At 38.1% G+C, this 50,327-nt stretch carries 49 protein-coding genes, 1 tRNA gene, 1 pseudogene and 1 other annotated feature (1 of these 52 only partly in view); of the genes and pseudogenes, 46 read left to right on the top strand and 5 right to left on the bottom strand.

Going from position 1 to position 50,327, the window contains the following annotated elements; genetic code table 11:
* Nucleotides 1-83 precede the first annotated feature (83 nt).
* Nucleotides 84-2,273 carry an anaerobic ribonucleoside-triphosphate reductase gene (nrdD, locus tag ESP02_RS00530; RefSeq protein WP_002292349.1) on the bottom strand — a complete coding sequence of 730 codons (2,190 nt, stop codon included), beginning with the start codon at nt 2,271-2,273 and terminating at the stop codon, nt 84-86.
* A 319-nt stretch (nt 2,274-2,592) separates the two neighbouring features.
* Here nrdD and ESP02_RS00525 point away from each other — a divergent pair, with 319 nt between their 5' ends.
* The 11 genes from ESP02_RS00525 to ESP02_RS00475 all read left to right on the top strand — a co-directional run bounded on the left by ESP02_RS00525 (nt 2,593) and on the right by ESP02_RS00475 (nt 14,072).
* Entirely contained in the window at nt 2,593-3,360 is a 768-nt protein-coding gene (locus tag ESP02_RS00525; RefSeq protein WP_038399052.1) for an ABC transporter ATP-binding protein, read from the top strand.
* Entirely contained in the window at nt 3,350-5,392 is a 2,043-nt protein-coding gene (locus ESP02_RS00520; protein ID WP_002372746.1) for an ABC transporter permease, read from the top strand. The genes ESP02_RS00525 and ESP02_RS00520 overlap by 11 nt, the downstream gene beginning before the upstream one ends.
* A 405-nt stretch (nt 5,393-5,797) precedes the next feature.
* Nucleotides 5,798-5,947 carry a teichoic acid D-Ala incorporation-associated protein DltX gene (locus ESP02_RS00515; RefSeq protein WP_002292353.1) on the top strand — a complete coding sequence of 50 codons (150 nt, stop codon included), beginning with the start codon at nt 5,798-5,800 and terminating at the stop codon, nt 5,945-5,947.
* A gap of 10 nt (nt 5,948-5,957) precedes the next feature.
* Complete coding sequence (dltA, locus tag ESP02_RS00510; RefSeq protein WP_002372741.1) at nt 5,958-7,472, top strand: D-alanine--poly(phosphoribitol) ligase subunit DltA; 1,515 nt, start codon at nt 5,958-5,960, stop codon at nt 7,470-7,472.
* Nucleotides 7,469-8,674 carry a D-alanyl-lipoteichoic acid biosynthesis protein DltB gene (dltB, locus tag ESP02_RS00505; protein WP_002372740.1) on the top strand — a complete coding sequence of 402 codons (1,206 nt, stop codon included), beginning with the start codon at nt 7,469-7,471 and terminating at the stop codon, nt 8,672-8,674. The genes dltA and dltB overlap by 4 nt, the downstream gene beginning before the upstream one ends.
* A 44-nt stretch (nt 8,675-8,718) precedes the next feature.
* Nucleotides 8,719-8,952 carry a D-alanine--poly(phosphoribitol) ligase subunit DltC gene (gene dltC / locus ESP02_RS00500; RefSeq protein WP_002292356.1) on the top strand — a complete coding sequence of 78 codons (234 nt, stop codon included), beginning with the start codon at nt 8,719-8,721 and terminating at the stop codon, nt 8,950-8,952.
* A gap of 2 nt (nt 8,953-8,954) precedes the next feature.
* Nucleotides 8,955-10,220 carry a D-alanyl-lipoteichoic acid biosynthesis protein DltD gene (gene dltD, locus ESP02_RS00495; protein ID WP_038399050.1) on the top strand — a complete coding sequence of 422 codons (1,266 nt, stop codon included), beginning with the start codon at nt 8,955-8,957 and terminating at the stop codon, nt 10,218-10,220.
* A gap of 141 nt (nt 10,221-10,361) precedes the next feature.
* Complete coding sequence (locus ESP02_RS00490) at nt 10,362-11,444, top strand: M42 family metallopeptidase (RefSeq protein ID WP_002372738.1); 1,083 nt, start codon at nt 10,362-10,364, stop codon at nt 11,442-11,444.
* Nucleotides 11,444-12,247 carry a DUF975 family protein gene (locus ESP02_RS00485; protein WP_002372737.1) on the top strand — a complete coding sequence of 268 codons (804 nt, stop codon included), beginning with the start codon at nt 11,444-11,446 and terminating at the stop codon, nt 12,245-12,247. The genes ESP02_RS00490 and ESP02_RS00485 overlap by 1 nt, the downstream gene beginning before the upstream one ends.
* A gap of 69 nt (nt 12,248-12,316) precedes the next feature.
* Nucleotides 12,317-13,057 carry an MBL fold metallo-hydrolase gene (locus ESP02_RS00480; RefSeq protein ID WP_146925958.1) on the top strand — a complete coding sequence of 247 codons (741 nt, stop codon included), beginning with the start codon at nt 12,317-12,319 and terminating at the stop codon, nt 13,055-13,057.
* Nucleotides 13,058-13,067: 10 nt separating this feature from the next.
* On the top strand, nt 13,068-14,072 hold the full coding sequence (locus ESP02_RS00475; RefSeq protein ID WP_002372735.1) for a lipoate--protein ligase: 1,005 nt from the start codon (nt 13,068-13,070) through the stop codon (nt 14,070-14,072).
* A gap of 46 nt (nt 14,073-14,118) precedes the next feature.
* Here ESP02_RS00475 and ESP02_RS00470 read toward each other — a convergent pair whose 3' ends face one another.
* Complete coding sequence (locus tag ESP02_RS00470; RefSeq protein ID WP_038399048.1) at nt 14,119-15,963, bottom strand: membrane protein; 1,845 nt, start codon at nt 15,961-15,963, stop codon at nt 14,119-14,121.
* Nucleotides 15,964-16,174: 211 nt separating this feature from the next.
* Here ESP02_RS00470 and ESP02_RS00465 point away from each other — a divergent pair, with 211 nt between their 5' ends.
* From ESP02_RS00465 to ESP02_RS00445, 5 genes are all read left to right on the top strand, one after another.
* Nucleotides 16,175-16,693 carry a signal peptidase I gene (locus ESP02_RS00465; protein ID WP_002372731.1) on the top strand — a complete coding sequence of 173 codons (519 nt, stop codon included), beginning with the start codon at nt 16,175-16,177 and terminating at the stop codon, nt 16,691-16,693.
* A 127-nt stretch (nt 16,694-16,820) separates the two neighbouring features.
* A complete protein-coding gene (locus ESP02_RS00460; protein ID WP_002292364.1) occupies nt 16,821-17,504 on the top strand; it encodes an O-methyltransferase in 684 nt (227 codons plus the stop codon).
* Between the two features lie 313 nt (nt 17,505-17,817).
* Nucleotides 17,818-17,891 (top strand) — tRNA-Arg (locus ESP02_RS00455).
* A 157-nt stretch (nt 17,892-18,048) separates the two neighbouring features.
* Nucleotides 18,049-18,408 (top strand): DUF1304 domain-containing protein, encoded by a 360-nt coding sequence (locus ESP02_RS00450; RefSeq protein ID WP_002372726.1) that lies wholly within the window; start codon nt 18,049-18,051, stop codon nt 18,406-18,408.
* 120 nt (nt 18,409-18,528) lie between these two features.
* Nucleotides 18,529-20,160, top strand: a complete 1,632-nt coding sequence (locus tag ESP02_RS00445; protein ID WP_002372724.1) for a SulP family inorganic anion transporter — start codon at nt 18,529-18,531, stop codon at nt 20,158-20,160.
* 61 nt (nt 20,161-20,221) lie between these two features.
* On the opposite strand, the gene ESP02_RS00440 is transcribed toward ESP02_RS00445, so the two are convergent.
* Nucleotides 20,222-20,863 carry a uracil-DNA glycosylase gene (locus tag ESP02_RS00440; RefSeq protein ID WP_002315417.1) on the bottom strand — a complete coding sequence of 214 codons (642 nt, stop codon included), beginning with the start codon at nt 20,861-20,863 and terminating at the stop codon, nt 20,222-20,224.
* A 189-nt stretch (nt 20,864-21,052) separates the two neighbouring features.
* Nucleotides 21,053-21,129, top strand: a sequence feature (ribosomal protein L21 leader region).
* Nucleotides 21,130-21,148: 19 nt separating this feature from the next.
* On the opposite strand from ESP02_RS00440, the gene rplU reads away from it, so the two are divergent.
* From rplU to recN, 20 genes and pseudogenes are all read left to right on the top strand, one after another.
* Nucleotides 21,149-21,457: a 50S ribosomal protein L21 gene (gene rplU / locus ESP02_RS00435; protein ID WP_002289450.1), complete on the top strand. Its 309-nt coding sequence runs from the start codon at nt 21,149-21,151 to the stop codon at nt 21,455-21,457.
* Nucleotides 21,458-21,484: 27 nt separating this feature from the next.
* The gene (locus tag ESP02_RS00430; protein ID WP_002289451.1) at nt 21,485-21,829 is read left to right on the top strand and encodes a ribosomal-processing cysteine protease Prp; all 345 of its coding nucleotides are present in this window, start codon (nt 21,485-21,487) and stop codon (nt 21,827-21,829) included.
* Between the two features lie 12 nt (nt 21,830-21,841).
* Nucleotides 21,842-22,135: a 50S ribosomal protein L27 gene (gene rpmA, locus ESP02_RS00425; RefSeq protein ID WP_002289452.1), complete on the top strand. Its 294-nt coding sequence runs from the start codon at nt 21,842-21,844 to the stop codon at nt 22,133-22,135.
* A gap of 435 nt (nt 22,136-22,570) precedes the next feature.
* Nucleotides 22,571-25,379 (top strand): annotated as a pseudogene (locus tag ESP02_RS00420) (sigma 54-interacting transcriptional regulator).
* 190 nt (nt 25,380-25,569) lie between these two features.
* A complete protein-coding gene (locus ESP02_RS00415) occupies nt 25,570-26,061 on the top strand; it encodes a mannose/fructose/sorbose PTS transporter subunit IIB (RefSeq protein ID WP_002289455.1) in 492 nt (163 codons plus the stop codon).
* A 102-nt stretch (nt 26,062-26,163) separates the two neighbouring features.
* Nucleotides 26,164-27,153, top strand: coding sequence for a mannose/fructose/sorbose PTS transporter subunit IIB (locus ESP02_RS00410; RefSeq protein WP_002289456.1), 990 nt, complete (start codon nt 26,164-26,166; stop codon nt 27,151-27,153).
* 32 nt (nt 27,154-27,185) lie between these two features.
* The gene (locus ESP02_RS00405) at nt 27,186-27,989 is read left to right on the top strand and encodes a PTS mannose/fructose/sorbose transporter subunit IIC (RefSeq protein ID WP_002294546.1); all 804 of its coding nucleotides are present in this window, start codon (nt 27,186-27,188) and stop codon (nt 27,987-27,989) included.
* A 20-nt stretch (nt 27,990-28,009) separates the two neighbouring features.
* A complete protein-coding gene (locus tag ESP02_RS00400; protein ID WP_002310262.1) occupies nt 28,010-28,924 on the top strand; it encodes a PTS system mannose/fructose/sorbose family transporter subunit IID in 915 nt (304 codons plus the stop codon).
* A gap of 82 nt (nt 28,925-29,006) precedes the next feature.
* On the top strand, nt 29,007-29,381 hold the full coding sequence (locus ESP02_RS00395) for a DUF956 family protein (RefSeq protein WP_002310263.1): 375 nt from the start codon (nt 29,007-29,009) through the stop codon (nt 29,379-29,381).
* Between the two features lie 138 nt (nt 29,382-29,519).
* Complete coding sequence (locus ESP02_RS00390) at nt 29,520-29,765, top strand: GlsB/YeaQ/YmgE family stress response membrane protein (protein ID WP_002291892.1); 246 nt, start codon at nt 29,520-29,522, stop codon at nt 29,763-29,765.
* Between the two features lie 171 nt (nt 29,766-29,936).
* Complete coding sequence (locus tag ESP02_RS00385; RefSeq protein WP_002315415.1) at nt 29,937-31,001, top strand: Xaa-Pro peptidase family protein; 1,065 nt, start codon at nt 29,937-29,939, stop codon at nt 30,999-31,001.
* A gap of 246 nt (nt 31,002-31,247) precedes the next feature.
* Nucleotides 31,248-31,673 carry an Asp23/Gls24 family envelope stress response protein gene (locus ESP02_RS00380; RefSeq protein WP_002291889.1) on the top strand — a complete coding sequence of 142 codons (426 nt, stop codon included), beginning with the start codon at nt 31,248-31,250 and terminating at the stop codon, nt 31,671-31,673.
* Nucleotides 31,666-32,115 carry a transcription antitermination factor NusB gene (gene nusB, locus ESP02_RS00375; protein ID WP_002286662.1) on the top strand — a complete coding sequence of 150 codons (450 nt, stop codon included), beginning with the start codon at nt 31,666-31,668 and terminating at the stop codon, nt 32,113-32,115. Before ESP02_RS00380 ends, nusB begins: the two co-directional genes overlap by 8 nt.
* Nucleotides 32,116-32,209: 94 nt before the next feature.
* A complete protein-coding gene (locus tag ESP02_RS00370; protein WP_002375276.1) occupies nt 32,210-33,064 on the top strand; it encodes a bifunctional methylenetetrahydrofolate dehydrogenase/methenyltetrahydrofolate cyclohydrolase in 855 nt (284 codons plus the stop codon).
* Nucleotides 33,065-34,402, top strand: a complete 1,338-nt coding sequence (gene xseA, locus ESP02_RS00365) for an exodeoxyribonuclease VII large subunit (protein WP_002315413.1) — start codon at nt 33,065-33,067, stop codon at nt 34,400-34,402.
* 4 nt (nt 34,403-34,406) lie between these two features.
* A complete protein-coding gene (locus ESP02_RS00360; protein ID WP_002286657.1) occupies nt 34,407-34,631 on the top strand; it encodes an exodeoxyribonuclease VII small subunit in 225 nt (74 codons plus the stop codon).
* Nucleotide 34,632: 1 nt separating this feature from the next.
* Nucleotides 34,633-35,523 carry a polyprenyl synthetase family protein gene (locus ESP02_RS00355; protein WP_002375275.1) on the top strand — a complete coding sequence of 297 codons (891 nt, stop codon included), beginning with the start codon at nt 34,633-34,635 and terminating at the stop codon, nt 35,521-35,523.
* A gap of 8 nt (nt 35,524-35,531) precedes the next feature.
* Nucleotides 35,532-36,350: a TlyA family RNA methyltransferase gene (locus tag ESP02_RS00350; RefSeq protein ID WP_002310269.1), complete on the top strand. Its 819-nt coding sequence runs from the start codon at nt 35,532-35,534 to the stop codon at nt 36,348-36,350.
* Between the two features lie 106 nt (nt 36,351-36,456).
* Entirely contained in the window at nt 36,457-36,906 is a 450-nt protein-coding gene (locus tag ESP02_RS00345) for an arginine repressor (protein WP_002286653.1), read from the top strand.
* 17 nt (nt 36,907-36,923) lie between these two features.
* Entirely contained in the window at nt 36,924-38,606 is a 1,683-nt protein-coding gene (gene recN, locus ESP02_RS00340) for a DNA repair protein RecN (protein WP_002375273.1), read from the top strand.
* A gap of 53 nt (nt 38,607-38,659) precedes the next feature.
* Here recN and ESP02_RS00335 read toward each other — a convergent pair whose 3' ends face one another.
* Entirely contained in the window at nt 38,660-38,776 is a 117-nt protein-coding gene (locus ESP02_RS00335) for a DUF4044 domain-containing protein (protein WP_002291876.1), read from the bottom strand.
* A gap of 72 nt (nt 38,777-38,848) precedes the next feature.
* Nucleotides 38,849-39,805, bottom strand: a complete 957-nt coding sequence (locus ESP02_RS00330) for a magnesium transporter CorA family protein (RefSeq protein ID WP_025478577.1) — start codon at nt 39,803-39,805, stop codon at nt 38,849-38,851.
* A gap of 170 nt (nt 39,806-39,975) precedes the next feature.
* Between ESP02_RS00330 and ESP02_RS00325 the strand changes: the two genes are divergently transcribed.
* From ESP02_RS00325 to ftsA, 10 genes are all read left to right on the top strand, one after another.
* Nucleotides 39,976-40,344 carry a DUF3397 domain-containing protein gene (locus ESP02_RS00325; protein ID WP_002291871.1) on the top strand — a complete coding sequence of 123 codons (369 nt, stop codon included), beginning with the start codon at nt 39,976-39,978 and terminating at the stop codon, nt 40,342-40,344.
* A 169-nt stretch (nt 40,345-40,513) separates the two neighbouring features.
* Nucleotides 40,514-40,945: a division/cell wall cluster transcriptional repressor MraZ gene (mraZ, locus tag ESP02_RS00320; RefSeq protein WP_002291870.1), complete on the top strand. Its 432-nt coding sequence runs from the start codon at nt 40,514-40,516 to the stop codon at nt 40,943-40,945.
* A 20-nt stretch (nt 40,946-40,965) separates the two neighbouring features.
* A complete protein-coding gene (gene rsmH / locus ESP02_RS00315) occupies nt 40,966-41,925 on the top strand; it encodes a 16S rRNA (cytosine(1402)-N(4))-methyltransferase RsmH (protein WP_002375271.1) in 960 nt (319 codons plus the stop codon).
* A gap of 4 nt (nt 41,926-41,929) precedes the next feature.
* Nucleotides 41,930-42,331 (top strand): cell division protein FtsL, encoded by a 402-nt coding sequence (ftsL, locus tag ESP02_RS00310; protein ID WP_002297992.1) that lies wholly within the window; start codon nt 41,930-41,932, stop codon nt 42,329-42,331.
* Nucleotides 42,332-44,524 (top strand): penicillin-binding transpeptidase domain-containing protein, encoded by a 2,193-nt coding sequence (locus ESP02_RS00305; protein ID WP_002375270.1) that lies wholly within the window; start codon nt 42,332-42,334, stop codon nt 44,522-44,524.
* A 25-nt stretch (nt 44,525-44,549) separates the two neighbouring features.
* Nucleotides 44,550-45,512 (top strand): phospho-N-acetylmuramoyl-pentapeptide-transferase, encoded by a 963-nt coding sequence (gene mraY / locus ESP02_RS00300; protein WP_002375269.1) that lies wholly within the window; start codon nt 44,550-44,552, stop codon nt 45,510-45,512.
* Between the two features lie 13 nt (nt 45,513-45,525).
* On the top strand, nt 45,526-46,887 hold the full coding sequence (murD, locus tag ESP02_RS00295) for a UDP-N-acetylmuramoyl-L-alanine--D-glutamate ligase (protein WP_002315409.1): 1,362 nt from the start codon (nt 45,526-45,528) through the stop codon (nt 46,885-46,887).
* Nucleotides 46,888-46,912: 25 nt separating this feature from the next.
* The gene (murG, locus tag ESP02_RS00290) at nt 46,913-48,001 is read left to right on the top strand and encodes an undecaprenyldiphospho-muramoylpentapeptide beta-N-acetylglucosaminyltransferase (RefSeq protein ID WP_002375268.1); all 1,089 of its coding nucleotides are present in this window, start codon (nt 46,913-46,915) and stop codon (nt 47,999-48,001) included.
* 14 nt (nt 48,002-48,015) lie between these two features.
* Nucleotides 48,016-49,248: a cell division protein FtsQ/DivIB gene (locus ESP02_RS00285; RefSeq protein ID WP_025478576.1), complete on the top strand. Its 1,233-nt coding sequence runs from the start codon at nt 48,016-48,018 to the stop codon at nt 49,246-49,248.
* Nucleotides 49,249-49,403: 155 nt separating this feature from the next.
* Nucleotides 49,404-50,327, top strand: the 5' portion of a protein-coding gene (gene ftsA, locus ESP02_RS00280; protein WP_002291855.1) for a cell division protein FtsA. Its footprint extends 402 nt past the window's final position; 924 of the gene's 1,326 nt are visible here — the first part of the coding sequence; it begins with the start codon at nt 49,404-49,406; the stop codon falls past the right edge of the window.

The following is a 50,327-nucleotide window of genomic DNA, read 5'->3' as shown; positions in this document are numbered from 1 at the left end:
GCTCAAAAAAACGGTAAAATATGAGGAGCAATTTTTCCATTTTGCTTCTCTAATACTCAGGTTAGGACGCTGATTTCACAACCTCATTTCATGTGTTTCACACGTGAGGAAATTTCTTTGTGGCGACCATGTACCATCGGACGAGCTTGTGGATTTCCTAAATAGCCACAAGTACGTTTGACTACATCACATGTTTTTGGGTCATGATTTCCACATTCTGGACATTCGAAGCCTCGTTCTGTTGGTTTGAAATCACCTTCAAAACCACATTGGTAGCAATGGTCAATTGGCGTATTCGTACCAAGATACCCGATTTTATCATATGCAAAATCCCATACAGCTTCTAAAGCTTTCGGATTTTGTTGGAGCATAGGGTATTCACAGTAGTGGATGAATCCACCTGAACAATATTTTGGATAATCCTTCTCAAATTCCAATTTTTCAAATGGCGTTGGGTTTTTACGCACATCATAGTGGAAACTGTTTGTATAATATTCTTTATCTGTGATGTTTTCGATGATACCAAATTTTTCTGTATCTAAACGACAGAAACGATCAGTCAGACTTTCACTTGGTGTTGAATAGACGCTGAAATGATAACCGTATTCATCACCCCATGCATCCGCATTGGCTTTTAATTCTTTGACGATGTCAAGTGTGAAAGCTTTTGCCTCTGGGTTTGTTTCCCATTCGCCACCGAAGAAAGCTGAAGCAACTTCATATAATCCAATGTAGCCTAATGATACAGTAGCTCGACGGTTTTTGAATAATTCATTGACAGAATCGGTACGTGAAAGACGTTTTCCGAAAGCACCATACATATATAAGATTGGCGCATTTGCTGGAATGGCTTCTTTACAACGTTCTACACGATAGAGAAGCGCATCTTTCATGATTTCCAAACGGTCAGACAGTAACTGCCAGAATTTGTTCTGATCTCCTTTTGATTCGATCGCGATTCTTGGTAAATTCAATGTAACCACACCTAAATTCATTCGTCCGACATTTACTTCTTGACCATTTTCGTCTTTCCATCCTTGCAAGAATGAACGACAGCCCATAGGTACTTTGAAACTTCCAGTTAATTCGACGATTTTGTCGTAATTCAGAATATCAGGATACATTCGTTTCGTTGCACATTCCAATGCTAGTTGTTTGATGTCGTAATTAGGATCTTCAGGGTTTAAGTTTACACCTTTTTTCAAAGTGAAGATCAGTTTAGGGAAGATAGCTGTTCGCTTTTCACTCCCTAATCCATTGATTCGGATCTGTAAAATCGCTTTTTGGATTTCTCTTTCAAACCAGTTTTCCCCCAAACCAAACCCTAATGAAGTGAAAGGGGTTTGCCCATTTGAAGTAAATAAGGTATTGATTTCATATTCCAAACTTTGCATAGCATCGAAGATATCTTTTTTGGTTTTTGCTTTTGCATATTCTTTTTGGCGTTCTGGCGAATCGATCCATTCTTCCGCGTCTTTTAGATGTTTTTTATAGTTCAATTCTGCAAAAGGAGCCAGCAATTCATCTGTTCGGTCGGCAGAACAGCCACCATATTGACTTGACGCAACATTAGCAATGATCTGTGAGATTTGTGCTGTCGCTGTCTGGATAGATTTAGGTGATTCCACTTCCGCATTTCCAATTTTGAAACCGTTGTTCAGCATACCTTTGAAATCAATCAAGCAGCAATTTGTCATCGGTGTGTAAGGATGATAATCCAAATCATGATAATGGATATCACCTTTTTGATGCGCATTTGCTATATGTGGCGGCAACATTTTCAGTCCGATTGATTTTCCGACGATGCCGGCTGTTAGATCACGCTGTGTATTGAAAACATTACTGTCTTTATTGGCATTTTCATTCACGACAGTCTGGTCTTTGTTGATTAGTTTTTCAATCGAAAAGTTGATATCTGTCGCTTTACTACGAGCAAAATCCCGTTTTGTACGGTAATTGATATACTCTTCTGCTAATTCATATTCGTTTTTTTCTAATAAGATATGTTCCACGATGTTTTGAATCTCATAGATCTTGACATTTTCAGCAAACCGGCTTTTGATTTCTTGGACAACCAAGTCTGCAATCATTTGGATTTTTTCGTAAGTAAGTGGGGATAATGAGCCGTGAATTTTCTTTTCAGCTTTGATTAGTGCTTCGTTGATCTTTTGTTCATCGAAATCAACATGGCGGCCATCTCGTTTGATAACTTTCATCTGGTGTGCCTCTGGTTGCTGAGTAACGACTGTTTTCTCTTCATAATTTACTTTCATTATCTTCAACTCCTGCTAAATTGTTCTTGTCTATCATAAAACAAAATTTAGGAAGGAGCAACTAATTATCGGCTATATATAGTATTCAATCCGCTGTATAATTGGATTTCTATACTATATGTAGTGTATATTTTATTGTGAAAAAAAGTGAAAACTTGTAGTTGATGGATTTATTTTTTGCATATTTAATTTAGCTGAATAAAATAATTGAATAAAATTTTTTTATTTGGGCTAAGAAAAAGTGACAAAAACATAAGAGCAAATTGTTCGTAGATATGCTACTATGCAAATAAACAGAAATGAAAGAGGAGAAGAAGAATTGGAAAAGATGATCGAAGTGAAACATCTCAGTAAAAGCTACGGTAGCAAACTTTCTCCCGTCAAAGCTTTAGATAATATCTCATTCACAGTAGAAGAAGGCGAATTTGTTGGAATCATGGGTCCAAGTGGTGCAGGTAAGACGACGTTGATGAATATTTTATCCACGATTAATTTGCCTACGATGGGTAGTGTCTTGATTCAAGGAAAAGAAATCACAAAAATGAAAAATAGTGAGCTCAGTGACTTTCGCCGAAAAAAACTAGGATTCATTTTTCAAGAATTCAATTTGATCGATACTTTAAATGCAAAAGACAATATCCTATTGCCCCTAGCAGTTGAACGGATGACTAAGGAAGAGATGGAAAAGAGAGTAAGACACGTAGCTCAATTGTTGAATATAGAAGAACTGCTAAAACGATATCCAGATGAGCTTTCTGTCGGTCAGCGACAACGAATTGCAGCCGCTAGAGCCTTTGTTGTTCAGCCACAAGTAATCTTTGCAGATGAACCAACTGGATCTCTAGATTCAAAGTCGGCCACAGAATTGTTGAATTATTTACAGACTATGAATCAAAAAGAAAAAGCGACGATCTTGTTAGTCACCCATTACCCATATACAGCGAGCTACTGTGACAGAATTTTATTTATTAAAGACGGCGTGATTTTTTCAGAAGTTGTGAGAAGAGGGACAAGAAGAGAATTCTTTGAAAAAGTAATCGACATGCAGGCAACGATTGGTGGAGGAGGAAAAATGAATGCTGTATAAACTAGCCGTCAAAAGCTTTTTTCTGCAGTCCCGAGGGTATCTTGTTTATTTTTTCAGTTTGACTTTATCCGTGATGATTTATTATTCATTCAGCGCAATGACCTATGATCAATCTTTAGTTAGAAGAGCAAGTCCAGATACTTCGATAGATGGCGGATTGAGTTTTGGCGGACTGATCATTACTGTCGTTTTACTTTTTTTCGTATTCAGTGCCAACCGATTTTTTTTGAATAGAAGACAAAAAGAAATAGGTATCTATCAACTTTTTGGTATGAACAAACTACAAATTTCAGGTATATATGTGTTGGAAATCATGATAATTGGGTTATTTGCCTGTATTTTTGGGATATTGCTCGGCATTATTTTCTCCAAACTCTTTTCCATGATTTTGGTTCGAATGATGGATATGGATCTTAATAGTCCGTTTTTTATCTCCATTCCATCAGTCGCAGATACTTTATTTGCTTTTTTCATCATCCTTTTAGCAGTATCTGTGTATTCGATATGGAAAATCTGGCGCTACCCGATGATTCGAAGTTTTGGAGAAAAAGAACAAGCAGATAGTTCAACGATGCGTTTCAGAACAAGGCATCGATTATTCGCTGTCATTGGGTTATTGCTTTTAACGAGCGGATATTTTGGGGCTAGTCATTTTAGAGAAATCACTTCATGGATGATCAGTCATCATTACCTTGAGACATTCATTCTCTTTTTGCCTTTTCTGATCTTTTTCATTTGTGTGATTGGTACTTATTTGTTTTTCTGCTATACATTTCGGCTCTTTTTGATCATATTGAGTAAATGGAAGCTCTATTACTATGGGATCAATTTTTTAATAATAGGTAATACACAAGTGCACCTGCTCAAAAGCTGGCGTACGAATTCTCTAATTACAGTCATTCTTGGAATTTCTTTAATGACGATTGGCGGTACGGCTAGTATTTCTACTATTTTATCGTATCAGGAGAAAGTATCCTCCCCGATGGACTATCAGTTTGATGTCGAGACAGGGAAAAAAATCAAGCCTATTCTGGCAGAGGAAGGACAAAAGATAACTAAAGAAATCACCTTGCATTATAAAGTCATAGGTAGTATCTACAGACCAGATCTCGAAGAACCTATGTTTCAAACTGCTAATCTGATCTCAGAAACAGAATATCAATCCTTCAGAAAAGTTAATCCGGATTTGCCAAACGTTTCTTTGAAATCTCCCAACCATACTGTTTTGCTTGATCAAATGCAAACTCTTTTCCGGAATATTTCATTATATGGTTCTAGTATTGGATTGCCAGATAATCAAGAGTTGAAGATTAAACAAATGCTTCCAAGTGTATTAGGTGATGAAACGATGGTATATCTAAGTCCTGTACTAGTCGTGGATGATAACGTTTTCGAAAAAGCAAAAGGTGTAGATTATCAAGTGGTCAATGTGGATGTGTCAGGTGGAAATAATGAAAAGATAGATGAACGACTGAGCAGTGAAATGTCGATAAAGTGGCTCAATGCTATTTATTATTCTTATGATATCGTAAATGGGCGTCTGCAAGGAGAAATTAGTACAAAGAAACTGCCAGATGACAAAATGAAGGAAGCGCAATTTAGTCAAGAAGGTTCTCGGTTGAACTTCTCTTCCAGCTATTCAAAATTGCGTGCAGTCAACCGGCGGATTGGTATCAATATTTTTGTCACACTGTTTGTCGGAATGATCGTCATTATTGCTACTGGCAGTATTCTGACCGTTCGACAATTAGCAGAAGCAGAGGAAGAAAAAGAAAATTATCACCTATTAACTAAACTGGGGATACCACAAAGAAGAATTAGAAGGATGATTTTCGAGCAAAACGCACTTACCTTTTTTCCACCCATGATATTAGGAATCACTCATGCAGTATTTGCAATCAATGTTTTCACTCAGTATATCAAAACTGCCGATTATTGGTTGGCTTATCTTGTCAGTGGCTTATTGATTCTTATCTATCTTTTGCTTTATGTCATTACGAGTCAGTTATATTGTCGGATTATCGAGGAATGACAGGCGGAATAAGACAAGATAATAAAAAGAACTAAATTTTAAGCACCGTTTAAAGAAGAGGTTGTGAAAAAGCTGTCCTGTATCAAGCAATAAGAAACAGCCAAACAAAAATAGTTTCCCATGTTTTTGATTTGGCTGGACTTATTACCGCAAATGCAAGCTTTTATACACCGTTTATTTGGAATAAGAGGTTGTGACACGTTTTTTGTCACAACCTCTTTATTTTTTATATTTTTGAAAATTACTAGAAATTATAAAGAAAAAAGCAGTGTTTTGATGTGCTATTTTTATAAAAGCTATGTGACAAAACTGTTAGTAAAAAAACGGTTTCTGTAAGCTAGACACATGTTTCTTTTTGTCAAAATTCGTTACACTTTGTGTGAGGTTATATGAGGAGGGAATCCAATGAACAAATGGTGGTCTAATCCAAAATTGAATTATTGGGGAAAATTCATCATTCGAACAATTTTTTATAGTGCGGTACTGCTGTTCCTGATCTACCTGTATCACTATAAAAATATTCAAGGAGGAACATTTATCTATAACGAATTTTAGGAGGAAGAGTATGGAAATCAAAACGATTATTGAAGCAGTCGATGATTGGGGAATAAGCGAACCTGATCGAATTGCTTATCAGGCGGATGAGATGCATACTTTTGGAGAATTGAAACAAGCATCAGACGCACTTGCTTATTATTTAGAAGAAAAGGTAGAAGGAGATGGACCAATCGTCGTTTTTGGTAATTTAGAATTTGAGATGATTGTCGCATTTCTAGGAATTGTCAAATCTGGTCATGCCTATTTGCCAATTGAAGAACATACACCCAAAGAACGTATCCTATCGATCTTTCGGGTGGCTAAACCATCTATGGTCATCAGTATTGGGAATTGGATAGAAGATATTCCTTCTGTTCCTGTCGTAACAAAAGAAGAATTTCAAGAAATCGAGAAGATACCAGTAGAATTTTATCCCAGAAACAGCGTAAAAGGTACAGAAAATTTTTATATTATATTTACTTCTGGTACTACTGGGGAACCAAAAGGCGTACAAATCAGTCATGATAATCTAGTCAGCTTTGTTCAATGGACGATGAAAGACTTTGGGATCAAGCCTGGTATGCATTTCTTAGCCCAAGCGCCATTTTCTTTTGATTTATCGGTATTTTCTATTTATCCTGCATTAGTTTCTGGTGGAATGCTGAAGCCGTTAAATAAAGCAGTTATTCAAGATTTTCGTCAATTATTCGCGACATTGCCTAACTTGAAGTTGAATATTTGGGTTTCTACTCCATCTTTTATGGATATTTGCTTGATGGAGCCTACCTTCAATGGAGAAAATGTGCCAGAATTGGACATGTTTTTATTTTGCGGAGAAGAATTGACAAAAAAAACTGCAGAAACGCTACTTGATCGATTCCCAAATGCACGGATATATAATACTTACGGTCCAACAGAAGCAACTGTGGCTATTTCAAGTATTCAGATTGATCAGCACGTACTAGATAAATATGACCGACTACCGATTGGCTATGTAAAAAAAGACACCAAAGTTTCTATTGTCCAAGAAGACAAACTTGTTCCAAAAGGAGAAACTGGTGAAATCATTATTGCAGGACCAAGCGTATCAAAAGGTTACCTGAACAATCCAGAAAAAACAGCAGCTGCGTTCTTTTGTCAAAATGACTTAGCAAGTTACCATACAGGGGATGCAGGAAGGTTGGATGAAGATGGGCTTTTATTTTATGAAGGCCGTATGGATCAGCAAGTCAAATTGCATGGTTACCGGATCGAGTTAGGGGATATCGAACATTATCTACTCCAAGACTCCCGGATCAAACAAGCCGTTGTCGTACCAAAATATCAAGGAACAAAAGTGCAGCAGCTTGTTGCTTTCATCGTATTAGAAAACACAACGAAACAACCGGATTTTCAACTGACCAAATCGATCAAAGAACAATTACTGCAAGTTGTGATGGAGTATATGATTCCTCAGAAGTTCCATTATGTCGATCTGCTGCCTCAGACAGTAAATGGAAAAATTGATCGAAAAAAATTAACAGCTGAGGTGAATCCTGAATGATGTTTCCTCATATGATCCCTTACGCAGAGCCGTTTTATTTTTTTCTTTTAGCCATTGCGCTTATACCAATCGTTCTATCTTTACTGATATGGAAAAAAAGATTACCAATTTATCAATCAGTGGTGACACTTTTCTTTTTATTTGTCAGCTTTGGAGGTACTTATTGGGAACAGGGAGCGGCGCTGATTGGGTATGTTTTTTGGCAGACAATCCTTGTATGGGGCTATTTTGTTCACCGGCAAAGGAAAAATCAAACAGGATGGTTTTACGCCGCCGTTATTTTAGCAATAATTCCACTGTTTTTAACGAAAGTGACTCCTTTTTTTGAACATGGAAAAGCATCGCTACTTGGTTTTTTAGGAATCTCTTATTTAACCTTTAAGTCTGTGCAAATGATCATGGAAATAAGAGATGGCATGATCAAAGTATATCATCCATTTCGTTATATCCAGTTTCTGCTGTTTTTCCCGACAATATCTTCTGGACCCATCGATCGTTATAGGAGATTTGAAAAGGATCAGCTCCATCCACCTGTTCGTGATAAATATGTTGATCTCTTGGGAAAAGGCGTCCAAAATATTTTTGTCGGTTTTTTATATAAGTTCATTATCGGTTATTATTTTGGTCAAGTACTGCTCCCTGTAGTAGGGCGCATTGCATTGCAGCATGGTGGGATTTCATGGGCGTTAGTGGGTTACATGTACGTGTATAGCATGTATTTATTTTTTGATTTTGCAGGTTACAGTTTGTTTGCAGTCGGTACAAGCTACATGATGGGGTATCAGACGCCAATCAATTTCAATAAACCATTTTTATCATGGAATATCAAAGAATTCTGGAATCGATGGCATATGACCTTGTCTTTTTGGTTCCGCGATTACGTGTATATGCGGTTGATGTTCTTCATGATGAAGAAAAAAATTTTTAAAAGCAAGATCGTGATGTCAAATATCGGGTATTTCGCTTTATTTCTTCTAATGGGTGTCTGGCATGGATTGACGTGGTACTACATCGTATACGGTCTGTATCATGCTTGTCTGATCTGTCTGACAGATGCATGGATCCGATTTAAGAAGAAGCATAAAGATCAGTTGCCTTCTAACAAATTTACGCATGGCGTAGCCGTATTTTTGACATTTCAAGCGGTATGTTTCAGCTTCCTGATTTTTTCAGGATTTTTAGATAAACTTTTTTTTAGCTAACGAATAGAGACATATTAATTTATATAACAAAGGAGAAAAGGAAAATGGAAGAACAAATTTTATCAATCTTAGAAGAAATAACAGGAACAGATGAAGTAAGAAAAAATCGTGATATTGATTTATTTGATGAAGGTTTGCTTGATTCTTTAGCATCTGTGCAATTATTAGTCGAGCTAGACGGAGAGTTGGATATCCAAGTCCCAGTCTCTGAATTCGAGCGGGAGGATTGGCGCACACCGAATAAAATCATTCAACAAGCAACTGCATTGAAGGGTTGAGTATGAAAAAGAAACTCTTTGCTATTTTTGGACCTGTTGTTCTCGCTTTTGGTCTGCTTGCCCTATTCTTCACTTCTTCCTATCGAGTAAATATTGATAACCCGGAAGTAATCAAGCGAGCGTCTTCATCTATGTCAGCAAATGTACTAAAGGGCGATGCAATAAAAAACAAAGCTTTGTCTGAAAAACAATATATCCCCTTTTTTGGGTCGAGTGAATTAAGCAGGATCAGTCCATTTCATCCGTCTGTTTTGGCTGAAAAATATGATAGAGGTTATCGTCCTTTCTTGCTAGGAGCGCCGGGAACACAATCATTAAGTCAATATATGATGATGCGATCTGCAGGGGATGATTTGAAAAACAAAAAAGTGGTGTTTATCATCTCTCCTCAATGGTTTGTAAAAGATGGTGTAAAAACAGATTATTTCAACACTTACTATTCTGAACTTCAGACCTATGATTGGTTGTTCTCATTGAAAAAAGTTACGTCAGCTGATCGCTATTTAGCTAGAAGGCTATTAACTTTTTCAAAAGTAAAAGAGAACGATACGCTGACAGGAATTCTACAAACGATTAAAGAAGGAAAGTTACCTTTACCTGAATCTTTGGATCAGTTGCACAGCCAATGGAACATGTTGAAGCGTGAGGATGAGATATTCAGTGATATCGGTTTGAAAGATCGTCAGCAAAAAATCGATCATGAATCAAAACGATTACCAGACCACTATCAAGAAACAGAATTATCCATTTTGGCAGATAAGATTGGAAAACAAGAAACGACAAATAATCCATTTGGTTTGAAAAACGATTTTTATACACATCGTATCCGATCCCACGAGCCAGAACTCAAACAGTCACAAAAAAATTGGGATTATCGTTTTTCACCAGAATTTTCTGATTTTCAGCTAATCTTGGATCAATTAGCAAAAAATCATAATGAAGTGTTGTTTATCATTCCACCGGTTAACGAGAAATGGAGCGATTATACCGGACTATCTCAAGAAATGCTACAAGGATTTGCCAAAAAAATCAAATTTCAATTAAATAGCCAAGGATTCAATCGAATAACTGATTTTGTCAATCAAGCTGGTACCAATTATTTTATGGAAGATACGATCCATTTAGGGTGGAAAGGCTGGCTAGCCGCAGATCAACAGATTAGACCGTTTTTAGAAGAAAACCAGCTTCCTAGTAGGTACCATCTCGATGATGCTTTTTTCAGCAAAGATTGGCAACAGCAAGTACCAGATAAACTACGATTAAAATAAATAAAACAGGTGGAGAATATCTGCCTGTTTTATTTATTTTAGAATATTCTGAAAAAAACAGTAAAAATACCAAGTTTGCCTGAACAAAAAACAAAAGCAATGGTATAATCACAATATGAATATAGAAATGGGGGAAAACATTTGGATACAAAAGAAGAACAGCTATTAATTGATTTGACTTCTGCAAAAGGAGTACCTGGGAATGAAGAAGAGGTAAGAGAAGTATTCAGAGAATATGCTAAACCATTCGCTGATGATATTTTTTATGACGGATTAGGCAGTGTGATTGCTAAGCATGGCGCTGGCGGAGGACCAAAAGTCTTTATTTCTGGTCATATGGACGAAGTTGGTTTTATGGTAACAAAAATAACCGAAAAAGGCTTCTTGGAATTCCAAACACTTGGAGGCTGGTGGGGACAGGTGATGCTTGCTCAGCAAGTGGAAATCAAAACACGAGAAGGAAAAATCATTCACGGGGTAATTGGTTCAAAACCACCGCATGTTTTAACACCTCAGGTACGAAATAAACCATATGAAATCAAAGATATGTTTATTGATATCGGCGCATCAAACCAAGAAGAAGCCAAAGAGTGGGGCATACGTCCGGGAGATATGGTCACCCCATATATTGAATACAAACGAATGAACGGCAGTAAATATTTACTGGCAAAAGCATGGGATAATCGGATAGGGACAGCTGTTTCTTTGCGAGTATTGGAGAATCTATCTAAAGAAGCACATCCAAATGTTTTATTTGCAGGAAGCGATGTGCAAGAAGAAGTGGGCTTGCGAGGCGCTCGAACAAGCACGCACCTTGTAAATCCGGATATTGCTTTTGCTTTAGATACTGGTACAGCAGGTGATACTCCAGGAATGACACCAAAAGAAGCAGATTCGATTTTAGGAAAAGGTCCACAGATTTTGATTTTTGATGCATCGATGATTCCGCACAAAAAATTATTGAATTTCGTTATCGATGTAGCAGAGGAAATGGCTATCCCATTCCAATATACAGTGATTTCTGGCGGTGGAACGGATGCAGGACAAATGCATTTGACAAGAGACGGCGTTCCTTCTGTAGCCATTACTGTTCCTGTTCGTTATTTGCATTCCCACACATCAGTGATCCATGAAGATGATTATTTGAATACAGTGAAGCTAGTTACTGAGTTAGTGAAACGACTTGATAGTGAAACAGTTGAAAAAATCCGGAGTTATGAATAATGAATAATAAAATGCCTATTTCTGAATATCGAAAAAAAGCGCGAGCTTCTTTGGAGAATCAATGGGGAATCAATGTTTGGCTTGTTTTCTTATCCATATTGTTCACGAGCGTCATACAGAATTTTTTTGACGGTTTCAGTCCTTTTACGGAAGAAAGCTTGCAGCAAAACCTATTGAGTTTTCTAGTCGATAATTTGCTTTTATTCGCATTCAACTATGCATTGTTTTATATTGCGTTAGTAGTTGTACGAGGTGGCAGACCAAAAAGCAATCTTCTATTTTCAGTTTTCCAAAAAAAATATTTTGGTTCGATACTTGTCATCAATTTGATTAATTCAATCATCAACTGGTTGCTCAACAGTTTGATCTTTCTGCCCATGTTTTTAATCAGTGGAGTGAGTGCTTATACGCAGTTGCTTTTCAGTTCAAGTACGGTACCTACGGATGTCATGCCAGGAGATTTTCTTGATATCAGCTTTGTTTTATCAATGGTAGGGATGATTTTTGTTTCAGCACTTATCATGAGCATCGTTGGCGGATTGTTCCAATTTGCTGCATGGACGAAGTTCGACTATCCTGATTTGTCGGTTGTACAATGCTTAAAATATGGCTGGTTCTTATTGAAAGATAGAATCGGTACGTATATTTTGTTGCAACTATCTTTTATCGGCTGGTATTTGTTAGGGGCAATCGCTTTATTCATCGGTCTTTTGTGGGTCATCGTTTATGTGAATGTATCAGTTGCAGAATTTTATGAACAAGCACGGATTGAAAAAGGTGGTCCAGAAGCCTATTTTGCTTAATCTGTAAGCAGTTTATTCATTAGAAAAATAACTTTTGTGGTAGGATAAATCTTTGAGGGGGAATGTATGATGAAATTAACTGTTTTAGGCTGCTTAGGGGCGTATCCTTATAAAAATCAAGGGACAACAGGTTATTTACTTCAATCTGACGGTTTCAACTTGTTGATTGATGCAGGTAGTGCTACGCTGATCAAATTACAAGAACATCTTGATACACTTGATTTGGATGCTGTGATCCTTAGCCATTATCATCATGATCATATTGCTGACCTTGGTGTATTACAGTATTACTGGCAACTTCATCCCAAAAGAGATCCGGAGACATTGCTTTCAATTTACGGGCACACAAAAGATTCTGTCCACTTTGAAGAATTGACGATGGCGAATGTCTCAAAAGGACATCCTTATTTTGAAGCCGAAGAATTAAAAATTGGTCCTTTTCTGATTACTTTTATGGAAACAATCCATCCAGTAGTATGTTACGCCATGCGAATCGTAGAAGAAGCAACGGGGAAAGTATTCGTATTTACAGGAGATTCAGGTTATTTGGAAAGTTTCGCTGATTTTGCGAAAGAGGCTGATTTGTTTCTAGCAGATACCTATCTATTTGAAGGAAATGAACAGCATCATGCACATTTCACTTCAAAAGAAGCTGGAGAACTGGCGAAATCAGCTAACGCAAAGAAACTTGTACTTACCCATCTACCTCAGTTTGGCGACTTAGAACAATTGAAAAATGAAGCGCAAAAAGCAGCAGGTAAAGGGATAGATGTAGAACTTGCTGCAGTTGACAAAGTGTTTGACATTTAGGAGGAAGAACATGATTTTTGTACCAAATGAAAACCACGACCCAAGAATCAATTTAGCAATTGAACAATATTTGTTGCAAGAAATGCCATTAGATGAACCCATTTTGCTCTTTTATATCAATGAACCTTCAATCATCATCGGTAGGAATCAGAACACGATTGAAGAAATCAATCGAGACTATGTGGAAGAACATGGTATTCATGTGGTCCGCCGTCTAAGTGGAGGCGGAGCTGTCTACCATGATTTTGGGAACTTGAACTTTAGTTTTATTATGCCTGATGATGGTGATTCCTTCCGTGATTTTGCGAAAGTAACACAACCAATCATCCAAGCACTTCATGAATTGGGTGTTGCCGGGGCTGAGTTGAAAGGCCGAAATGATTTAGTCATTGATGGTATGAAATTTTCCGGTAATGCGATGTATGCTACCAACGGCCGAATGTTTGCTCATGGAACGATCATGTTCGACTCTGATATCAATGAAGTAGTCAATGCATTAAAAGTAAAAAAAGACAAAATCGAATCAAAAGGAATCAAATCGATCCGTTCTCGTGTGACGAATATCAAACCGTTTCTTCCCGAAGAAAAACAAAAAATGACAACGGAAGAATTTCGTCAAGAAATCTTGTTGAAAATTTTTGGAGTAGAATCAGTAGAGGAAGTAAAAACGTACGAATTGACCGACGAAGATTGGAAGAAAATCAATCGAATCTCTGAAGAATATTACCGAAATTGGGATTGGAATTACGGAAAGTCCCCAGATTTCAATTTCTCTCGTCAAAAACGTTTCTCTATCGGTTCGATCGAAGTCCACTTGAATGTATCAGAAGGAATGATTAAAGAAGCAAAAATATTTGGTGATTTCTTCGGACTAGGAGATATCTCTGATGTCGAAAAAAAATTGGTGGGACAGAAATATGATAAAGAATCTCTATCAAAAATAGTTGACCAAATTGATGTGAAAAAATATTTTGGTGCGATAGAACCAGAAGAATTGCTTACCTTACTTTATTAAAAACAAAAAGCAGCGGAATCCTTATGTATTGGATCCCACTGCTTTTTTATATAGAATTCGAGTAATTTCGGGAAAGCTGAACAGTGATCCGATCAATCAATGTATCTTTTTCCTGCGTTAGTGTTCCAGTGTAACGATCTGCCACATCTTTCATCATCATCAAATCAAAGCGTTCCTGATCATCTAATTCTTCTGTGATACCTCGACTGAACATATTCGTATCATAATGTGCACTATGTTCGCAACAAATGACGAAATGATCCTCTTGTTCGTGTATCGACAAATGAATTTTTCGATACAGCGGATTTTCGATGGCATGAGTTTCTCTAAAGGAATGTTCTAGGGCATGAATCAAAAGCTGGGCTAGATCATCATCTTTGATAGGAAGCTCCTCAGGAAGTTCTGCTTGGAAGGTGATCTGGATATTCCGTTTAGCAGCTAACTGTTGATAGCGCGCGAAAATCAGATTTGTCATCTGATGATTGCAAAAAGAACACAGCATTTCAAAATTTTTTGCTTCTTCCAAGATTGTTTCCACATATTTTTTTGCTTTTACTTGATCCGTATGCATTAAGTCTTGCAGATTTTCCATTTCCTGAACAAATTCTAAACGAAGCGTATTTACTTCTTGGATATGCTGTCGAAGTTGCTCATAATGCTGTTCCAACAAATCGTTTTTGATTTTTAAGAAATCTACTTGTCTTCGGTCTTTATCTGTGTTCATAATGTGGTCAATCAGATTGTAACTGATAATAACAATCAAAATAATAATGAATAAAATCGTAGACCAATTGATCGTCGTTTGATAAATCCCTAGTGCTGTTTGGATATAAATCAAGCAGTGGATAATGGCAACCAAGACGATCCAAGGTGTACAAACTACATAAAAACGATTGTTCTTATAGGCTTCACCAATGCAGGTAAGCGAAGTGACTAGAGTACTGATAACACTAGCTATATTAGCAATTGGCATCAATTCAGGAAGTTCTGCAGAAGTAAAAGTTGCATAAAGCAGAACACCAGAAAAGATCGAAAGCTGGATTATACAAAAAATCCCATACCATTTTTTATAATAAATCATCCGGCTCCAATAATAGCAGATAATGAAAGCCGAGGTTAGGATAATAAATAAATGAGATAAAAAAGAGTGAACGAATGGTTCAAAAAGAATGCCACTTAAAATATCTTCTGAAACAGCTTCAAATCCTAATGCCAAAGCAAAGCAGCTTAAGATAATCAGCGAGTATTCAAGCCGTTTTTGTTTGTACATCAAGTAGATAGTATAGATAAACGTCCCAATAGCAATGAAAACTGCAATGATCATCGTTAATACTTGCGGTACTGATTGAGAATAGATAAAACCGATTAACGGACCAGTTGTACCTATATAGACTTTCGGCGGCAATCCAGCGTAGTTTTGATAAGGAGATGAGACAGAGATCATCAATTTTTTTCCGATGTAATCTGATGGTAAATCTATCACAGCCAGTGATAGTCCAGGGTTGCTTTCTGCGTCGTAATCTTCCCGTTGGTATAAAATGTTTCCATTTAGATACACAGTAATCCATTGATGATTTCCTTTGATTAGTAAATTTGCTTCGTTCAACGGTTTCTCAAGTGTCGTTTCCATGATAAATGTTTCGTCTTTGTCTACGGTAGGAATCATACGAGTGTACTTACTGTCAAACTTAAAATCAGGATCATCTTTTGAATAGAAAACCCATGAATCTTTTATTTCTTTCATTTGATTACTATCAGCAGGAGAAAAGATAAAATAGAAGAAATAAGCAATTCCTGCTAAAAATAACAATGATAATATAATTATTATGCTCCATTTTATACGCATATAGAAAGATTCTTTTTTATTATATATGTTATTAAAAAAAGCCATAAAGGTATTCCTTTCTAAAACTTGTAATTTTAGGGTAAACGTTTTTTTAACTAACGTCAATTATTTATAATAAAAAATGAGATAAAGATGAGGAAATAGAATCAAAAAAACGTCGTTGTCATAAAAATGTGTTTTTACAGTTATAATTTGAAAAAAATTTATCGTTATTATATGATTAAGAAGGATTGAAGAAAGAAAGGAGTTGAAAACGATGCCTGATTACAAAAAAATAACTTTTGTTAGTTCTGTAACGCTGATTATATTTTTAATACTTATTCTTCTCGTCGTCTTGGTTCCCCGAATTTTTGGATTGACTCCTTATATTATTGAGGATAGAGAAATGAACCCATATTATGCACAAGGAAATCTGATATATGTACGACCAAAAAATACAGATGAGATTTTAGTCGGAGATATTATTACATATTATGAAAATTCAGGGAAAAAAATCTCGACACGTCGCGTAATAGCCATTGAAAACAACTACAACGACTTTTATACAAAAGCTGACACACGGAATTATATCGAGCCTGGAGTAGTAAAAAAGAGAAATATTATCGGTAGTCCAATCTTCCAGATTCCATATATTGGTCTGGTCCTTTCCAAAACAGCATTTGCATGGATCCAGGGATTATTCTTTACGATTGCTTTTTGCTTAACAGGAATCACAGCTTGGAATACTTTTGTAGAGTTGAAGAAGAAGCGGAGACGAACACAGAAATTTTTGTGAGAATATTGAAAAAGACAAATATATTCAAGAGATACAATTACTCTTCTGAACGAGTGATACGGAAAACACTCATACAGCTTGTAGATTTAGCTAGTTGTTCGTATAATGTGTAAAGAGGAGGAGTAGTATGCGCAATGAAATGATGCATCGTCCTGTAGTCAAAGAAGAACTATTGGACTTTATGCGTACCCAGCAAAAAAAATTACCGGGTGAGCTAGGCAAATTGGAAGAAGAAGCTCATGTAGCAGAAGTACCGGTTATTCCCCACGAAACAGTTGTATTTTTGAAATTTTTACTTGGACAGATTCAACCTGAACGAATCTTAGAGATCGGTGCAGCTATCGGTTTTTCATCAAGTGTCATGGCGACAACAATCGGAGAAAATGCTCATGTTACGACCATTGATCGTTTCGATGTCATGATTGAGAAAGCGAAAAAAAACTATGAACGTCTAGGATTGACAGATAAAGTAACCTTGCTTGAAGGGCAAGCCGCAGATATTCTGCCTGAGTTGTCTGGTCCATATGACTTTATTTTTATGGATAGTGCAAAATCAAAATATATTGAATTTTTACCTGAATGTTTGCGTTTGTTACGAAAAGGTGGCGTTTTGATGGTAGATGATATCTTCCAAGGTGGGACGATCTTGCTCCCTGATGAAGAGATTCCTCGTGGCAAACGAGCTATCCATCGTAAATTAAATGAATTCCTTCGTGTCGTGATGAACCATCCTGATTTGACATCGACCATCTTGCCATTAGGCGATGGCGTCATCTTAATGACAAAAGAAGCAGAAGAAATCGATTGGTGATACATGATTATGACAATCAGTAAGTGATTGATTAAATCAAGGAATCCATCTAAATTTGATGTGGAAGAGACTATATTTGTAAAACAACTGAAGAAAATAGTGAATAGATTGAAATAAACAGGAGTAAGCATGAAGACAATGCAGCTCCTGTTTTCGACTGATAACCTTAGAATAGATGGAAGTGAATGTTTCTTTTCAAAGGAGTGATTTGGTAGTTGAATTAAAATAATTGACTATTTGCTAATTAAATAACTATTTCGTATTGACAGAAGCAATTTAATTATCTATAATTATTGATGTTCCGCTGATTCCTGTCATAGTAGCTCAGCTGGATAGAGCATCCGCCTTCTAAGCGGACGGTCGGGGGTTCGAATCCCTCCTGTGACGCTAAAAAACCGTTAGAAACCTCAGTTTCTAACGGTTTTTCTTTGTTTTTTGTGCCAATATTGTTTGTTTTCAAAGGCAAATAAAATAAAAAAAACATCTTTATCTAGTACAATTATAGGAAGTAAAAAATAAAATCCATCAGAAAGAGGGAGCAAATATGTCAATATTATCAAAAATTTTAGTCACTCTAGTGGCCATCGAATTTTTTTATATCATGTACATCGAAACAGTAAGAACTGATTCTGACACGACAAGCAGAGTTTTTAAAATGAATAAAGAAGAATTAAGCAGAAAATCTGTTCAAACATTATTTAAGAATCAAGGAGTATACAATGGACTATTAGGGGTTGGACTACTTTACGGAGCTTACCTTTCTTCCGCACCTAAAGAAATTACAAGTATGCTGTTGGTATCAATTTTTATTGTTGCATTGTATGGAAGTCTGACTAGCGATCGATGGATTTTACTAAAACAAGGTGGGTTAGCTCTGTTGGCCTTGCTTTCTATTTTCTTCTAAATGTAGAAAAACAAGGATCTATTGGACAGGAAACTTTGTGAAAAATATTACTTTATCTCATGAAATATGCTATTCTAATGAATGGTATTTTAGAAAATTTCATGAAAAGGAGTTAGATAGGTGTTCAAAAATTATGTTTTATCACTAAAAAAAGAATTTTCAGGTTATGATCTTTCAAGATTTCAGAAAGATCTTTTGGCTGGAATCACAGTAGCTGCTGTAGCATTGCCTTTAGCCTTGGCTTTTGGGGTATCAAGCGGAGCCGATGCGTCCGCAGGTTTGATTACGGCTATCATTGCCGGTATCGTTATTGGCGGTTTATCAGGCGGTTTTTATCAAATATCAGGTCCGACAGGCGCAATGGCAGCTATTCTAATGTCCATTGCGGCAACAAAGGGAATGCAAGGTGTGTTGCTTGCTACTTTTTTGGCAGGTCTATTTTTACTTGCAGCAGGACTTTTCCGATTAGGAACACTAACTTCTTTTATCCCAGCACCAGTAATCACAGGATTTACTTCAGGTATTGCTATTATTATTGCATTAGGTCAGATTGATAATTTGTTTGGTGTTCATTCGGAAGGTACAAATGTTATTGAAAAGCTAAGTAGTTATCAAACACTAGGTTTTCCAATAAACATAGCATCTTTGATTATGGGAGGACTAGTCATTTTAGGGATGTTCATCTATCCGAAAAAATGGGCGAAACGAATGCCTAGTTCGCTGTTGGCCATCATTTTAGCAACAGTAGTTACGCTACTGTGTCATTTACCAGTAGCCACTGTTGGTAACATCCCACAAACATTGATCAGCAGTAATCGCTTGGGCTTGGGAGATTTTAGCTTTTCTGCCTTGCAACAAGTAGCAGTTCCGGCTATTAGCATTGCTCTGTTAGGGATGATTGAGAGCTTATTATGTGGTGCTTCTGCTGGTCGAATGGCAAATAAATCATTAGACAGTAACCAAGAATTAGTGGCACAAGGGGTTGGAAATCTATTGCTTCCTTTTTTTGGCGGGATTCCTGCTACTGCAGCCATTGCTCGTACAAGTGTGGCCATCAAATCTGGCGCACAAACCAGATTAGCTGGCATGATACATGCAGTTGTCTTGTTGCTCTCCATGCTTGTTTTTGCGCCAGTGATGTCACAGATTCCGATGCCGGCACTTGCAGGCGTTTTGATCGTGACGGCTTGGCGTATGAATGAATGGAGAACGATTAAGGAGCTATTTGTTCATAAATATTGGTCAGCTATTCTATTGTTTGTTCTTACAATGATTTGTACAGTCATCTTTGATTTAAGTATTGCTATTGTAATTGGGATTATCGGCGGTTGTGTATTTTTTGTTGTAAAAAGTGCGGCTATCACGATTTCATTAGAAACAATCGATTGGCAAAGAATGGGGCTGCCAGAAACGGAAAAGCTGAATAATTGGACAGTAGTGTACATTAGCGGTCCGCTGTTTTTCATGTCTTCAGAAAAACTAAAAAATAAATTGGAAGAACTAAACCATCACGACGGTGTCATCTTCTCCATGCGTGGGGTACCAAGTATTGATTTGACGGCACGTGCAGTTTTTGATGAATTTCAAGAAAAAGCAGAACAGAGAGGACAAACGATTATTTATACTTCCTTGCAGCCAGAAGTAGAAAAACAGCTTTCTCACTTATGGGAATATACATCCACACATCAACATCAAACAGTTGCTCATGCGTTGACAGCATTGCATGCGAAATATACGGCAATGAGCCATTAAAACACTGAAAAAGAACAGACAAGACTGGAAACTAAAAATTTCACCGTCTTGTCTGTTCTTTTTAATCTTGTTGTAAAAGTGAAGCTAGTACTTGCCAATCTTGATGGATAACAGGTACAAGGGAACGATTGTAGAAAATAGCTGCTGGATGAAAAAGTGGAAGGATACGGTAGTTTTTTTCTGACCATTCGTAGGCATCTTTTTGTTCTGTTAGCTGTAAGACGGGACCTGTATAGAGTTGACCATGGTTTTTGGTAACTGTATATTCTTTACCAAGTAATCGTTGCAGGCCAATATTTCCAAGTGTCGCAATTAATTTTGGCTGGACTTCCATCAGTTCGTAATCCAGTATCGGTGCGTGTGCAAATACTTCGGATCGAGTAGGTGTACGATTTGGATAAACAGTTTCTGTCTGTTGTGTCCGTTTATTGATCCGATGAGTCACGCGATACGGGCGACTCCGTACAGCACTGGTGATATAAACCTCTTCTCGTGTTAAACCAGTGGAAGAAAGTGCCTGCATCAATTCTTTTCCAGCTTGTCCGCTAAAAGGGATGTGTGTATCAATCTCTGTTTTCCCTGGGGCTTCTCCTACAAGCATTAATTTAGGATGAAGAGGTCCTTGCCCAGCGACAAACCCTTCTACAGGACGGCCGTTCATCCTTAAAGAAGCCTCTTGTATCAATTCTGTTGGATATTCCATTTGTGCTCCTCCTTTTTCTTTTATTATAAGAAGAAAAGAAACGCAATGCGACTATTTTATTTGGCAGAAACGAAGAGGAAAGAAAAGCAGGAGCACGATTGTTTAAATCTTTATTTCATTTTTTGACTTTAAATTTAGTTGACGAACAGCGGCTATTCTGGTAAGCTAGTACTGTTGTAATTGTGGACTCCACAGCTACAACCGCTCAGAACAAGTAATAAGCACAGCAGATGCTGTCACTTCGGATGGCGAGTCTAAGTATATCAGAAGGAGGTGCTTTATAGCATGTACGCAATTATTAAAACTGGTGGTAAACAAGTAAAAGTTGAAGTTGGACAAGCAATCTATGTTGAAAAACTTGACGTTGAAGCAGGAGAAAAAGTTGTTTTTGACGAAGTTATCTTAGTAGGTGGCGAATCTACAAAAGTAGGCGCTCCAACTGTTGCAGGTGCAACTGTTGAAGGTACTGTTGAAAAACACGGCAAACAAAAGAAAGTCGTTACTTTCAAATACAAACCTAAAAAACATTCACACCGCAAACAAGGTCATCGTCAACCATATACAAAAGTGGTTATCGACGCGATCAACGCTTAATCAGCGTTTGAGAAAGAAGGCCTATATATGATCAAAGGAACATTTAAGCGAAATGACGCAGGTCAGATCGTTTCATTCACTTTGACCGGGCATGCTGATGCTGGTCCTTATGGAAGTGATATCGTTTGTGCAGGTGTTTCTGCGTTAGCGATCAGCACTGTCAACGGGATTGCCTCATTAGCCGGTTTTGAACCGATTGTTGAAATGAATGAAGAAGAAGGCGGTTATCTTTATACCGAAGTCACTTCAGGAATGACACAAGAACAAAACAATATTGCTGAGATTCTATTAGAAAATCTTTTATTAGGTTTACAATCAATAGAAGCTGAAAACTCAGAATATATCCAAATTAAAACAATCAATGATAAATAGGAGGTGCAGACCATGTTGTTATCTATGAATCTACAATTATTTGCCCACAAAAAAGGTGGCGGTTCTACATCTAACGGCCGTGACTCAGAATCAAAACGTCTAGGTGCTAAACGCGCTGATGGACAAACAGTTACAGGTGGATCAATTCTTTACCGTCAACGCGGTACAAAAATCTATCCAGGTGTAAACGTGGGTATCGGTGGAGACGACACTTTATTTGCAAAAGTTGATGGCGTAGTACGTTTCGAACGTAAAGGCCGTAACAAAAAACAAGTGTCTGTTTATCCAGTAGCTCAAGAAGCTTAATTGAATCTTGCGATTAAAGAGGTTGTGACAAGACTTTTGTCACAGCCTCTTTTTTTGTTTATAAAAATAAAAGTTGTAATGAAGGATGCGAAGGTTACCATGTCTTTTTACGCTTAATATTTTTTTGCCATCTTGTAATCAGGATGTTTTGATAACTATTGTTTTTATTGATGAAAGCGTTATTGTCTACTATCAGGAGCATCATTGTAGGATAAATAGTGTTCTTTTTCTTGTTTCCGATATAAAAATGGAATTGATATTTTGTGTTCTTTTATTTTCATTACGCTTGTCCCTTCGCTTGTTGTCAACAAAACAAAATCAGGTAAATAGTTGACGAAACGGAAATAAATACATAGTATTATGTTTTGAAGCCTAAGAACAACAGTCTATAGAAAAGGAGCGATACCATTGGCAAAACGCATGGACCGAATTTATATGTATGTCAAAGAAAAAACCGCTCATTTAACAAAGGCAGAATATGACCAAGGAGTAACGACACAAGAAATTGCTGAAGTGTTAGGAATCCAACGAACGAATAGCAGTAAGGATCTGAATCAGCTAGTGCGCGAAGGAAAATTGATAAAGACAGATGGACGACCAGTACGTTACATATATCAAACACTCGCTACGCACGTAAAGCCAGCTACAAAACATGTGGTCAAGTTACAAAGAAACGCCGGTCTCTGAAGAAAAAAATACGCTCCAGATAGATACTAAGGATATCTTTGCAAAAATCATTGGAGCTAATGGCAGCATGAAAAACTCGGTGGAACAGGCAAAAGCTGCGATCTTGTATCCGCCAAGAGGATTAAATTGCTTGATTACAGGACCTACCGGATCAGGAAAGACTTATTTTGCGCACGCGATGTATCACTTTGCCAAAGCACATCATGTAATAGATGAGGAAACGGAACTGATTGTTTTCAATTGTGCTGATTACGCGAATAATCCTGAGCTTTTGATGAGCCATTTATTTGGGTATGCAAAAGGAGCCTTTACAGGTGCAGATGAAGAAAAAATGGGAATTATCGATCAAGCGGATGGTGGTATGCTATTTCTGGATGAAATTCACCGATTGCCTCCAGAAGGTCAAGAAATGATCTTTTACTTTATGGATCACGGGACTTACAGCCGACTTGGAGAAACAACGAAATCCCATGAAGCAAATGTACGAATCGTAGGTGCGACCACAGAAGATCCAGGCTCTTCGCTATTGGAAACTTTTGTTCGGCGTATCCCAATTAATATCAAACTTCCGGCTTTTGAAAAACGTCCTGCAAATGAGAAAGTCGATTTAGTAAAAATTATGATTGCCCACGAAGCGAACCGCACGCAACGAAAGATCTCTTTGACAGAAGATGTAGCAAAAGCACTGATTGGCAGTGTGACTTATGGGAATATAGGTCAATTGAAGTCGAATATCCAGTTAGTATGCGCACGAGGATTTCTAAATCATATGCAATCTCCCGAAATATCGATTACGATTGATGATTTGACAGAAGGGATTCGTAGCGGATTGATTCAATTAGCAAGCAACCGCAGTGCAATGGCAGAGCTTTCTAAAATATTGGAGCCAAAGATAACTGTAGCACCAAACGATACGATCATGAAAATCCAATCAGACTCCTATGAATTACCTTATAATCTATATGATATCATCGGAGATAAAGCAGCTTTGCTGAAGTCGGATGGGTTGGACCAAGAAGCAATCAATCACTTTATTTCTACAGATATCAATATCCATCTGAAGTCTTTTTATAAAGACCATGGGTTTTCTTTTAATGCAGATAGCAAATTAGCAGAATTTGTAGATCCAAAAATCATAGAAGTGACCAATCAGATTTATGTAATGGTCAAAAGATCTTTACCATATGAGTTTCAGCAAAACTTTATTTATGCTATGAGCTTGCATATCAGTTCGTTTTTGAAAAAAATAAATTTAGGAGAAGAACGGCATACGAATGATAATATCCGTGAGATGGCATTTGATTTTCCAGATGAATATGCTGTTGCGAAAGAAGTGCGTAGTTATATAGAAACGTATTTTCAAGTGGATATTCCAGAAAGTGAAGACTACTACTTGACTGTTCTACTCGTCTCGTTACGGGCGAACCAAGCAAGCGGCAGAATCGGTGTAGTCGTTGCGGCTCACGGAAACAGTACAGCAAGCAGTATGGTTCAGGTTGTCCAACAGTTGTTAGATGCAGAGAACGTACGAGCAGTAGACATGCCGTTGGATATGGATCCGAAAACAGCTTTAGACCGAATTGAACGCAATGTACAAGAAGTAGATGAAGGAAGCGGGGTCATACTATTAGTGGATATGGGGTCCCTCGCCTCATTTAATTCACAAATTCAGCGAGACACTGGGATACCTGTACGTACCGTTGACATGGTAACGACTTCTCTAGTTTTGGAAACCGTACGAAAGGTCTCTGTATTAGGGACAGATTTAGATATGTTGCATGAATCGTTGAAGAATTTTCGAGGTTACGCAGAAATATCTTCTGTAGAACCTGTCCAGGAAACAAAACCTATCCATAAGAAAAAAGCTGTTTTGGCTATTTGTGCATCTGGCGAAGGTACAGCACAAAGAATCAAAGAATTGATCGAACGAGCGGTAAATAAGCGTCAAGAAACAGAATTAGAAGTTTTAGCTTTGTCGATTGTGGAAGTGAAAGAAGAATTGCCAGTCATCCAAAAAGAATATCAGATCATAGCAACTACTGGAATTACTGATTTGAATATCCAAGCACCATTTATTCCTTTAGAGCGCTTCATTGATCAAAATATCGAAGTCATTTTGGATCAGTTGCTTATGGAATCAGAAATGGAAGAAACTGAATTCGTCTCGCTAGATGAAGAGACAGCTAAAAAAACATGTGTTGAGTTTATCTCTGAGAACTTCATCTTTATCAATGGTAGTAAACTAATCGATCCAATGTGGCAATTTTCTACACAAATCTCTCAGACGATGGGAATTGGCGATGAAGAATATGGCTTTAAGATCAACTTGGTGATGCACACAGCAGGAATGATCGAACGGATTATTCGAAATGAAACGTTGACGGTGGAAGAAAACGAATTGACGAACACAACGAGTGATCCTCTTTATAATCAATTAACAGCCTCGGTTGTCCTGCTAGAAGATAAGATAAAAGTAAAAGTGCCAATAGAAGAAATGTATTATCTGCTACGTCTAGTGCATAATCAGCTAGATAAAAAAGAATACACTATGCCGTAAATACACAAAAACGATACACTTTTATAGTGTATCGTTTTTGTGTATTGGTTAAGAATCCTTTAAATTCAATTAGTGTATCGCAAAAAAGTTGGCACGCTTTTTGCTTATAGTAGTGTGTGCTAGGAGGTGGTTGTTCACACAGAAATGATAGGGGTTTCTGTGAAGTAGTGAGGAAGAAGGAGTTTTGCAGATGGATATTCGATTGGCACGTATAGATGATCGTTTAATCCACGGGCAAGTCGCAACAGTTTGGTCGAAGCAAACAGGTGTTGAACGTATCATTGTGATCAGCGATGTAGTTGCTCAAGATAAATTGAGAAAGTTTCTATTAAAAGAAGCTGCACCGCCGGGAATCACAGCAAATGTAATAACCGTGCAGAAAATGATTCAAATCTATCATAGTGGACTATTATCACGAGCGAAAGTGATGCTTTTATTCACCAATCCCCAAGATGTTGAAGCGGTTGTCCGCTGCGGTGTACAGTTGAAGTCGTTGAATATCGGCGGTATGAGTTTTACTGAAGGCAAATCAATGATTACCAATTTTGTTTCAGTAAATCAACAAGATATTGATTCCTTTCGTTACTTGAACAGTCAAGAAGTGGAGTTAGAGATTCGAAAAGTACCTGCTGACAGGAAAATCCTTTTGATGGAACTACTAGCGAAAATCAAAAAGGTGTAACAAAAATGGTTGTTGGAAAAGGTCAAATAATTCTGTTGTAATGGTTAGCAATTATTAATATTTTTGAATTTGTTACAACAAAAGTAAATAGGAGGTATAAATATGGTAGGGATTATCCTAGCAAGTCATGGACAATTTGCTGAAGGAATCTTACAATCCGGTTCAATGATCTTTGGCGAACAAGAAAACGTCAAAGCCGTGATTTTGAAACCAAGTGAAGGTCCAGATGACTTGAGAGCCAAATTGGAAGAAGCGGTTGCTTCTTTTGATAATCAAGACGAAGTGTTATTCTTAGTTGATTTATGGGGCGGAACACCGTTCAATCAATCAAACACATTATTCGAAGAGCACAAAGATAAATGGGCAATCGTCAGCGGTTTGAATTTGCCAATGTTGATTGAAGCCTATGCATCACGCTTTTCAATGGAATCTGCTCATGAAATTGCAGCGCATATCATTGAAACAGCAAAAGATGGTGTAAAAGTGAAACCGGAAGAATTAGAACCGGCAGAAGCACCGAAAGCAGCAGTTGAAGACGCACAACCTAAAGGAGCACTTCCGGAAGGAACTGTGGTCGGAGACGGGAAAATCAAATATGTATTAGCTCGTGTTGACTCACGTCTGTTACATGGACAAGTTGCGACAGCTTGGACAAAAGCAGTGCAACCAAACCGTATTATCGTTGTTTCAGATGCAGTATCAAAGGATGATCTGCGTAAGAGACTAATCGAACAAGCTGCTCCTCCAGGTGTAAAAGCAAATGTTATTCCTATTAGCAAAATGATCGAAGTGGCAAAAGACCCTCGTTTTGGAAATACCAAAGCATTGCTTTTATTTGAAAATCCTGAAGACGTATTGACAGCTGTTGAAGGTGGCGTGGACATCAAAGAATTAAATGTTGGGTCAATGGCGCATTCAGTTGGTAAAGTCGTTGTAAGTAAAGTATTGTCTATGGGACAAGAAGATGTTGAAGCGTTTGAGAAGCTTGAACAAAAAGGTGTGAAATTCGATGTACGTAAAGTACCTAATGATTCACGCGATAACATGGATGACATTTTGAAAAAAGCAAAAGCTGAATTAGCAAAAGCGTAATAAATAATATTAAAATTTATAGGAGGCTTATCATGTCTATTATTTCAATAATTTTAGTCGTATTAGTTGCCTTTCTAGCTGGTATGGAAGGTATTCTTGATGAATTTCAATTTCATCAACCACTAGTGGCATGTACATTGATCGGTTTAGTTACCGGTAACCTCGAAGCTGGTATCGTACTTGGCGGTACGCTTCAAATGATCGCTTTAGGTTGGGCAAATATCGGTGCCGCTGTAGCACCAGATGCTGCATTAGCATCAGTAGCATCAGCAATTATTTTAGTTTTAGGTGGACAAGGTGTTAAAGGTGTTCCTTCTGCGATCGCGATTGCCGTTCCTTTGGCTGTTGCAGGGTTGTTCTTAACAATGATCGTACGTACAATCGCTGTTCCAATCGTTCATTTGATGGATGCGGCTGCTGAAGAAGGAAACATCCGTAAGGTTGAAATGTGGCACATCATTGCTGTATGTTTACAAGGGGTTCGTATCGCGGTCCCAGCAGCAGCATTGCTATTTATCCCAGCACAAACTGTGCAATCATTCCTTGAATCAATGCCAGCATGGTTAACAGATGGTATGGCTATCGGTGGGGGAATGGTCGTAGCTGTAGGTTACGCTTTGGTAATCAACATGATGGCTACAAAAGAAGTATGGCCATTCTTCGTTATCGGTTTCGTTGTAGCTGCAATTTCTCAATTAACATTGATTGCTCTAGGTGCTTTAGGTGTTGCATTAGCTCTTATTTACTTGAACCTTTCTAAAATGGGTGGTTCATCAAATAATGGAGGCGGAAGCAACTCTGGTGACCCTTTAGGCGACATTTTGAATGACTATTAATCTTGAAGGAGGAAAATAAAATGGCAGAAGAAAAAATCAAATTATCAAAAAAAGATCGTTTAGCTGTTGCATGGCGCTCTACCTTCATTCAAGGTTCATGGAACTACGAACGTATGCAAAACGGTGGCTGGGCATTTTCTATGATTCCAGCAATCAAAAAATTATACAAAACAAAAGAAGAACGTTCTGCAGCATTGAAACGTCACTTGGAATTCTTTAATACACACCCATACATTGCTTCTCCAATTTTAGGGGTTACATTGGCACTGGAAGAAGAACGTGCGAATGGCGCACCTGTGGATGATGTAGCGATTCAAGGGGTTAAAGTAGGTATGATGGGTCCTTTAGCTGGTGTTGGTGACCCAGTGTTCTGGTTTACAGTACGTCCAATGCTAGGTGCACTAGGTGCTTCATTAGCTATGGGAGGAAATATCCTTGGACCAATCATCTTCTTCTTAGGTTGGAACATTATTCGTTGGGCATTCATGTGGTATACACAAGAATTCGGCTACAGAGCTGGTTCTAAAATTACGGATGACCTTTCTGGCGGATTATTACAAGACGTAACAAAAGGTGCTTCTATTTTAGGGATGTTCGTATTAGCTGCCTTGGTACAAAGATGGGTATCAATCAAATTCTTACCAGTTGTATCAACTGTAAAATTAGATAAAGGTGCTTACATCGAATGGGATAAATTACCTTCAGGTGGTGAAGGAATCAAGAGTGCATTTGAACAAGTTAATAATGGCTTAGCCCTTTCTCCTGAAAAGGTAACAACGTTACAAGACAACTTAGACCAATTGATTCCTGGTTTAGCTGCATTAGGATTAACATTGTTCTGTATGTGGTTGCTTAAGAAAAAAGTTTCTCCAATCGTTATTATCCTTGGCTTATTCGTAGTCGGTGTTGTAGGACACGTCATCGGACTTTTATAATCCATAAAAATATAGCTCGGGCGTTGTCCCGAGCTTTTTTTATATAGTATACTGTGAATAAACAGATATTTGGAGGGAGAAAATGGTTCAATCAATCAATACAAAAGTAGACTTAGTAATTGACGCTACTTCATTTACGGGGCTGACAGATTACGGACAAATCATGATAGGCGATAATGGCTTTGAATTTTACCATGCGCGAGACAAACGCAAATATATCCAAATTCCATGGGAAGAAGTGGATTATGTACTAGCATCGGTCATGCTAAAAGGAAAATGGATTCCTCGATATGCCATTCAAACGAAAAAAAATGGTACATACACATTTTCTTCCAAAGAACCTAAAAAAGTACTTCGTGCGATCAGAGAATATGTAGATGAAGATAGAATGGTACAATCATTGAGTTTCTTTGATGTAGTGAAACGTGGTATCCGTAGCATGTTTAAACGCAAATAAAAAATAAAGAAAACTTCTAAGGGGAGGTTTTCTTTATTTTTTTACTTTGCAGAAGAAAACATGAAATAGCAGAACCAATTATTTGTCCCCTTTAAATCCCTTATGCTAAAATTGATTAGCAAAGAAGGAGGTTATATTATGAGTTGGTTATGGACATTGATTGTTGGAGCTGTGATCGGAGCGATTGCAGGTGCAATCACCAGCAAAGGAAATTCGATGGGCTGTATCACGAATATCATTGCTGGATTAGTTGGTTCAAGTATTGGACAAGCGATTTTCGGCGAATGGGGACCAAAAGCTGCAGGTATGGCACTTATTCCATCTATTTTAGGCGCAGTGATTTTGGTAGCAGTTGTCTCGTTTTTCTTTGGAAAACGGTCATAAGTTTTTATAAAATAGTAAAGCTAAAGGAGTTGCGGCGAAACCGTGACTCCTTTTTGGCTTTCTTTCTTTAAAAGAAAAAGAAGTTTTCCGGAAATTTTTATTTAACTGTCGTGTACGAAGAAAAGTTTGCTATAATAGAAAAAAGCGTGCAAAGAAAGAGGGAGTTTCATTATGATGCTACGTGTAGAAAAATTGCGCAAAAAGATGCAAGAAGAAAATTTGGATTCATTTTTGGTTACCAGTCCGTACAATCTTCGTTACTTAACGAACTTTACAGGTACGACAGGATTAGCTGTTATTACTTTGGAAAAAGCATTTTTTATTACTGATTTTCGTTATACCGAGCAGGCGGCAGCGCAGGCTCAAGGGTTTGAAATTATTAAAAATGTCGGACCTATTTTTGATGAGGTAGCAAACTTAGTACGCAAAGAAGAACTGCACTCATTAGCTTTTGAGGAAACAACAGTCTCATTTTTAGAATATTCGGTTTTAGAAGAAATCATCGATGCGGAATTAGTCCCTGTTTCACAGATGATTGAAGAACTTAGAGAAGTGAAAGATGAAGAAGAAATCGCCATTATCGAAAAAGCATGTAATATTGCGGATATGGCATATGATCACATCCTGAAAATGATCCAACCTGGCATGACTGAGATTGAAGTCGCAAATCAACTAGACTTTTATATGCGTTCTCTTGGCGCTTCAGGTGTTTCTTTTGATACGATCGTTGCTAGCGGATTGCGTTCGGCTATGCCGCATGGTGTAGCAAGCAAGAAACTCATCGAACAAGGTGACTTGATCACGTTGGATTTTGGCTGCTATTACGAAGGGTATGTTTCTGATATGACACGTACATTCGCTATTGGTGATCCTGGAGAAAAATTAAAAGAAATTTATCAAGTAGTTCTAGACGCGCAATTAGCGGTTATTGATGCTGCGAAACCAGGAATGACTGGTGTCCAATTAGACGCAGTTGCTAGAGATTACATTTCAAAACATGGTTATGGTGAAGCATTTGGACATTCTACAGGTCATGGGATCGGTCTAGAGATCCACGAAGGACCGAATGTTTCTTCTCGTGCGGAAAAACAATTTGTACCGGGAAATGTAATTACTGACGAGCCAGGGATCTACTTACCAGGAATCGGCGGGGTACGTATTGAGGACGATTTGCTGATCACAGAAGATGGGAATCGCGTATTGACTCGTTCACCAAAAGAATTGATTATCTTATAGTCTCGTCCATAAAAGAAGTAAGCGTAAAAATCAGTGTTCACAGACTTTGTTATAGAAAATCGCTTGATTTAATGATACACTATAGAAGAACTTTTAAGCTGTAAGAGATAATAAAGTTGGATATTTTCTCCAATTCATAGCAATTTGCAGCTGATCGGCGGCAGTTTTTTTACCAAATGATCATTATAGCCGCATCATAGAGAATTCGGATATATCTCGTGCTTAGGCAAAGGGAGGAATAAATAAATGGCAGATGAAAAAAATTTGATTTTAAACGCAAACCAAGATTTGGGAGAGATCGTGATTGCTCCTGAAGTCATCGAAGTAATCATCGGGATTGCTGCTTCTAAAGTAGAAGGCGTATACGGAATGCGCGGAACTTTTGCCAGCAATGTCACTGAATTATTAGGACGAGCAGCTCACGGAAAAGGTGTTTACTTGGCAAATGAGGAAGATGGCTTGAAAGTAGATCTTTACTGCTACCTGGAATATGGTGTTTCAGTTCCTAAAGTTGCAATGGAAATGCAAGAACGGGTTAGCCAGCAAGTCCTTTTCATGACAGATATCGATCTAGCTGAAGTCAATATCCATGTAGTAGCTGTTGTTCCTGAAAAATTAGAACAACCAACAATCGAAGAACTTTTTGAAGACGAAGAGGAAGAGAATGAATAAAGAACTATCAAGACACGAGATTCGGGAGATGGCATTGCAGGCTTTATTTCCGTTAGACTTCAATGCAGACCTAACAAAAGAAGATGCGATTTTCAACGCAATCGAATTAGACCACCGCGACATGATCAATGAAGATGAATCAGAGTTTGTTCCTGTTTATCTTGATACGCTAGTTGGCGGTGTCTGTGCAAAAAAAGATGAATTGGATAAAGTGATCGAAAAACATTTGAAAAACAATTGGCATATCAATCGGATCTCAAAAATGGATTTGGTGATCTTGCGTATCGCGATTTTTGAAATGACTTATGTGACAGATGTACCAGCGGCTGTTGCTTTAAATGAAGCAATTGAGTTGGCAAAAACATTTAGTGATGACCGTTCGCGTAAATTCGTCAACGGTGTCTTATCCAATGTATTAAAAGAATTAGAAGCTGGGGCGTAAGTCCTAGCTTTTTTCTGTGAATCATCATAAACCTGTTATAAATCGGGAAAATTCTATGGTAGAATGAAAACAAAAAATATCTGGGAGTGGTTAGATGGCAGAATTGATTAACGGAAAAGAATTAGCTGAAAAAATGCAGGCAGAGATTGCTGAAAAAATCCAAAAATTGAAAGATAATGGTATCCATCCCGGATTAGTTGTTTTATTGGTAGGGGAAAATCCAGCCAGTCAAATCTATGTAAGAAATAAAGAACGCGTAGCAAAAGAAATCGGAATCCATTCATCAGTAGAGCGTTATCCTGAGACGATTTCTGAAGACGAACTACTTGCAGAAATCGAAAAATACAATCAAGATCCTAGATTTCATGGTATATTGGTCCAATTACCATTGCCAAAGCATATAGATGAAGAAAAGATCCTGTTAGCTATCCGTCCTGAAAAAGACGTAGATGGCTTTCATCCAATGAATTTAGGCAGACTCCTTGCGGGTAAACCGGACAAGATTCCTTGTACTCCATACGGCATCATGAAAATGTTTGAAGCTTATTCTATCGATCCGACGGGTAAACGAGCAGTAGTTATCGGACGAAGCAATATCGTCGGTAAACCGATGGCTCAGCTACTCTTGATGGCAGATGCAACTGTTACTGTTGCTCATTCTAAAACCGAAAATCTGGCTGAACTGGCACAAGAAGCAGATATTTTAGTCGTAGCAATAGGACGTGGACATTTTGTCACAAAAGAATTTGTAAAACCAGGTGCTGTAGTGATAGATGTAGGGATGAACCGTGATGCTAACGGTAAGCTGATCGGTGATGTGAAATTTGATGAAGTGGAGCCTATTGCAGGCTGGATCACTCCTGTGCCAAAAGGTGTAGGGCCAATGACTATCACGATGCTGATGTATCAAACCGTAAAATCTGCCGAAGCTTTTGGAGCAGGTGAATAAATGGCACAAGAATATTTAACTGTCACTACATTAACGAGGTATTTGAAACGTAAATTTGATGCCGATCCTTATTTAGAACGAGTATATTTAACAGGCGAAATATCGAATTTCCGTTTACGCGCCAACGCCCATCAATATTTCAGCTTAAAAGATGATCATGCAAAAATATCTGCTATTATGTTCAAAGGTGCATTCCAAAAATTACGATTCCAGCCAAAAGAAGGAATGAAAGTCCTTGTTGTTGGGCGTATTTCACTCTATGAAGCGGGAGGTTCGTATCAAATCTATGTAGAGCACATGGAGCCTGATGGAATAGGTGCTTTATATCAAGAATTGGAAGAACGAAAAGAAAAGCTGATGAAGGAAGGCCTTTTTCAAGGTCCTAAAAAAATGTTGCCACGTTTCCCAAAGCGAATCGCGATCCTTACCAGTCCAAGCGGAGCGGTTATCCGCGATATCATCACGACGGTGAAAAGAAGGTATCCAATTGTCCAATTGGTTTTGTTCCCAACCGTTGTACAAGGGAATCAAGCAGCGGACAATGTTGTCAAGAATATCCGACGAGTAGAAGAGATGGGGGATTTTGATACAATGATCATTGGTCGTGGAGGCGGATCAATTGAGGATTTGTGGCCGTTTAATGAAGAACGGGTTGCCCGAGCGATTTATCAAGCCAATACGCCGGTGATTTCATCTGTGGGACATGAAACAGATACCACGATCGCTGATTTAGTAGCAGATGTTCGGGCTGCTACTCCAACAGCAGCTGCAGAATTAGCTGTTCCTGTTTTGTCAGAAGAGTTGATGCGCATTCAAGAACGGCAAGCTAGATTGCAGCAGGCGTTTGTACGCCAGATCCAGCGTAAACAAGAACGGTTCGAGCGTGCTCGACGTTCCTATGTCTTTCGGCAGCCTGAAAGATTGTATGAAGGTCAGACCATCAAATTAGATCAATTGAAACAGCGATTATATCAAGCTACACAGCAGATTTATCATGCAAAAGAAAAGCAAACGATCGCGTTAAGCCACCAATTGGAACAAGTGGCTCCGCTTTATCGAGTCAAAGCAGCTCGCCAAGAAACTGCTTATCTAGAAAAACGTTTAGAAGAGAAAATCCAACAATATATGAAACAACAGCAGCAGCGTTTTGCTCAAGCTGTTCAATCTCTTGATTTGTTGAGTCCATTGAAAATCATGGGAAGAGGCTACAGCTATACGACGTTAAATGATCAAGTAGTAAAAAGTGTCTCCGAGATCCATCAAGGGGATTTGCTGACGATCCATTATCAAGATGGAATCGTTAAAGGACAAGTACAAGAGATAGACAAAGGAGAATAAAAATATGGAAAATCCAACTTTTGAAGAGTCACTGCAAGAATTAGAAAAAATCGTCATGCAGCTAGAACAAGGAGACGTTCCATTAGAATCAGCTCTAGATTCGTTTAAACGAGGAATGGAATTAAGCAAACATTGCCAAGATACCTTAGCTAAAGCAGAAGAAACCTTGACGAAAATGATGACAGAATCAAATGAAGAAGTTGATTTTGACGGAAACGAGGAAAGCTGAGATGAGATTAACTGACTTTTCAGCTATTCATCTACCTGCTGTAGAAAAAGAAATCTTGTCTTTTTTAGATGAACATACGACGGATAGAGCACTCTGTGATGCGATGACTTATTCAGTGAAAGCAGGTGGAAAAAGAATCCGTCCATTATTACTTTTAACGGCTGTTGCTTCCTTTGATGAGCCTATCGATGTTCCCGTCTATCAAGTAGCGGCTGCTTTAGAAATGGTGCATACGTATTCCTTGATCCACGATGATTTGCCTGCGATGGACAATGATGATCTTCGAAGGGGAAAACCTACCAATCACAAAGTATTCGGCGAAGCGTTAGCTATATTGGCTGGAGATGGTTTACTGACAGGCGCATTCCAGCTGATCAGTATGGCACACTTAGGTAATTCTCCTAAGCTTCTGTTGCTTCAGCAATTAGCTGTTTGTGCGGGATCACAAGGTATGGTGGCTGGACAAGCTGCAGATATCGAAGGCGAATCGAAAAAGCTTTCGTTAGAGGAATTAGCATTTATTCATGAAAGGAAGACAGGGCGTTTGATTCGTTATGCCTTGCTAGCTGGAGGTATATTAGCGAAGCAACCTGAAGAAATCTTATTGCTACTTCAACGATTAGCCGAACATTTAGGTTTGGCTTTCCAGATAAGAGATGATCTACTTGATGTGATTGGTACAACGAAAACATTAGGGAAAACAGCTGGTAAAGATGAACGTATGGAAAAAAACACTTACCCGCGTTTATTAGGCCTAGAAAAGACACGTGAGGCATTGGAGATTGAGTTGTTATCCGCCAATAAGATCATAGACAAATTAGAAGAGGACGTTTTTTCTTTTGATGGCGGGATGATGCGCCAGATGCTCAAGCAATTTGATGTGGAGAAATGAGGGAAAGAATGGAAAAAGAACGCGTAGATGTATTAGCGGTCAAACAAGGATTATTTGAAACAAGAGAACAAGCCAAACGTTCAGTTATGGCTGGTTTGATTTACAACGAAAAAAACGAGCGGTTTGATAAACCGGGAGAAAAAATTCCAGTAAGTAGTGAATTAAGAGTCAAAGGTAAAAAACTTCCTTATGTTTCTCGGGGTGGATTAAAATTAGAAAAAGCGCTCAAAGCATTTGATCTATCTGTTGAAGGAAAAACATTGTTAGATATCGGTGCTTCCACTGGCGGATTTACTGATGCAGCTTTGCAAAATGGCGCAAAAATGAGTTATGCTTTAGATGTCGGTTACAATCAGCTAGCTTGGAAAATCAGACAAGATCCTAGAGTCGTCGTAATGGAAAGAGTGAATTTTCGTTATGCAAAACCCGAAGACTTTACCTTAGGAATTCCAGAAGTTGCTGTTATCGATGTTTCTTTTATTTCACTAAAACTGATGCTGCCTCCATTACATGCTATTTTAAAAGAAGAGGGAGAAGTGATTGCCTTAATCAAACCCCAATTCGAAGCAGGCAGAGAAGCTGTAGGGAAAAACGGAATTGTTCGTGACGCACAGACCCATCAAAAAGTTTTAGAAGACATTTTGTCATTTGCGGCACAAGGTGGATATGATGTGCTGGAAGTAAGTTATTCTCCGATCACGGGAGGAGAAGGAAATATCGAGTTCTTGGCTCACTTGAAGAAAGTACCTGAAAGCGGCACGATCAATCCAGCTATTAATATGGCAGAAGTGGTTTCAAACGCACACGAACAGTTTGACCATAAATAAATTGTAACTGTGAAAATCAAGTGAGAAGTGTGCGGATTCTTCTTTATTATACCAAGGAAATAAGCTATCATTGGTTAAGAAGAATAAGCTAAGGAGCGAAGACGTAATGAGAAAAAAAGATCGGCATCGTTTGATTACTCGATTGTTGAGTGAGCAAGATATCCGAAAGCAGGAAGAATTTGTTGAAATCCTGAAAAGCAAAGGAATATCTGTTACTCAAGCTACGATTTCCAGAGATATAAAGGAACTGAAACTGATTAAGGTACCGGCCTCAGATGGCGGCTACCGTTATAGTATACCAGCTGAAACAAATGAAGATGTAAATACTAAATTGGAAAAACTGTTAAAAGACGCTTTCGTAGCAGTTGACCAAATGGAAAAATTTGTTATTTTGAAAACTTTGCCGGGGAATGCTTCGGCAGCAGCGAATTTGATCGATAAGCGCTACAAGAAAGAATTATTTTCGATTATCAATGATGACGATAATGTTTTGATGATTACACGAACTGAAGACCAGGCAGTTTTATTAAAGAAAGACTTCCTGCATTACCTTTAAGTTGAGGAGCGAATGTGATGCTACAAGAAATCAGTATTACTAACTTTGCGATTATTCCGGAATTGCGGCTTTCTTTTCACGAAGGAATGACCGCGCTGACCGGAGAGACTGGTGCGGGTAAATCCATCATTATCGATGCTTTAGGTTTGTTAGCAGGAGGAAGAGGTTCAAGCGATTATATACGTCAAGGCGCAGAAAAATGCATTCTTGAAGGATTGTTTGAACTTCCGAAACAAGAAGGATTCTCTGAATTGATGGTTGAATTAGGTATCGAAACGGATGAAGACAATCTGATCGTTCGAAGGGATATGTCGTTGACTGGAAAAAATGTTTGCCGAGTGAATGGTCATATCATCACGCTAGCTAATCTAAGGAAAATCGGCAGTTATTTAGTGGATATCCAAGGGCAAAACGAACATCAGGAACTGCTCCAGCCTGAATCACATCTTGCTTTATTGGATCGTTTTGGAGATGCAGCTTTCCAACAGAAGAAAAAGAGTTATCAGCAAGAATATACCTCTTATCGTGAGCTGGAAAAAAGGGTACGAAAAGTGCAGCAAAATGAAAAATCCTATGTTCAGAGAATAGATATGCTTCATTTCCAGCAAGAAGAAATAGCTGCTGCTGATTTGCAAGTCGGAGAAGAAGAGAAATTAAAAGAAGAAAGAGAAAAACTTAGCAATTATCAAAAAATTGCTGATGGATTAGCTGCAGGCTACGGAGCACTGACGAATAATGAACAAAACAGTGTAGATGGTGTTGGCTTGGCCGTTGCAGAATTGCAAGGGATCGCACATCTAGATGTGGAGTATGAAGCAATTTATGAAAATATCCAAAGTGCTTACTATTTGCTACAAGATGCAATCGGCGACATGAGTCGTCAAATCGATTTGTTGGAGTTAGATGAGAGTCGTTTAGAAGAAGTGACGCAACGTTTAGAATTAATCCGACAGTTGAAACGCAAATATGGCGAATCCATTGAGTCGGTATTGGCTTACTATGACGAAATCACCGAAGAGCTAGCTTCTTCTGATTTTTCAGAAGGTCAATTGGACAAAATGAAAGAGGAACTAGAGCAAAAAGAGCTTCTACTTCAGCAACAAGCCGCAGATCTTCATGAAGCGCGTAAAAAAATCGCAAAAGAATTGGAAAAATCCATTCTGCATGAATTAAAAAGTCTGTATATGGAAAACACTGAGTTTGAAGTACGTTTCTTAAAAGAAGAAAACAGACAATTGAATCATGATGGGTTTGACCAAATCGAATTCTACATTACGACCAATCCAGGAGAACCGCTGAAGCCTTTAGTGAAAGTCGCTTCTGGTGGCGAATTATCTCGGATGTTACTGGCTTTGAAAACTATTTTTTCTTCTGAGCAAGGTGTGACAAGTATTATCTTTGATGAAGTGGATACAGGTGTAAGTGGAAGAGTTGCACAAGCCATCGCGGATAAAATTTCTCAAATATCGAAATACTCTCAAGTTTTGTGCATCACTCATCTGCCGCAAGTCGCCGCAGTCGCCGACTATCAATATTATATCGTGAAAGCAGTGATTGATGGTCGTACGCAAACATCTGTTTCAGAATTGAAAACAAAAGAAAGAGAAGAAGAAATTGCACGTATGCTAGCTGGGAGTGAGATTACAAAGCTGACACTCGAACATGCAAAAGAACTATTGCAACTCGCAAAAAGGACCTGAGCCACTGTAGTGGTTCAGGTCCTTTTTAGCAGCTGATAGCTATATTTTATTTTTTACATGACACTCATGACAGCAGTCAATACAACAGACCCAATCGTTAAAATCAGCATCGTCCAAATGACAAATTTTGTTACTTTAGCAAAAGTACTTGTTTGTTTTTTTTCACGCATTGTTTTCAACCTCGTAATTAATTAGTTAATCCAAGTGTACAATCTTTTTGTCTTTTCTACAAGAGGTCTTTTTTATAAAAACTTCCCTTTTTTTAAATAATAGGTAGTTACGATACAAATAAATAATGTTAATAGAACTAGCCAGATAAACGCATCATCTCTTTCAGCAATGGGTAGCTTGATGTTCATCCCATAGATACTTCCGACGATTGTTGGTATAGTTAATATAATCGTTAAAGAAGTTAAAATTTTCATAATATTATTCAAATTATTCGATACAATTGCTGAAAAAGTCTGATTCATTTGTTCTACTAGTTTTAATTGAATGCGAGAAGTAGTCATTGCTTGCTCTGTTTCTACCAATACATCACGCAGATGGTTTTTCAACGCATGATTTTCTTGGAAAAGTTGATTTTGCGCTAATTCTTTCAATGCATCTAAATTAGCAGAAGTCGCTTCTCTGAAATAAACAAGGCTTTTTTGGATATCCATGATTTGATAAAGTTGTTTGTTTTCAGTTGATACTTGAAGTTTGGCTTCCAAAGTATCGCATTGAGATTGAAGCGTAGCTAAATAACTGTTATAAGACAGTGTAACCTGCCAGATGAATTGAAAGAAGATATTGAGATTGGGTGAAACATCGCTTTTTGGAAAGGTTTGACTAAAGACTTTCTTTAAAAATAGTGGTTCATGATTCGTAATTGTGATAAGCTTCTTTTTGGGCGTCAAAATGATAGAGAGCGGGTATGTATCCACTTGAAAATAACCGCTAGGGCTTGTTTTAGCAAACGGATATTGCAACAATAATAATGCTGGTTTTGTCAACTTTGATTGATTGAATTCTTCTGTACGGGAATTTTCTGCATCGTCCAATATGGAAGTGATGTAATCTGACGGAATTTCAAATTGATGTGTCAGCTGATGAATCTCTTCTTGATTGGGACGTTCTACACAATACCAGATCGTTTGGTCAGTTTCCTTTCCGGTATTACGCAGTTTCTCATTATCTAATGTAAAATATTTGATCATGATTTTCCTCCTGTTGCCTGTTTCTTTTATTATAACGGATAGGGAATTGGAATACATGGAATGTGTTTGTAAGATATAGAATATAACTGCATAAATTTAAATAAAATGAAACAGTTGTGTAAAGTATATACAGTATACTTGAAGCAACGATAAAAAAGGAGTTTACGTTCATGGGCACATTCACACCACTTATCTTGTTTTGGTATATTTACCCGGTAATCGTTTTGTTTGGTTGCCAATTTCTTGTAAAATTATTTTCGTTAAATCGTCGTTTTAAAATAAAAGCCCCTGATTTGGCGATTCCTTTTTTGTGGGGCGGTATGCATGCGTTGTCTAGAAACACAGCGACAATTTCTATCCTGCCGTTTTTCTTTATTTCTGTTTTACTAATGGGCATCTGTATTGCTGTTTTCCAAGCATATTATTATGAAGAAATCATTTATCCGCGTTATTTCAAGATGACTTGGCGTTTGGTTTTTCTGCTGACAATCGTCTTGTACGCGGTCTTGATCATTGTGAATATACTTTCTTACCTATGAAAAAAGCAGAAAAGCTGTAAAAAGTCTTTTAAAAGGCTTTTTACAGCTTGATTCTTAAAAAAATGTTTATGAATAAAAAAAGTTGTTCCCGGATTTCCTAGAAAAGGTGGTAGAAAGTGGGGGATTGTGGTAGACTAATTTTAGTTAGTGGAGGAATGGGGGGCTTTCAATGTTGATGGGTGAATTCCAACATAATATTGATGCAAAAGGACGTTTAATCGTTCCCTCAAAACTTCGTGAAGAACTTGGCGAAAAGTTTGTTCTGACACGCGGATTGGATGGTTGTCTTTTCGGCTATCCGATGAGCGAATGGGAAAATCTGGAAGCTAAGCTGAACGAAATGCCGTTGGCTAAAAAAGACGCACGTACATTTGTGCGATTCTTCTATTCGGCTGCCACTGAATGCGAACTTGATAAACAAGGACGGATCAATATACCAAGCACGTTAAGAAATTATGCAGCTTTGACAAAAGGGTGCGTAATCATCGGTGTATCTAACCGAATTGAAATTTGGGATGAGACACGATGGGAAGATTTTTCTGCAGAAGCAGAAGAGAATTTTGACGAAATTGCTGAAAATATGATTGATTTCGGACTATAAGAATAGGAAGAGGCTGACTAATGACTGAAACATTTCAACACTATACAGTCATGTTGAAAGAAACGGTAGATGGATTGAACATCAAACCGGATGGCGTTTATGTAGACTGTACACTCGGCGGTGCCGGACATAGTGAATATTTATTGAGCCAACTAAGTTCTAAAGGGCACCTGTATGCGTTTGACCAAGATCAAAAAGCAATCGATCACGCCAAGCTGCGTTTGGCTTCTTATGTCGAACAAGGGATGGTCACATTTATCAAAGCGAATTTCAGAGAATTAGAAGAACGTTTGAGTGAGTATGTAGATAAGGTAGACGGTATTTTGTATGACTTAGGGGTTTCCTCTCCTCAACTAGATGAAGCAGAACGTGGATTTAGTTATCATCAAGATGCACCCTTGGATATGCGTATGGATCAGTCAGCTCCTTTATCCGCTTATCACGTAATTAATGAATATTCCTACCATGAATTAGTAAAGATTTTCTTCCGCTATGGCGAGGAGAAATTTTCCAAACAAATTGCTCGTGAAATCGAACGAGTACGAAAAACAAAACCAATCCAAACAACTGGTGAGCTTGTCGAAATCATTAAACAAGTCATCCCAGCTCCCGCAAGAAGAAAAGGCGGGCATCCTGCAAAAAGAATTTTTCAAGCTGTGCGGATTGCAGTAAATGACGAACTTGGTGCCGAAGAGGCCTCTTTAGAACAGGCAATCCGGTTATTGAAAGTCAATGGAAGAATCAGTGTGATTACATTCCACTCATTAGAAGACAGAATTGTCAAAAGTATGTTTAAAGAATATAGTACGGTACAAGATTTACCACCGGGACTTCCTGTCATACCTGACGAATTTCAACCGGAACTGAAAGTCATTACTCGTAAACCAATCCTTCCTTCAGAGGAAGAGTTAGCAGAAAACAATCGATCACGCAGTGCAAAGTTACGTATTGCAGAAAAAATAAGAATGAAAGAGGAGTAGAATGATGGCAGAATTAAAGAAAATGCAAGAGTACGAATATGATTTACCTGAATTGGTGGATCAGCCAGAACAACAAATGCCAGATTCTTCTTCGAATCAAGAAATCATTCTTCCACAATCACCAGCAAAACGATTGAAGCAGATTTCTGCTTTGGAAAAAATTGCTGTGGCAAGCGTGGCGATTGCTATTGTTGCTTTGTGTGTGTTAACAGTCATGTTGCGTACAAATATCAGCGGAGCTGAAAAAGAAATCACGTCAATACAAACAGAAATCAATGATAAAAAGCAAGAAAAAACGAGTTTAGAACAAGAAAAAAATGAACTTTCTCGTACTGAACGGATTAAACAAATCGCAGAAGAAAAAGGATTGTCTATTAACGACGACAATTTAAGGAAAGTGAAGTAAATGAGTCTTAAAAATAAAATTCGGCGGTTTTTGGAAAAGAAAAATCTAAATCCGATGAACAATCGCAAAAAAGTAGGTATCATTTTATTTGCTACGAGTATTGGATTGTTCTTTTTATTTGCCGTCCGTTTCTCGTATATCGTTATTGGAGGTCATGTTGCTGGTACCTCATTAGCTGAAAAAACAAAACAGTTGTACCAAGGAAGTGAAGTAGTAAAAGCAAAAAGAGGAACGATTTATGATCGTAACGGTGTGGCGCTCGCAGAAGATGCCTCCTCTTATTCAATTAAAGCGATACTCTCAAAAACATATACTTCTGGGGATAAAAAACTGTATGTCGAAGAAAAGAATTTTGATAAAATAGCAGAAATCCTGCATAAGAATCTTTCTATAGACAAAAAAGATGCACTGAATATTTTAGAAGACGGCGCAAAAAAAGAGCTGTATCAAGTTGAATTTGGTAGCTATGGGAAAAATATCTCCCAAGAAACCAAGCAAAACATCGAAGCAGACATGAAAAAAGAAGGTGTCGCTGGTCTTTACTTTGTCGACCATCAGGCTCGGATGTATCCAAATGGCGTCTTTTCTTCTCATTTTATCGGATACGCAGTTCCAGACAAAGATGAGAATGGCTTAGTAGGTAAACTAGGTTTGGAGTCTGCTTACAATGATATTTTGAGCGGTAAAGATGGTAAGATTATTTATCAAAAAGATAATTTTCAAAATCCTCTGCCAGGTACAGTAGCAGAAGAAGAAAAAGCTGTCGATGGACAAGATATCTACACGACTTTGGACAGCAGACTACAAAGTTATTTGGAAACACTGATGGATCAAGTAAATGAAGAATATCAACCGGAAGAATTGACAGCAGTCTTGATGAAAGCAAAAACTGGAGAGATTTTGGCAATGGGGCAGCGTCCTACTTTCAATCCCGAAACAATGGAAGGTTTGACTGGAGAAGATGCTATCTGGCGTAATTTCTTGGTACAAGATAGTTATGAGCCAGGATCAACCATGAAAGTTTTCACTACTGCAGCCGCTATCGAAGAAGGAGAATTCAATGAGAATGAAACCTTCCAATCTGGAAAAATCCAAGTAGAAGATGCGACGATCAATGACCATGACTTTGGTGAAAAAGGTGTGCTGACCATGCGTCAAGCTCTTTCATGGTCAAGTAACGTCGGGATGGTTATACTGGAACAGCGATTAGGCGGACGATGGTATAATTATTTACAAAAACTAGGATTTGGACAAAGTACCCATTCTGGATTAGATGACGAAGTAAATGGTGCTTTGCCTACATCAAATATTGTCGACCGAGCAATGAGTGCTTATGGACAAGCGATAGGTGTGACGAATTTCCAAATGATGAAAGCTTTCACTTCTATTGCGAATAACGGTACAATGATTCAACCTCGATATATCAGCAAAGTAGTGGATCCTCAAACTGGAGAAGAGCGAACAACTCAAACAGAAGTTCTAGGTCAACCTTTTTCAAAAGAAACAACAGAAAAAGTCCGTGAATATATGAGAGATGTTGTCGAAAGCGAAAACTACGGTAGTGCTTATGGTGTATATAGTGTACCTGGATACAACGTATCGGCAAAAACCGGAACAGCCCAAATCGCTTCTGATACAGGGGGATATCAAACAGGAGATACAGCCTACCTGTATTCGATTGTGGAGATGGTTCCTTCTGAAGATCCAGACTATGTCTTGTATCTAACAATGAAACATCCTAAGACATATGATCGAATGGCTTTGGCTAAAATCGCAAATCCATTGATGAAACGGGCAATGGATTTTAAAGAAACTGAAGAAGATGCGGATACAGAAACCAAAACAGAAAAAGTATCCGTAGCCGATTATCGTAATCTAGAAGCAGATGTTGCAGCAGCGGATGCTCAAAAAAGCGGACTGCAACCTGTCGTTATCGGTAACGGGAAAAAAGTACAAAAACAATCTACTGCCAACGGTGATCAGTTGATCTCTGGAGAAAAACTGATTCTATACACTGGTGGCGACAAGCTGATGCCTGATGTAACGGGATGGTCAAAAGCAGATATCATGAAGCTAGGGAAAATCCTTGGTATCGAAGTTAGTTTTGATGGGGATGGTTATTGTGTCAAACAAGAACTTGCTCCATATGAAAAAATCACAAAAGACAAACTTAATTTTACTTTAGAAGAATAAGAAGAGAAATAGGAGAGAAAAGAGCATGGAATGGACACAAGCATTGATTCCCATTGTCAGCAGCTGTGCAATGACGATTGCCGCAATGCCGCTATTTATTGGTTACTTTCAAATGAAAAAGCAAGGTCAGGCGATTCGCGAGGAGGGACCAAAGTGGCACAATATCAAAGCCGGAACTCCTACAATGGGCGGCTTAGTGTTTCTGATTGGCTCTATTTTGACAGGGATTTGGGTTGGAGCTTGGCAAAAACAGCTGACTCCTACTCTTTTCATCTTGCTTTTTGTATTAGCATTATATGGAGTAATTGGGTTTCTTGATGATTTTATAAAGATCTTCAAGAAAAGAAACATGGGGCTGAACTCGAAACAGAAACTGATTGGACAGATTCTAGGAGGAATCATCTTTTATCTTGTTTACCGTTCTGAAGGCTATCCAGGTGTATTGAATTTCTTTGGGCTGGATCTGCCTTTAGGAATCATTTATGGGATTTTCGCTATTTTCTGGCTTGTTGGATTTTCAAATGCGGTCAATCTGACGGATGGTATCGATGGATTAGTTGCTGGCTTAGGCAGCATCTCTTTTGCAGCTTACGGTCTGATTGCTTGGCATCAGCATCAGTATGATGTATTAATCATTTGTCTCAGTGTTTTAGGTGGTTTACTTGGATTCTTCGTCTATAACCGGAAACCTGCCAAGATTTTTATGGGAGATGTCGGTTCATTAGCTTTGGGCGGACTTTTAGCGGCAATTTCTATGATGCTGAACCAAGAGTGGACATTGCTTTTGATTGGCTTGATTTATGTTATGGAAACTGCAAGTGTGATGCTTCAAGTTACATCCTTTAAACTTACGGGAAAACGAATTTTTAAAATGTCTCCAATCCACCATCATTTTGAAATGTGCGGATGGTCGGAGTGGAAGATTGATACAGTTTTTTGGTTTATCAGCATTGCGACTTCATTGATCACATTATGGATCGTTTGGTAGGAGATGACGGGAAATGAAAAAAATATCAACATATGAAAATAAAAAAGTGCTTGTCTTAGGACTCGCAAAAAGCGGAGTAAGTGCGGCCAAATTATTACATGAATTGGGCGCACTTGTCACCGTTAATGACGGAAAACCTTTTGATGAAAATCCGGAAGCACAAGAATTGCTTTCTTTAGGGATAAAAGTAATAACAGGTAGTCATCCAATCGAATTGCTAGATGAAGAATTTTCGTTGATGGTCAAAAATCCTGGGATTCCCTACAGCCATCCTTTAGTAGCAAAAGCCCAAGAAATGGGTATTCCGGTAATTACGGAAGTGGAGCTAGCTTACGAAGTAGCGGAATGCCCAATTATTGGGATTACAGGAACGAATGGAAAAACCACGACAACAACGATGACTGGACTACTACTGAATGCAGGCGTAGACAAAGGAGTTGCACGTCTAGCAGGAAATATTGGGTATCCAGCAAGTGGTGTCGCGCAAGAAGCGAAACCAGAAGATAAAATCGTGATGGAGTTATCTAGTTTTCAACTCATGGGAATCACAGATTTCCATCCTCATATAGCGGTGATCACCAATATTTATGAAGCACATATTGATTATCATGGGACAAGAAAAGAATACGTCAAAGCTAAATGGAACCTTCAAAAAAATATGACAGCTGAAGATTATCTGGTTCTTAACTGGAATCAGTCAGAACTACAAGAATTAGCGCAAAGAACAAAAGCACGGGTCCTGCCTTTTTCGACAAAAGAAGTGTTGGAAGACGGTGTGTATGCTGACGATCACGCAATTTATTATAGAAAAGAAAAAATAATGGAAATTTCTGAACTTGGCGTACCAGGTACGCATAATGTAGAAAATGCGCTAGCTGCTATTACTGTAGCAAAATTGTATGGTGTATCAAATGAAGCTATACGACAAACGTTGCATTTATTCCATGGCGTGCCACATCGTACGCAATATGTAGGAGAGATCCAAGGCAGAAAATTTTATAATGATTCAAAAGCAACCAATATTTTAGCGACTAAAATGGCTCTAAGCGGATTTGAAACGGCTAAGGTCGTGTTATTGGCAGGCGGATTAGATAGAGGAAATACATTTGATGAATTAGTTCCTTCATTAAAAGGAATCAAAGCAATGATCGTATTTGGTCAAACAAAAGAAAAATTGATTGATGCTGGAAAAAAAGCAGGCATCGAGACGATAGTAACAGCCGATTCTGTAGAACAAGCAGTTCCTTTAGCATTAGAAAACAGTACAGATGGTGATGTGATTTTATTATCACCAGCGAATGCCAGCTGGGATCAATACCCTAATTTTGAAACTAGAGGAAACCGATTCATGGAAGCAGTGAATCAATTAAAATAGAAAAAGTAGAAGCGAGCGATAAAAAATGAAAATTTTGGTTACAGGCGGAGGAACGGGAGGACATATTTATCCAGCTCTTGCCTTTGTCAACTATGTGAAGACTCAAGAACCGAATGCTGAATTCATGTATGTGGGAGCAAACCGTGGTCTGGAAAATAAAATTGTCCCTGATACAGGAATGCCTTTCCATACTTTGGAGATTCAAGGCTTTAAACGAAAAATTTCCATGCATAATATCAAGACAATCCGATTGTTTCTTAAGAGTATCCGTCAAGCAAAAAAAATCCTCAGTGATTTTCAACCAGATATCGTTATCGGTACTGGAGGATATGTTTCCGGAGCGGTAGTGTATGCTGCAGCAAAAATGGGAATTCCAACTATTATCCATGAACAAAACAGTGTACCAGGTGTTACCAATAAATTTTTAAGCCGATATGTGGATCGGATCGCTCTTTCATTCAAAGATGCGGCTCCTTTTTTTCCTGAAAACAAATCAGTCCTTGTAGGTAATCCTCGAGCACAAGAAGTAGCAGATACTAAAAAATCAGATATTTTGAAAACATTTGGGTTGGATCCAGAAAAGAAAACAGTCTTGATTTTTGGCGGCAGTCAAGGAGCACTTAAAATCAATCAAGCGGTATCGGTTTTTTTAAGTGAATATATTCCTTCATCTTATCAAGTCTTATATGCTTCAGGAGAAAGATATTATGAAGAAATCCTAAATAAAATAAATCCTGAAATACAAAACATTAGTGTCCAGCCTTACATCAAAAACATGGCAGAAGTCATGGCTTCGAGCGATCTGCTGGTGGGACGTGCTGGTGCAACTTCGATCGCAGAATTTACAGCTTTGGGGCTTCCGGCAGTGTTGGTTCCCAGTCCATATGTTACGAATGATCATCAGACTAAAAATGCAATGAGTCTTGTTCATGCAGGAGCAGCAAAAATGATTGCGGATAATGAGCTAACGGGTGAATCACTAAGTCAGACAATTAACGAAATCATGGATGACGAAGAATTGCAAAAGCAAATGTGCCGAGCTTCTAAAGAACAAGGCATCCCTGATGCTTCAAAACGTCTTTATGACGTAGTGAATCAAATAATCAAAAAATAAAGGCGGTGGTCTTAGTGAGTAAGAAAAAAGAACCTAAAAAATTGTCTCATTCGTCTTCTGATGAAAACAATTTGACTCCTTGGCAAAAGGCTAACCGAAAATATCTGGCAGAACAAGGGATGAAAAACCAAGAGCCAAAAAAAGAAGACACACCATTAGACACACCCCTTTCAGATTCTGAAGAAGAAAGAACGGTTCAAGAGGAACAGCAAGAAACAAGCCAGTCAGAAAGCCAGTCCGAGAAAAAAATCGAATTTTTTGAAGAGATTAAGCAAAAGAAAAACGGTGGCCCGTATAACGGTTCTTTTTTGAATCGTCTCCCCAATTTAAAAAGTCAAAGGCACAAAGTACTGTTTCGTCGGTTAGCATTGATTATTACTGTATTGGGCATACCGCTGATTTTTTTAATCTATTATGTTTCTCCTTATAGCAAGCTACAAGCAGTTGCAGTGTCAGGTAATAAGGTAGTCAACAGTCAGGAAATCATCTCTGATACCAAATTGTCATTGGGAGAAAATGTCTGGGGGCAGTATTTCGATCGATCCACTTATATCGAACGGCTAAAAAAAGCACAGCCGAGAATCGAAAAAGCAGCTATACACTTCAAAGGGATAAATGAGTTCGATTTGGATGTGACAGAATATAAAGAAATCGCTTTGATTGCAAAAGATAATCAATACTATCCAGTAATTGAAAATGGAACAGTATTAGATGAAAAAGTAGCAAATCCTACAAAAAATCTCCCTATCTTGGAAGAGTTCAAAGATTCAGCAAAAATCAAAGAATTAACAAAGCAATACAATCAGTTATCATCAGAATTGCAAAAAGCAATCTCTGAAATCAAGTATACACCAAGAGCAAGTAATAAAAACCTGATCCAATTGAACATGAATGATGGCAATCAAGTCATTGTAAATATCAATAATCTTGCGAACCAAATGAAATATTATTCGCAAGTAGCTAAAGACATGGATGAAAAAGGTGTGATCGACATGGAAGTTGGCATCTACTCATATCCTTACAGCAGTACTCAAGAAACGGCAGAATCGGACCAAGCGGAAGAAACAACCGGAAGTGAAGAAAACGCGGATCAAACAAATGGGTCAAGTGAAGAGGCAGAAACGCAAGCAGCAGATACACCTGAATCGTCTGATACAAACGGCTCATCTGATTCAAATAATTCAAGTGAAGCAAGTCAAATAGAAGACAATCCAAGTACAACTCCGTCAAGTTTAAATGAAAATTGATAAAACAACTTTAAAAAGTAAGAATGTACTTTCTAAAAACCAGTAATTTATGGTAGAATTGAAAGCAGTGAATATATCTATTAATAAGTATATTTTAAAACGGACGCTAGTTGTTCGCTTGTATATGGAATAGTAAGTAGGAGGGAATCCCATTCATGGCAAAAACAGGAATGTATGTAGGCCTTGATATTGGAACGACATCTGTTAAAGTTGTCGTGGCTGAATATATCGACAGCCAAATGAATATTATTGGAGTAGGAAACGCAAAATCAGAAGGGATTAACCGAGGCATTATCGTTGATATCGATAAAACGGTCCAAGCGATACAACGAGCAGTACGACAAGCAGAAGAAAAAGCAGGTATCCAGATCAAAGGCGTAAGTGTCGGTTTGCCAGCAAACATGCTTGAAGTAGAAAATTGCCAGGGAATGATTGCAGTTAACGGAGATTCAAAGGAAATCACCGATGAAGATGTCAGAAATGTGGCTTCTGCTGCCCTTGTTCGTTCAATACCTCCTGAACGTCAAATCGTGTCAATTTTGCCACAAGATTTTACTGTCGATGGATTCGAGGGGATCAAAGACCCTCGTGGAATGATCGGCGTAAGATTAGAAATGTACGGTCTGTTGTTTACCGGACCAAAAACGATCATCCATAACATACGTAAATGTGTGGAAAATGCCGGATTAATCGTCAATGAAATGGTGATTACTCCTTTAGCGCTGACAGAATCAATTCTTTCTGACGGAGAAAAAGATTTTGGTACGATTGTTATTGATATGGGTGGTGGCCAAACGACAACGGCTGTTATGCATGATAAGCAATTGAAGTTTACCAGTCTCGACCAAGAAGGTGGCGAGTTTGTCACTAAAGATATCTCTATTGTATTAAATACGTCTTTTAACAATGCAGAAGCGTTGAAAATAAATTACGGGGATGCATATCCAGAACGGACATCACCAGATGAAGAGTTTCCAGTAGATGTAATTGGTCAGTCAGAACCAGTGAAAGTCGATGAACGCTATTTGTCAGAAATTATTTCAGCTCGTATGGAACAGATTTTCAACAAAGCAAAAGAT

Source organism: Enterococcus sp. NBRC 3427 (assembly GCF_007996925.1).
Taxonomy (GTDB): domain Bacteria; phylum Bacillota; class Bacilli; order Lactobacillales; family Enterococcaceae; genus Enterococcus_B; species Enterococcus_B lactis.
The sequence above is the reverse complement of the archived record's forward strand: the minus strand, read 5'-3'. Positions and strand labels throughout refer to the sequence as shown.

Coding starts and splice junctions, on each gene's coding strand:
- nrdD (WP_002292349.1), bottom strand. CDS start 2,273: ATGAAAGTAAATTATGAAGAGAAAACAGTCGTTACTCAGCAACCAGAG.
- ESP02_RS00520 (WP_002372746.1), top strand. CDS start 3,350: ATGCTGTATAAACTAGCCGTCAAAAGCTTTTTTCTGCAGTCCCGAGGG.
- ESP02_RS00515 (WP_002292353.1), top strand. CDS start 5,798: ATGAACAAATGGTGGTCTAATCCAAAATTGAATTATTGGGGAAAATTC.
- dltA (WP_002372741.1), top strand. CDS start 5,958: ATGGAAATCAAAACGATTATTGAAGCAGTCGATGATTGGGGAATAAGC.
- dltB (WP_002372740.1), top strand. CDS start 7,469: ATGATGTTTCCTCATATGATCCCTTACGCAGAGCCGTTTTATTTTTTT.
- dltC (WP_002292356.1), top strand. CDS start 8,719: ATGGAAGAACAAATTTTATCAATCTTAGAAGAAATAACAGGAACAGAT.
- dltD (WP_038399050.1), top strand. CDS start 8,955: ATGAAAAAGAAACTCTTTGCTATTTTTGGACCTGTTGTTCTCGCTTTT.
- ESP02_RS00485 (WP_002372737.1), top strand. CDS start 11,444: ATGAATAATAAAATGCCTATTTCTGAATATCGAAAAAAAGCGCGAGCT.
- ESP02_RS00480 (WP_146925958.1), top strand. CDS start 12,317: ATGAAATTAACTGTTTTAGGCTGCTTAGGGGCGTATCCTTATAAAAAT.
- ESP02_RS00475 (WP_002372735.1), top strand. CDS start 13,068: ATGATTTTTGTACCAAATGAAAACCACGACCCAAGAATCAATTTAGCA.
- ESP02_RS00470 (WP_038399048.1), bottom strand. CDS start 15,963: ATGGCTTTTTTTAATAACATATATAATAAAAAAGAATCTTTCTATATG.
- ESP02_RS00465 (WP_002372731.1), top strand. CDS start 16,175: ATGCCTGATTACAAAAAAATAACTTTTGTTAGTTCTGTAACGCTGATT.
- ESP02_RS00460 (WP_002292364.1), top strand. CDS start 16,821: ATGCGCAATGAAATGATGCATCGTCCTGTAGTCAAAGAAGAACTATTG.
- ESP02_RS00450 (WP_002372726.1), top strand. CDS start 18,049: ATGTCAATATTATCAAAAATTTTAGTCACTCTAGTGGCCATCGAATTT.
- ESP02_RS00440 (WP_002315417.1), bottom strand. CDS start 20,863: ATGGAATATCCAACAGAATTGATACAAGAGGCTTCTTTAAGGATGAAC.
- rplU (WP_002289450.1), top strand. CDS start 21,149: ATGTACGCAATTATTAAAACTGGTGGTAAACAAGTAAAAGTTGAAGTT.
- ESP02_RS00430 (WP_002289451.1), top strand. CDS start 21,485: ATGATCAAAGGAACATTTAAGCGAAATGACGCAGGTCAGATCGTTTCA.
- rpmA (WP_002289452.1), top strand. CDS start 21,842: ATGTTGTTATCTATGAATCTACAATTATTTGCCCACAAAAAAGGTGGC.
- ESP02_RS00415 (WP_002289455.1), top strand. CDS start 25,570: ATGGATATTCGATTGGCACGTATAGATGATCGTTTAATCCACGGGCAA.
- ESP02_RS00410 (WP_002289456.1), top strand. CDS start 26,164: ATGGTAGGGATTATCCTAGCAAGTCATGGACAATTTGCTGAAGGAATC.
- ESP02_RS00405 (WP_002294546.1), top strand. CDS start 27,186: ATGTCTATTATTTCAATAATTTTAGTCGTATTAGTTGCCTTTCTAGCT.
- ESP02_RS00400 (WP_002310262.1), top strand. CDS start 28,010: ATGGCAGAAGAAAAAATCAAATTATCAAAAAAAGATCGTTTAGCTGTT.
- ESP02_RS00395 (WP_002310263.1), top strand. CDS start 29,007: ATGGTTCAATCAATCAATACAAAAGTAGACTTAGTAATTGACGCTACT.
- ESP02_RS00390 (WP_002291892.1), top strand. CDS start 29,520: ATGAGTTGGTTATGGACATTGATTGTTGGAGCTGTGATCGGAGCGATT.
- ESP02_RS00385 (WP_002315415.1), top strand. CDS start 29,937: ATGATGCTACGTGTAGAAAAATTGCGCAAAAAGATGCAAGAAGAAAAT.
- ESP02_RS00380 (WP_002291889.1), top strand. CDS start 31,248: ATGGCAGATGAAAAAAATTTGATTTTAAACGCAAACCAAGATTTGGGA.
- nusB (WP_002286662.1), top strand. CDS start 31,666: ATGAATAAAGAACTATCAAGACACGAGATTCGGGAGATGGCATTGCAG.
- ESP02_RS00370 (WP_002375276.1), top strand. CDS start 32,210: ATGGCAGAATTGATTAACGGAAAAGAATTAGCTGAAAAAATGCAGGCA.
- xseA (WP_002315413.1), top strand. CDS start 33,065: ATGGCACAAGAATATTTAACTGTCACTACATTAACGAGGTATTTGAAA.
- ESP02_RS00360 (WP_002286657.1), top strand. CDS start 34,407: ATGGAAAATCCAACTTTTGAAGAGTCACTGCAAGAATTAGAAAAAATC.
- ESP02_RS00355 (WP_002375275.1), top strand. CDS start 34,633: ATGAGATTAACTGACTTTTCAGCTATTCATCTACCTGCTGTAGAAAAA.
- ESP02_RS00350 (WP_002310269.1), top strand. CDS start 35,532: ATGGAAAAAGAACGCGTAGATGTATTAGCGGTCAAACAAGGATTATTT.
- ESP02_RS00345 (WP_002286653.1), top strand. CDS start 36,457: ATGAGAAAAAAAGATCGGCATCGTTTGATTACTCGATTGTTGAGTGAG.
- recN (WP_002375273.1), top strand. CDS start 36,924: ATGCTACAAGAAATCAGTATTACTAACTTTGCGATTATTCCGGAATTG.
- ESP02_RS00335 (WP_002291876.1), bottom strand. CDS start 38,776: ATGCGTGAAAAAAAACAAACAAGTACTTTTGCTAAAGTAACAAAATTT.
- ESP02_RS00330 (WP_025478577.1), bottom strand. CDS start 39,805: ATGATCAAATATTTTACATTAGATAATGAGAAACTGCGTAATACCGGA.
- ESP02_RS00325 (WP_002291871.1), top strand. CDS start 39,976: ATGGGCACATTCACACCACTTATCTTGTTTTGGTATATTTACCCGGTA.
- mraZ (WP_002291870.1), top strand. CDS start 40,514: ATGTTGATGGGTGAATTCCAACATAATATTGATGCAAAAGGACGTTTA.
- rsmH (WP_002375271.1), top strand. CDS start 40,966: ATGACTGAAACATTTCAACACTATACAGTCATGTTGAAAGAAACGGTA.
- ftsL (WP_002297992.1), top strand. CDS start 41,930: ATGGCAGAATTAAAGAAAATGCAAGAGTACGAATATGATTTACCTGAA.
- ESP02_RS00305 (WP_002375270.1), top strand. CDS start 42,332: ATGAGTCTTAAAAATAAAATTCGGCGGTTTTTGGAAAAGAAAAATCTA.
- mraY (WP_002375269.1), top strand. CDS start 44,550: ATGGAATGGACACAAGCATTGATTCCCATTGTCAGCAGCTGTGCAATG.
- murD (WP_002315409.1), top strand. CDS start 45,526: ATGAAAAAAATATCAACATATGAAAATAAAAAAGTGCTTGTCTTAGGA.
- murG (WP_002375268.1), top strand. CDS start 46,913: ATGAAAATTTTGGTTACAGGCGGAGGAACGGGAGGACATATTTATCCA.